At 58.4% G+C, this 52,668-nt stretch carries 69 protein-coding genes (1 of these 69 cut by a window edge); 45 read left to right on the top strand and 24 right to left on the bottom strand.

Annotated features, from left to right (window positions below):
• The first annotated feature begins 21 nt into the window (after positions 1-21).
• Entirely contained in the window at positions 22-366 is a 345-nt protein-coding gene (locus NH234_RS07575) for a YegP family protein (protein WP_085729960.1), read from the top strand.
• A gap of 73 nt (positions 367-439) precedes the next feature.
• Here NH234_RS07575 and NH234_RS07580 read toward each other — a convergent pair whose 3' ends face one another.
• Both NH234_RS07580 and NH234_RS07585 read right to left on the bottom strand, forming a co-directional pair.
• Positions 440-1,321 carry a dihydrodipicolinate synthase family protein gene (locus tag NH234_RS07580; RefSeq protein WP_367256159.1) on the bottom strand — a complete coding sequence of 294 codons (882 nt, stop codon included), beginning with the start codon at positions 1,319-1,321 and terminating at the stop codon, positions 440-442.
• 26 nt (positions 1,322-1,347) lie between these two features.
• The gene (locus NH234_RS07585) at positions 1,348-2,130 is read right to left on the bottom strand and encodes an aldolase (RefSeq protein WP_085729962.1); all 783 of its coding nucleotides are present in this window, start codon (positions 2,128-2,130) and stop codon (positions 1,348-1,350) included.
• Positions 2,131-2,238: 108 nt separating this feature from the next.
• On the opposite strand from NH234_RS07585, the gene NH234_RS07590 reads away from it, so the two are divergent.
• Entirely contained in the window at positions 2,239-2,781 is a 543-nt protein-coding gene (locus NH234_RS07590; RefSeq protein ID WP_367256160.1) for a helix-turn-helix domain-containing protein, read from the top strand.
• Here the strand turns inward: NH234_RS07590 and NH234_RS07595 are convergent, their stop codons facing one another.
• Positions 2,782-3,801 (bottom strand): DUF4917 family protein, encoded by a 1,020-nt coding sequence (locus tag NH234_RS07595; protein WP_085729964.1) that lies wholly within the window; start codon positions 3,799-3,801, stop codon positions 2,782-2,784. It abuts the gene before it with no gap.
• A 154-nt stretch (positions 3,802-3,955) separates the two neighbouring features.
• On the opposite strand from NH234_RS07595, the gene yiaY reads away from it, so the two are divergent.
• Complete coding sequence (gene yiaY, locus NH234_RS07600; protein ID WP_367256161.1) at positions 3,956-5,104, top strand: L-threonine dehydrogenase; 1,149 nt, start codon at positions 3,956-3,958, stop codon at positions 5,102-5,104.
• Here yiaY and NH234_RS07605 read toward each other — a convergent pair.
• The 3 genes from NH234_RS07605 to NH234_RS07615 all read right to left on the bottom strand — a co-directional run bounded on the left by NH234_RS07605 (position 5,101) and on the right by NH234_RS07615 (position 8,218).
• Positions 5,101-6,267, bottom strand: coding sequence for a multidrug effflux MFS transporter (locus tag NH234_RS07605; protein ID WP_367256163.1), 1,167 nt, complete (start codon positions 6,265-6,267; stop codon positions 5,101-5,103). The genes yiaY and NH234_RS07605 overlap by 4 nt on opposite strands.
• Before the next feature lie 17 nt (positions 6,268-6,284).
• Complete coding sequence (locus NH234_RS07610) at positions 6,285-7,520, bottom strand: aminotransferase class I/II-fold pyridoxal phosphate-dependent enzyme (protein ID WP_367256164.1); 1,236 nt, start codon at positions 7,518-7,520, stop codon at positions 6,285-6,287.
• 209 nt (positions 7,521-7,729) lie between these two features.
• Positions 7,730-8,218, bottom strand: coding sequence for a DMT family transporter (locus NH234_RS07615; RefSeq protein ID WP_367256166.1), 489 nt, complete (start codon positions 8,216-8,218; stop codon positions 7,730-7,732).
• Between the two features lie 78 nt (positions 8,219-8,296).
• Between NH234_RS07615 and NH234_RS07620 the strand changes: the two genes are divergently transcribed.
• From NH234_RS07620 to NH234_RS07655, 8 genes are all read left to right on the top strand, one after another.
• A complete protein-coding gene (locus tag NH234_RS07620; protein WP_367256168.1) occupies positions 8,297-9,208 on the top strand; it encodes a LysR family transcriptional regulator in 912 nt (303 codons plus the stop codon).
• 20 nt (positions 9,209-9,228) lie between these two features.
• Positions 9,229-9,960 (top strand): hypothetical protein, encoded by a 732-nt coding sequence (locus tag NH234_RS07625; RefSeq protein ID WP_085729970.1) that lies wholly within the window; start codon positions 9,229-9,231, stop codon positions 9,958-9,960.
• Positions 9,961-9,995: 35 nt separating this feature from the next.
• Positions 9,996-10,712, top strand: a complete 717-nt coding sequence (locus NH234_RS07630; protein WP_085729971.1) for a hypothetical protein — start codon at positions 9,996-9,998, stop codon at positions 10,710-10,712.
• Positions 10,713-10,715: 3 nt separating this feature from the next.
• Positions 10,716-11,132 carry a fosfomycin resistance glutathione transferase gene (gene fos / locus NH234_RS07635; protein WP_367256169.1) on the top strand — a complete coding sequence of 139 codons (417 nt, stop codon included), beginning with the start codon at positions 10,716-10,718 and terminating at the stop codon, positions 11,130-11,132.
• A 60-nt stretch (positions 11,133-11,192) separates the two neighbouring features.
• The gene (locus NH234_RS07640) at positions 11,193-11,831 is read left to right on the top strand and encodes a LysE family translocator (protein ID WP_085729973.1); all 639 of its coding nucleotides are present in this window, start codon (positions 11,193-11,195) and stop codon (positions 11,829-11,831) included.
• A gap of 77 nt (positions 11,832-11,908) precedes the next feature.
• Complete coding sequence (locus tag NH234_RS07645) at positions 11,909-13,258, top strand: bifunctional diguanylate cyclase/phosphodiesterase (RefSeq protein WP_085729974.1); 1,350 nt, start codon at positions 11,909-11,911, stop codon at positions 13,256-13,258.
• A 118-nt stretch (positions 13,259-13,376) separates the two neighbouring features.
• Entirely contained in the window at positions 13,377-13,532 is a 156-nt protein-coding gene (locus tag NH234_RS07650; protein ID WP_082302357.1) for a KGG domain-containing protein, read from the top strand.
• Positions 13,533-13,607: 75 nt separating this feature from the next.
• On the top strand, positions 13,608-14,108 hold the full coding sequence (locus NH234_RS07655; RefSeq protein ID WP_085729975.1) for a DUF4142 domain-containing protein: 501 nt from the start codon (positions 13,608-13,610) through the stop codon (positions 14,106-14,108).
• A 46-nt stretch (positions 14,109-14,154) separates the two neighbouring features.
• Here NH234_RS07655 and NH234_RS07660 read toward each other — a convergent pair whose 3' ends face one another.
• Positions 14,155-14,565, bottom strand: a complete 411-nt coding sequence (locus NH234_RS07660) for a low affinity iron permease family protein (RefSeq protein ID WP_367256172.1) — start codon at positions 14,563-14,565, stop codon at positions 14,155-14,157.
• Between the two features lie 212 nt (positions 14,566-14,777).
• Here NH234_RS07660 and NH234_RS07665 point away from each other — a divergent pair, with 212 nt between their 5' ends.
• Complete coding sequence (locus NH234_RS07665) at positions 14,778-15,863, top strand: type I restriction endonuclease (RefSeq protein WP_367256173.1); 1,086 nt, start codon at positions 14,778-14,780, stop codon at positions 15,861-15,863.
• Positions 15,864-16,025: 162 nt separating this feature from the next.
• Positions 16,026-16,796: a trans-aconitate 2-methyltransferase gene (gene tam, locus NH234_RS07670; protein WP_367256174.1), complete on the top strand. Its 771-nt coding sequence runs from the start codon at positions 16,026-16,028 to the stop codon at positions 16,794-16,796.
• Between the two features lie 40 nt (positions 16,797-16,836).
• Here tam and NH234_RS07675 read toward each other — a convergent pair whose 3' ends face one another.
• Positions 16,837-17,565 (bottom strand): class I SAM-dependent methyltransferase, encoded by a 729-nt coding sequence (locus NH234_RS07675; RefSeq protein ID WP_367256176.1) that lies wholly within the window; start codon positions 17,563-17,565, stop codon positions 16,837-16,839.
• 527 nt (positions 17,566-18,092) lie between these two features.
• On the opposite strand from NH234_RS07675, the gene NH234_RS07680 reads away from it, so the two are divergent.
• Positions 18,093-18,461, top strand: a complete 369-nt coding sequence (locus NH234_RS07680; RefSeq protein WP_367256177.1) for a hypothetical protein — start codon at positions 18,093-18,095, stop codon at positions 18,459-18,461.
• An 80-nt stretch (positions 18,462-18,541) separates the two neighbouring features.
• Here the strand turns inward: NH234_RS07680 and NH234_RS07685 are convergent, their stop codons facing one another.
• The 3 genes from NH234_RS07685 to NH234_RS07695 form a co-directional block, all read right to left on the bottom strand.
• A complete protein-coding gene (locus NH234_RS07685) occupies positions 18,542-18,940 on the bottom strand; it encodes a hypothetical protein (protein WP_367256178.1) in 399 nt (132 codons plus the stop codon).
• Between the two features lie 216 nt (positions 18,941-19,156).
• The gene (locus tag NH234_RS07690) at positions 19,157-19,351 is read right to left on the bottom strand and encodes a hypothetical protein (protein WP_367256179.1); all 195 of its coding nucleotides are present in this window, start codon (positions 19,349-19,351) and stop codon (positions 19,157-19,159) included.
• 44 nt (positions 19,352-19,395) lie between these two features.
• Positions 19,396-19,800, bottom strand: a complete 405-nt coding sequence (locus NH234_RS07695; RefSeq protein WP_367257136.1) for a type II toxin-antitoxin system HicB family antitoxin — start codon at positions 19,798-19,800, stop codon at positions 19,396-19,398.
• A 221-nt stretch (positions 19,801-20,021) separates the two neighbouring features.
• Between NH234_RS07695 and NH234_RS07700 the strand changes: the two genes are divergently transcribed.
• Complete coding sequence (locus NH234_RS07700) at positions 20,022-20,258, top strand: tail protein X (RefSeq protein WP_367256180.1); 237 nt, start codon at positions 20,022-20,024, stop codon at positions 20,256-20,258.
• Positions 20,246-20,545, top strand: coding sequence for a hypothetical protein (locus NH234_RS07705; RefSeq protein WP_367256181.1), 300 nt, complete (start codon positions 20,246-20,248; stop codon positions 20,543-20,545). Before NH234_RS07700 ends, NH234_RS07705 begins: the two co-directional genes overlap by 13 nt.
• Before the next feature lie 164 nt (positions 20,546-20,709).
• Here the strand turns inward: NH234_RS07705 and NH234_RS07710 are convergent, their stop codons facing one another.
• Positions 20,710-21,120 carry a PaaI family thioesterase gene (locus tag NH234_RS07710; protein WP_367256182.1) on the bottom strand — a complete coding sequence of 137 codons (411 nt, stop codon included), beginning with the start codon at positions 21,118-21,120 and terminating at the stop codon, positions 20,710-20,712.
• 473 nt (positions 21,121-21,593) lie between these two features.
• Between NH234_RS07710 and NH234_RS07715 the strand changes: the two genes are divergently transcribed.
• Complete coding sequence (locus NH234_RS07715) at positions 21,594-22,793, top strand: tyrosine-type recombinase/integrase (protein WP_367256183.1); 1,200 nt, start codon at positions 21,594-21,596, stop codon at positions 22,791-22,793.
• 20 nt (positions 22,794-22,813) lie between these two features.
• Here NH234_RS07715 and NH234_RS07720 read toward each other — a convergent pair whose 3' ends face one another.
• From NH234_RS07720 to NH234_RS07765, 10 genes are all read right to left on the bottom strand, one after another.
• A complete protein-coding gene (locus tag NH234_RS07720) occupies positions 22,814-23,683 on the bottom strand; it encodes a hypothetical protein (RefSeq protein ID WP_367256185.1) in 870 nt (289 codons plus the stop codon).
• Between the two features lie 77 nt (positions 23,684-23,760).
• The gene (locus NH234_RS07725) at positions 23,761-23,964 is read right to left on the bottom strand and encodes a helix-turn-helix transcriptional regulator (RefSeq protein ID WP_367256186.1); all 204 of its coding nucleotides are present in this window, start codon (positions 23,962-23,964) and stop codon (positions 23,761-23,763) included.
• Positions 23,964-24,578 (bottom strand): hypothetical protein, encoded by a 615-nt coding sequence (locus NH234_RS07730; protein WP_367256188.1) that lies wholly within the window; start codon positions 24,576-24,578, stop codon positions 23,964-23,966. The genes NH234_RS07725 and NH234_RS07730 overlap by 1 nt, the downstream gene beginning before the upstream one ends.
• Positions 24,575-26,389, bottom strand: coding sequence for a DNA cytosine methyltransferase (locus NH234_RS07735; RefSeq protein ID WP_367256189.1), 1,815 nt, complete (start codon positions 26,387-26,389; stop codon positions 24,575-24,577). Before NH234_RS07735 ends, NH234_RS07730 begins: the two co-directional genes overlap by 4 nt.
• Positions 26,382-26,747 carry a hypothetical protein gene (locus NH234_RS07740; RefSeq protein WP_367256191.1) on the bottom strand — a complete coding sequence of 122 codons (366 nt, stop codon included), beginning with the start codon at positions 26,745-26,747 and terminating at the stop codon, positions 26,382-26,384. Before NH234_RS07740 ends, NH234_RS07735 begins: the two co-directional genes overlap by 8 nt.
• Entirely contained in the window at positions 26,744-27,175 is a 432-nt protein-coding gene (locus tag NH234_RS07745; protein ID WP_367256192.1) for a hypothetical protein, read from the bottom strand. The genes NH234_RS07740 and NH234_RS07745 overlap by 4 nt, the downstream gene beginning before the upstream one ends.
• A 58-nt stretch (positions 27,176-27,233) precedes the next feature.
• Positions 27,234-27,551: a pyocin activator PrtN family protein gene (locus NH234_RS07750; protein WP_083366740.1), complete on the bottom strand. Its 318-nt coding sequence runs from the start codon at positions 27,549-27,551 to the stop codon at positions 27,234-27,236.
• A 158-nt stretch (positions 27,552-27,709) separates the two neighbouring features.
• Complete coding sequence (locus tag NH234_RS07755) at positions 27,710-27,994, bottom strand: phage antirepressor KilAC domain-containing protein (RefSeq protein WP_367256194.1); 285 nt, start codon at positions 27,992-27,994, stop codon at positions 27,710-27,712.
• 11 nt (positions 27,995-28,005) lie between these two features.
• Positions 28,006-28,596 carry a hypothetical protein gene (locus NH234_RS07760; protein ID WP_367256196.1) on the bottom strand — a complete coding sequence of 197 codons (591 nt, stop codon included), beginning with the start codon at positions 28,594-28,596 and terminating at the stop codon, positions 28,006-28,008.
• A complete protein-coding gene (locus NH234_RS07765) occupies positions 28,593-28,769 on the bottom strand; it encodes a hypothetical protein (protein WP_367256197.1) in 177 nt (58 codons plus the stop codon). Before NH234_RS07765 ends, NH234_RS07760 begins: the two co-directional genes overlap by 4 nt.
• Positions 28,770-29,004: 235 nt before the next feature.
• On the opposite strand from NH234_RS07765, the gene NH234_RS07770 reads away from it, so the two are divergent.
• The gene (locus NH234_RS07770; RefSeq protein ID WP_367256199.1) at positions 29,005-30,294 is read left to right on the top strand and encodes an AAA family ATPase; all 1,290 of its coding nucleotides are present in this window, start codon (positions 29,005-29,007) and stop codon (positions 30,292-30,294) included.
• Positions 30,281-31,114, top strand: a complete 834-nt coding sequence (locus tag NH234_RS07775; protein WP_367256200.1) for a DUF4435 domain-containing protein — start codon at positions 30,281-30,283, stop codon at positions 31,112-31,114. Before NH234_RS07770 ends, NH234_RS07775 begins: the two co-directional genes overlap by 14 nt.
• Here NH234_RS07775 and NH234_RS07780 read toward each other — a convergent pair whose 3' ends face one another.
• Positions 31,115-31,846, bottom strand: a complete 732-nt coding sequence (locus tag NH234_RS07780) for a S24 family peptidase (protein ID WP_367256202.1) — start codon at positions 31,844-31,846, stop codon at positions 31,115-31,117.
• Positions 31,847-31,925: 79 nt separating this feature from the next.
• Between NH234_RS07780 and NH234_RS07785 the strand changes: the two genes are divergently transcribed.
• The 5 genes from NH234_RS07785 to NH234_RS07805 all read left to right on the top strand — a co-directional run bounded on the left by NH234_RS07785 (position 31,926) and on the right by NH234_RS07805 (position 35,814).
• Positions 31,926-32,186, top strand: a complete 261-nt coding sequence (locus NH234_RS07785; RefSeq protein WP_367256203.1) for a hypothetical protein — start codon at positions 31,926-31,928, stop codon at positions 32,184-32,186.
• Positions 32,187-32,517: 331 nt separating this feature from the next.
• On the top strand, positions 32,518-33,036 hold the full coding sequence (locus tag NH234_RS07790; protein ID WP_367256204.1) for a phage regulatory CII family protein: 519 nt from the start codon (positions 32,518-32,520) through the stop codon (positions 33,034-33,036).
• Positions 33,029-33,256 (top strand): TraR/DksA family transcriptional regulator, encoded by a 228-nt coding sequence (locus NH234_RS07795; protein WP_301622969.1) that lies wholly within the window; start codon positions 33,029-33,031, stop codon positions 33,254-33,256. Before NH234_RS07790 ends, NH234_RS07795 begins: the two co-directional genes overlap by 8 nt.
• Positions 33,246-35,462, top strand: a complete 2,217-nt coding sequence (locus NH234_RS07800; RefSeq protein WP_367256205.1) for a VapE domain-containing protein — start codon at positions 33,246-33,248, stop codon at positions 35,460-35,462. The genes NH234_RS07795 and NH234_RS07800 overlap by 11 nt, the downstream gene beginning before the upstream one ends.
• Positions 35,455-35,814 carry a hypothetical protein gene (locus NH234_RS07805; protein WP_163974179.1) on the top strand — a complete coding sequence of 120 codons (360 nt, stop codon included), beginning with the start codon at positions 35,455-35,457 and terminating at the stop codon, positions 35,812-35,814. Before NH234_RS07800 ends, NH234_RS07805 begins: the two co-directional genes overlap by 8 nt.
• Before the next feature lie 462 nt (positions 35,815-36,276).
• Here NH234_RS07805 and NH234_RS07810 read toward each other — a convergent pair whose 3' ends face one another.
• A complete protein-coding gene (locus NH234_RS07810) occupies positions 36,277-36,699 on the bottom strand; it encodes a hypothetical protein (RefSeq protein WP_367256206.1) in 423 nt (140 codons plus the stop codon).
• Between the two features lie 13 nt (positions 36,700-36,712).
• Here NH234_RS07810 and NH234_RS07815 point away from each other — a divergent pair, with 13 nt between their 5' ends.
• From NH234_RS07815 to NH234_RS07915, 21 genes are all read left to right on the top strand, one after another.
• Positions 36,713-37,057 carry a phage holin family protein gene (locus NH234_RS07815; protein WP_259155019.1) on the top strand — a complete coding sequence of 115 codons (345 nt, stop codon included), beginning with the start codon at positions 36,713-36,715 and terminating at the stop codon, positions 37,055-37,057.
• Positions 37,058-37,223: 166 nt separating this feature from the next.
• Positions 37,224-37,826, top strand: a complete 603-nt coding sequence (locus tag NH234_RS07820) for a terminase small subunit (RefSeq protein ID WP_367256207.1) — start codon at positions 37,224-37,226, stop codon at positions 37,824-37,826.
• A gap of 4 nt (positions 37,827-37,830) precedes the next feature.
• Positions 37,831-39,858, top strand: a complete 2,028-nt coding sequence (locus tag NH234_RS07825; protein WP_367256208.1) for a phage terminase large subunit family protein — start codon at positions 37,831-37,833, stop codon at positions 39,856-39,858.
• 1 nt (position 39,859) lies between these two features.
• Positions 39,860-40,066, top strand: a complete 207-nt coding sequence (locus NH234_RS07830; RefSeq protein ID WP_249490053.1) for a phage head-tail joining protein — start codon at positions 39,860-39,862, stop codon at positions 40,064-40,066.
• On the top strand, positions 40,066-41,550 hold the full coding sequence (locus tag NH234_RS07835; protein WP_367256210.1) for a phage portal protein: 1,485 nt from the start codon (positions 40,066-40,068) through the stop codon (positions 41,548-41,550). Before NH234_RS07830 ends, NH234_RS07835 begins: the two co-directional genes overlap by 1 nt.
• Positions 41,547-42,689 (top strand): head maturation protease, ClpP-related, encoded by a 1,143-nt coding sequence (locus NH234_RS07840; protein WP_367256212.1) that lies wholly within the window; start codon positions 41,547-41,549, stop codon positions 42,687-42,689. The genes NH234_RS07835 and NH234_RS07840 overlap by 4 nt, the downstream gene beginning before the upstream one ends.
• Positions 42,686-43,030 carry a head decoration protein gene (locus tag NH234_RS07845; RefSeq protein ID WP_367256214.1) on the top strand — a complete coding sequence of 115 codons (345 nt, stop codon included), beginning with the start codon at positions 42,686-42,688 and terminating at the stop codon, positions 43,028-43,030. The genes NH234_RS07840 and NH234_RS07845 overlap by 4 nt, the downstream gene beginning before the upstream one ends.
• 64 nt (positions 43,031-43,094) lie before the next feature.
• Positions 43,095-44,090 (top strand): major capsid protein, encoded by a 996-nt coding sequence (locus NH234_RS07850; protein WP_367256215.1) that lies wholly within the window; start codon positions 43,095-43,097, stop codon positions 44,088-44,090.
• A 2-nt stretch (positions 44,091-44,092) separates the two neighbouring features.
• Complete coding sequence (locus NH234_RS07855; RefSeq protein ID WP_367256217.1) at positions 44,093-44,413, top strand: hypothetical protein; 321 nt, start codon at positions 44,093-44,095, stop codon at positions 44,411-44,413.
• Complete coding sequence (locus tag NH234_RS07860) at positions 44,410-45,066, top strand: hypothetical protein (protein WP_367256219.1); 657 nt, start codon at positions 44,410-44,412, stop codon at positions 45,064-45,066. Before NH234_RS07855 ends, NH234_RS07860 begins: the two co-directional genes overlap by 4 nt.
• 1 nt (position 45,067) lies before the next feature.
• A complete protein-coding gene (locus NH234_RS07865) occupies positions 45,068-45,607 on the top strand; it encodes a hypothetical protein (RefSeq protein WP_367256221.1) in 540 nt (179 codons plus the stop codon).
• A complete protein-coding gene (locus tag NH234_RS07870) occupies positions 45,604-46,173 on the top strand; it encodes a phage baseplate assembly protein V (RefSeq protein ID WP_367256222.1) in 570 nt (189 codons plus the stop codon). Before NH234_RS07865 ends, NH234_RS07870 begins: the two co-directional genes overlap by 4 nt.
• A gap of 54 nt (positions 46,174-46,227) precedes the next feature.
• The gene (locus tag NH234_RS07875) at positions 46,228-46,461 is read left to right on the top strand and encodes a hypothetical protein (protein ID WP_367256224.1); all 234 of its coding nucleotides are present in this window, start codon (positions 46,228-46,230) and stop codon (positions 46,459-46,461) included.
• A gap of 5 nt (positions 46,462-46,466) precedes the next feature.
• Positions 46,467-46,793, top strand: coding sequence for a GPW/gp25 family protein (locus NH234_RS07880; RefSeq protein ID WP_085683149.1), 327 nt, complete (start codon positions 46,467-46,469; stop codon positions 46,791-46,793).
• Positions 46,790-47,674 (top strand): baseplate J/gp47 family protein, encoded by an 885-nt coding sequence (locus tag NH234_RS07885; protein ID WP_367257138.1) that lies wholly within the window; start codon positions 46,790-46,792, stop codon positions 47,672-47,674. Before NH234_RS07880 ends, NH234_RS07885 begins: the two co-directional genes overlap by 4 nt.
• Before the next feature lies 1 nt (position 47,675).
• Complete coding sequence (locus tag NH234_RS07890; RefSeq protein ID WP_367256225.1) at positions 47,676-48,281, top strand: phage tail protein I; 606 nt, start codon at positions 47,676-47,678, stop codon at positions 48,279-48,281.
• The gene (locus tag NH234_RS07895) at positions 48,278-50,098 is read left to right on the top strand and encodes a phage tail protein (RefSeq protein WP_367256227.1); all 1,821 of its coding nucleotides are present in this window, start codon (positions 48,278-48,280) and stop codon (positions 50,096-50,098) included. Before NH234_RS07890 ends, NH234_RS07895 begins: the two co-directional genes overlap by 4 nt.
• Positions 50,095-50,655: a DUF4376 domain-containing protein gene (locus tag NH234_RS07900; RefSeq protein ID WP_367256228.1), complete on the top strand. Its 561-nt coding sequence runs from the start codon at positions 50,095-50,097 to the stop codon at positions 50,653-50,655. Before NH234_RS07895 ends, NH234_RS07900 begins: the two co-directional genes overlap by 4 nt.
• A 104-nt stretch (positions 50,656-50,759) precedes the next feature.
• Positions 50,760-51,926 carry a phage tail sheath subtilisin-like domain-containing protein gene (locus NH234_RS07905; RefSeq protein ID WP_367256229.1) on the top strand — a complete coding sequence of 389 codons (1,167 nt, stop codon included), beginning with the start codon at positions 50,760-50,762 and terminating at the stop codon, positions 51,924-51,926.
• An 11-nt stretch (positions 51,927-51,937) separates the two neighbouring features.
• Entirely contained in the window at positions 51,938-52,441 is a 504-nt protein-coding gene (locus tag NH234_RS07910) for a phage major tail tube protein (RefSeq protein ID WP_367256231.1), read from the top strand.
• A 10-nt stretch (positions 52,442-52,451) separates the two neighbouring features.
• Positions 52,452-52,668 carry the 5' portion of a phage tail assembly protein gene (locus tag NH234_RS07915; RefSeq protein ID WP_367256233.1) on the top strand. Its footprint extends 98 nt past the window's final position, so only the first 217 of its 315 coding nucleotides appear in the window; its start codon is at positions 52,452-52,454; its stop codon lies off the right edge, out of view.

Consider the following 52,668-nt stretch of genomic DNA (forward strand, 5'->3'; position numbering starts at 1 on the left):
CCATCGATAAGGAGACGCAGCATGTCCGGATGGTATGAATTGAGCAAAAGCAGCAACGGCCAGTTCAGGTTCGTGCTGAAAGCGGCAAATGCCGAAACCATTCTGACCAGCGAGTTGTACACCTCTCACAGTGCCGCCGAAAACGGTATCGCTGCAGTGCAGGTCAACAGCCCGCTGGACGAGCGCTACGAGAGGAAGTCGACGAAGGACGGCCATCCTTACTTCAATCTCAAGGCTGCCAACCACCAGATCATCGGCAGCAGCGAGTCCTATTCATCGGACGCGGCGTGTGCCAAAGGCATTGCTGCGGTCAAGGCCAATGGGCCGACGAAGGTGATCAAGGACAAAACCTTGCCGGTGCTCTGAGTTCACCTCCAGCACAAAAACCTGTGGGGCCGGCAGCGTGCCGATCCCACAGGTGTTTTGTCGTGCCTGAAGATCAGCGCAGGGTTTTGAGAATGGCCTGCAACTGATTGCGCCCGGCCTCGCTCAACGGGAACACCGGCAAGCGTGGATTACCCACTTCCAGCCCGGTGTCACGCAGACCGGCCTTGATCGTCGCCGGCAAGCCGCCCTTGAGGATGAAATCCAGCAGCGGCAACTGGCGGTAGAACAGCTCCCGCGCCTTGCCCAGATTCCCCGCCAGTGTGGCTTCGTACAAATCCAGGTTGAGTTGCGGAATAAGGTTCGGCGCCGCCGTGCACCAGCCCTTGGCGCCAGCCGCGAAGGCTTCCAGCGCCAGCGGGTTGCAGCCGTTGTAGAAGGGCACCCGGCCTTCGCCGAGCAGTTGCAGCTTGTGCATGCGCTGGATGTCGCCGGTGCTCTCCTTGACCATGGTCACGTTTTCCACGCCGTTGACGATGCGCAGGATCAGCTCCACCGACATGTCGGTGCCGCTGGTGCCCGGGTTGTTGTAGAGCATGATCGGCACGCCGATGCTGTCGCCGATGGCGCGGTAATGGGCGAGGATTTCTGCGTCGGTGAGCTTCCAGTAGGACGCCGGCAGCACCATCACCACGTCGGCGCCATGGGCTTCGGCGAAACGGGCGCGGCGCACGGCGTTGGCGGTGGTCAGGTCGGAGACGCTGACCACGGTCGGCACCCGTTTGGCCACGTGCTTGATGCTGAATTCGGCGACCTGGTCCCACTCCGCGTCGCTCAGGTAGGCGCCTTCGCCGGTGCTGCCCAGTGGCGCGATGGCGTGGACGCCGCCGGCGATCAGGCGGTCGATCGAACGGCCGAGGGCCGGCAGGTCAAGACCTTCGCCGTTGGCGCCGAACGGGGTGATGGTGTAGCCGATGATGCCGTGAATGTTGGACATGAGAGTGCTCCGCAAGGATGAGGTGTTCAGTTCAGGCAATCGGCGTGCTGGCGCAGGTTCTGCCGGGCGTAGTAGTTGAAGGCCGCGGCGTGGCGTTTGGGTTTCGATACCCAGTCATGCGCCTCGCGGCCCAGCTCGGGAATGATCGGTTTGATCGTCCCGGCGGCCATGGCCAGCAGTTGCAGTTTGGCGGCGCGCTCGATCAATTGGGCGATGACACAGGCTTCCTCAATGGTCGCCCCGGTCGACAGCTGACCGTGATGGGAAAGCAGGATTGCCCGTTTGTCGCCCAACGCCCCGGCAATCAATTCGCCTTCTTCGTTACCGACCGGCACGCCCGGCCAGCCTTCAAGGAACGCGCAGTCGTCGTACAGCGGGCACAGGTCCATGTGGGAAATCTGCAACGGTACTTCCAGCATCGACAGCGCGGCAATGTGCGTCGGGTGGGTGTGAATGATGCAGTTCACGTCCGGCCGGGCGCGGTACACCCAACTGTGGAAACGGTTGGCCGGGTTGGCCATGCCGTGACCTTCGAGCACTTCCAGGTCTTCGTTGACCAGCAGCAGATTGCTCGCGGTGATTTCATCGAACCCCAGGCCCAGTTGCTGCGTGTAGTAAGTGCCCGGCTGTGGGCCACGGGCGGTGATCTGCCCGGCGAGGCCCGAATCGTGGCCGTTTTCGAAGAGGATCCGGCAGGTCAGGGCCAGCTTTTGCCGGTCCGTCCACGTATTATCCGCCAGGCTTTTTTGCATCTGGGTCAGCGCTTGCTTGACCAGTTGGTCTTTGGGTAGTGCTAATGTCTTCGCCATATCCGTGTCCTGTGGTGGTTGCCATGGATGACACTTAAGAGGCTATATGACACTTTGTGTCATTGGCAAGGACAAATCGTCTTTCCTTTGCTGGAATAATCGCTTCGCATGTCTATCCGTTTGAAATTATTGAGAAAAAAACTTGGCGTAACCCTTGAGGCACTGGCCGAGAAATCCGGCATGACCAAGAGTTATCTATCGAAAGTCGAACGCGGGTTGAACACACCGTCGATTGCCGCTGCGTTGAAACTGGCGAAAGCGCTGAACGTGAAAGTCGAGGAGCTGTTCTCCGAAGACAACATCAGCCTCGACAGCTACAGCCTGGTGCGCAGCCACGAACGCCAGTCACTGGCGGCCAACGATCACAGCCCGGGATACGCGGTGCTGGCCCATCAGGTCAGCGAGCGCAGCCTGCTGCCGTTCATCATCTATCCGCCGACTGAATTCACCGACAAGACCTTCAAGGAGCATCTGGGCGAGGAGTTCCTGTTCGTTCACGAAGGCCGGGTCGAAGTGGACTTCATGAACGAACGGGTACTGCTGGAGCGGGGCGACGCGCTGCACTTCAATGCGCAGAAACCGCACCGGATCCGCTCGGTGGGCGAGGAGCAGGCGCAACTTCTGGTGGTCGTGCACAGCAGCGAAGAATGATCAGACTTCGACGGGAACCGAAAGCTTTGGATTGCCCAGCGCATGGCTCTTGGAATCAAAGAACCGCAACTCGGCGCCCGTGCCCTCGAATACCTTCGCATAATGCCGCTTCTGGTGCTGGATGAACGCCGCGCTGCGCGGGTAGATCGAGATCGCCACGGTCTTCGGTTTCGCCAGCCGCAGGGCACGCACGATGTGGCTGTCCTGCTCGCCCAGGGCGTGGCCGAAGATGCACAGGCTGTCGCCGTGCCCCAGTAACTGGTCGTAGCAGAACGACAGATAATCGGAGCTGCGGATGGTCTTGAGTTTGTCCGCGCTCGGCCCTTCGTTGACGAACAGCGGCACGTCGTCGAGGGTCTTGAGCGTGTTGTTGATCGCGAAACTGCCGAGCAGCGTGCCTTCGGTGGCGGTCAGTTTGCGGGCGCTGCCGTCCTGGTTGCGCACCAGATGCAGACCGCCGTGCAGGTACAGCAGACGCGGTTTGTCAGTGCAGCTTTCGCACAGGTCGAAGCTGGCGTCGGGGCCGTTGAACAGGTCGTCGATGGCCTCGCCCTGATGTTGTAGGGCCCAGTAGTTGAGCAGGTCGTAATTGGTGGTGAACACCGTGCGATAACTGGCCAGTTCGCGGTTCAGGATCGTCAGGGTCGACGCTTCGATCAGTCGCCACGGAATGTGCAAATCGTGGACGGCATTGATCAGCGCCTCCTTGATCGCGTAGTAGCGATTGCGCGGTGCGGCCGAGCTGACGGCCAGTGCCTTGTTGACCCGGCTGGTGGTTTTCAGCGCGCCGAGCACCTGCTCGAAACTGCGCGTCTGCATCGCATCGAATACGCTCAGTTCCGACGGGCTCAACGGTTTTTCTTCCACCGTGCGGGCGTTTTCGAACAGCGAGTCGTAGCCGAAATCGTCCCACACCGCGCGGCTGGCACCGTTGCCCACCAGTAAGCCGCTGAAGTCGGTGGTGGCGCGTAACGCGTTCCAGTCTTCGAGGGAAGCGTCGACATCCAGAAAATCGGTCATTGCAGGGCACGTCTCAAAACAAGGGGCAGATGGGCGGCGACTTTATCACGAGCGGGCATTGAGCCAGATCAACATCCGCCGTGACCGATCGGTCGATCCTGTATGCATCCGCCGAATCGCAGGAGTCGATCCGGCCCCTGTCAGGAGACGTGTCATGAGCAGCACCTTTTTCATTCCCGCGGTAAACATCATGGGCAGCGGCTGCCTCGACGAAGCCATGAATGCCATCCGCAACTACGGTTTTCGCAAGGCGCTGATCGTCACCGACGCCGGGTTGGCCAAGGCCGGCGTGGCGACCATGATCGCCGAGAAACTGGCGATGCAGGACATCGACTCGTTGATCTTCGACGGCGCCAAACCCAATCCGAGCATCGCCAATGTCGAGGCCGGGCTGGCGCTGCTCAAGGACAACCGGTGTGATTTCGTCGTGTCACTCGGCGGCGGCTCGCCCCACGACTGCGCCAAGGGCATCGCCCTGTGCGCGACCAATGGCGGGCAGATCCGTGACTACGAAGGCGTCGATCAATCGGCCAAGCCGCAACTGCCGCTGATTGCCATCAACACCACGGCCGGCACGGCCAGCGAGATGACCCGGTTCTGCATCATCACCGACGAAACCCGTCACGTGAAAATGGCCATTGTCGACCGTAATGTCACGCCGCTGCTGTCGGTCAACGACCCGGCGTTGATGGTCGCCATGCCGAAAAGCCTGACCGCCGCCACCGGCATGGACGCACTGACCCACGCCATCGAAGCCTACGTGTCCACCGCCGCCAACCCGATCACCGATGCCTGCGCGTTGAAGGCGATCACCCTGATCAGCAACAACCTGCGCCTGGCGGTACGCGACGGCAGCGACCTCGCCGCACGGGAAAACATGGCGTATGCGCAGTTCCTCGCCGGCATGGCGTTCAACAATGCGTCCCTCGGTTACGTGCATGCGATGGCGCACCAGTTGGGCGGTTTCTACGATTTGCCTCACGGGGTGTGCAACGCGGTGTTGCTGCCCCATGTGCAGACGTTCAACGCATTGGTCTGCGCCGATCGCCTTACTGATGTGGCCCATGCCATGGGCGCCGACATTCGTGGTTTCAGCCCGGAGGAGGGCGCAAAAGCCGCGATTGACGCAATCCGTTGCCTGGCCAAAGACGTCGACATCCCCGGCGGCTTGCGTGACCTCGGCGCCAAATGCACCGACATTCCGGTACTTGCCGCCAATGCCCTGAAAGACGCCTGCGGTTTCACCAACCCGCGGGCGGCGGATCAGCGACAGATCGAGGAGATTTTCCGCAGCGCGTTTTAAGCGGTCTGACGATCGGGCGTGAACCTCGTGCAGAGCACCGCGCCCGCCGCCAGAAAGCAACACAGCAGCGACAGCGGCCACGCGTGTGGACCGGCCAGCAGGCTGGCCACCGCGCCGATCAACGCGGCCATCAATTGATGAATGAAACCACTCAGGGCCATTGCGTAAGCGCCGGCAATCGGCGCTCCATCGTTGGCCCGTGACAGGCTGATCGGATAGTTCAGCGACTGGCCGAACACGGCGACGCAGTAAGGCAACCAAAGCAGCCAGGCAATGGAGCTGGCCAACAGGCTGCCCGCCAGCATCACCCCGCTTCCGGCCATCACCAGGCCCACACCCAACGTCATCAACCGATGCTGACCGGTACGCAGGACAAAGCGATTGACCGCCAGCGCCCCCAGAAAATACGCCGCACTGATCGGCCAGCCCAGCAGCCCGTAATCGGTCGTCGACCAACCGAACGGGCCTTGCAGAATCAACGGTGCTGCGCTGTTGAACGCGATGATCACGCCATAACCCAGACCACCCGCGAGCGCCGGCAGAAGAAACGCCCGGTGAGTCAGAATCCTTCCGTAGACCGCCCAGGGCGATGCGGTTGCGGGCGTCTCGACGAGTTTCGGGAAATTCAGGCGCGAAACAATCGCGGCCATCGACAGGCTGACCGCACCCAGCAGATAGAAGATCGCCTGCCAGCCCAGCGTCACCTGAATCAGCGAGCCGGCGTATTGCCCGATCCCGAGCGCGACGACGAACGAAATCGAAATCCACGACAACGCCTTCGCCAGCAGATCGCCCCGGAAACTGTCTCGGATCAGCACCCGCGCCATCACCGAAATACCGCTGGCGCCGATCCCTTGAAACAGTCGCAGCAGCAGGAACGACTCCAGTGTCGAGCCCAACGGCAACCCCAGGTTCGCCAGCCCGTAAATCCCCAGCGCCGCCAGCAGCACCGGTTTGCGGCCGATACGCTGCGCGAGGCTGCCCCAGAGCAGCATCGGCAGCGCCATGCCGATCAGGTACAGCGACAAGCCCCAGGCCACCTGCGTTGCATCGACGTGCAAGTGCCCGGCGATCTGCGGCAACGCCGGCAGGTAAATGCTCATGCCCAACTGGGCGAGGAACACGGTGGAGCAGGTGATGAGCAGGATGAAGCCGGGGTTCATGAGTCGTCCGTGAAGGTTCAGCGGTCGCGATGGCAGCCGCGAGTCAGTAACAGTCCGGTGATCAAATCACAGAATTGATGGATCAGTGTCGATTCCATGTCGGCGCGCAGGGTCACGCGGATCGCGGCTTTACCTTGAGCCACCACCGGAAAAAACACGGCGCTGGTGAAAAAGCCGTGTTCGGCCAGTTCAATGGCGATGCGAGTGGCCAGGGCGGCCTCGCCGCAGTTGATCAAACGGATGGCCATGGGGCTGCCGTGCTGCTCGGTGCTCAGCAGGCTGTCGAACAGGCGAATATTGGCCTGGAGTCGAATCTGCAACGCGCGCAGCTCTGCACTGCGATGCAGCTGGATCGAGGCCAGGCCCGCACCGATGGCCGCGCAATTGAGACTTTGCGACCAATTGCTCGGCCCGCCGTAACGCTGGATCAATTTCTTCTGCCGCTCATTGCCGAGCATCACCAGCCCGCCGCTGGCCCCGAACGATTTGGCCAGTGACGCGACGATCAGACAGTCCTCATCCAGCGCCGGCATTCTTGGCCGTACAAGGCCGGCGCCGTTACTGCCGACCGCCGACAACGCGTGGGAATCATCGAGATAAAGAAACAGGCCGTAACGTTCTTTCAGGTACAGCAGACCGTCCAGATTGGCCACGCCGCCCATGCTGTAGGCACCGTCGGCGATATAGGCGACCGTTGTGTGGCGCTGGCACACCGATTCGAGGAAATCCATGTCGTTGTGGGGACAGGTCAATACCTGAGTTTCATCGGCGCAACTGGCCTTCAGGTGATTCATCGAATAGTGAGCCAGGCGATCGAACACCATCACCGGTGGTCGGCCCTGGGTAAACACACCGCTGGCCAGCAGCGGCAGGATGCCTGCGCTCGCGGCGCTGCAGGACAGAGTGCTCAGACACACGGCGCCAAACAATTGCGACAGTTCGCTTTCGTATTGATCGAGCAGCGCCAGCTTGCAGCGGTTTTTTGAGTTGGCAACGCGCAGTGTGCCGGTTTCCCGCAGGGCCGCGATGGCGCCTTCCAGCAGGGCAGGGTGGTGGTCGAGGCCCAGATAGGACGTGGTGCAGAAATGATGAAGTTGGCGCCCGTGTTGATCGAGCAAGTGGTTGCAGCCTTTGACCTCGACATTGAGAGCAGCGATTTTTCCGGCTTCGGCAGCCTCCCAGTCATGGTCGGCCAGCGCGATGACTTTGCGATAGTTGGAGAAAGTGTTGAGGGAATCCGTCAGATGATTCAAAGGCAGCTCTCCTTGAGCATGGCAATCCATGGGGTGTTGCAATTTGTGTGTGTTGCCAGACTTTACAGAGAGCGATGCGGGGTCAGAATCGGCCATATCCGATAGCGCTGAGGGCTGTTGGAGTTTTGCTTGTAGGGCGATACCTCGCAGGGTTGTAAGGCGGTGAAATGCCCGACAACCCTGATAGTGAAGGGCTTACCTTTGCCCTGTTATCCAGCGGCGGTGGCACTCTTTTCCAGCGCCGGGGAAAACTGGATCAGCACCACGCCCGCCATCAGCAACACCGCGCCGAATACCCTGGGCAGCGTGAGTTGTTTCTCCAGCAGCCCGAACCACCCGAAGTGATCCAGTACCATCGAGGCCAGCACCTGTCCTGCCAGTGCCAGTGCGACAAACCCCGATGCCCCGAGTTTCGGTACCAGCACCACCGCCAGTGCCACAAAACACACCCCGAACGCACCACCGGCCCACATCCACAGCGGCGCCTTGCCGATGAATGCCAGTGACGGCAGCGGCAAGCGCAGCGCGGCAATCACCGGCAACAACACCAGCACGCTGACCAGCAATGACGCCAGCGTCGCCCATAACGGATGACCCAGCCCCCGGGCCAGGTTGGTGTTGATCGCACTTTGAAAGGGCACGACGGCCCCGGCCAATGCCGCCAGCAACAACAGGCCGGCCCAATGCAACATACTCATGATCGTTCTCCAGCAAGGTTTTGCTGGACTCTAGGGTATTCGTCGAGCAGATTTAAATTCTGTTTTGTCATGCGGAACATGCATCAGATGAATGATCTTCGGCGCATCGATCTTAACCTGCTGGTGATTCTCGACGCCTTGCTCAGCGAACAACACGTGACCCGTGCGGCCGAGCGTCTGCACTTGAGTCAACCGGCGGTCAGCCATGCGCTGGCCCGTTTGCGTGACTTGCTTGGTGATCCGCTGTTGGTTCGGGCCGGTTCGGGGCTGGCGCCCACCGCTCGGGCGTTGGAGTTGGTTGCGCCGCTGACCGAGGCCCTGGCTCAGGTGCAATCACTGCTGGCGCCGAACACCTTCGACCCGGCCAGCGCGCGTCGGACTTTTCGGCTTGCGATGTCGGACTACGGCGCGGCGATTATCCTGCCTGGTTTGATTCGTACATTGCGCGCGGAAGCGCCGGGTATCGATCTGCAAATCAGCCATGCCAGTCGCGAAGGGATGGTCGAGGGGCTTCTCAACGGCGACATCGACCTCGCTGCCGGCGTGCTCCCGGAGTTGCCCGGCGAGTTGTGCAGCACGCCGCTGTTCGAAGAGCGTTATGTCTGCCTGCTGGATCGCCAGAGCCTTCCCGCCGAAGGTGTTCTCGACCTGCCAACCTACCTTTCCCGACCCCACGTCCTGCTGGAAATGCGCGGCAGCGGCACCCCCGAAATCGAACGTACCCTGACCGCCCTGCGCGAGCGCCGCCGAGTTGCCGTCAGTCTGCCGCACTGGAGCGTCGCGCCGCAGTTCATAAGTGGCACGGATCTGATCCTGACCGTAGCTTCGCGAGCGTTGAAGGATGTGGATGATGACTCGCTGATCGTCGTGCCGCCGCCGTTCGAGATCGCACCATTTACCTTTGTCTCGGCGTGGCACAAGCGGCGGGGCGGGGATCAGGCGTTGAACTGGTTGAATCGGCGGATCGGGGAGGGGATAGTGCGCGGCTGAAAAACATCTAGGAGTGGGGCGTGACAGTGAAGTCTGGGGTCGTTGGGTGGGTGGCGCTGTGTGGGGCGTTGATCGCGGGGCAGGTGTTGGCTGATTGCGTGCCTGCGCCGGTGGCGAGTGAGCTGGATTTCTCCGTGTGCAAGGAGTGGCCGGCGTATCCGGGGCTAATCATTAACGCCAAATCGGAGCGCGTCGCCGCACCTGAAAATACCGAGATGAATGCTTCCTATGATTTGGACGTGTCTGTTTTGAAAGACGGCCAAACGGATCCGATTGCTAATCATCACCAGGCTTCTGCCTTCAAGGTAGATGGCATAGCGTTTCGGGAACTGGCGCTCGATACGGCTCGATACACGCTTGCCCCAGAGCTTCGAGCCTTTGGAGTCCGGGTGCAGTTCACCAACGGATCTCGCCTCATACCGCTTGAAGAAACACATCTCTCTCTTTATGTGAGAGACGGCGCCAAGTTGCGCCCCGTCCTGCAGCGGTTAGTGGTTTATCAATACGGCGGTGAATGGGACGGTGAATGCACCGGCGAGCGATATGAAACGACCAGAACGGTAGAAATCGCCAAGACCAGCTCCCATGGTTATGCCGACCTGATCATCAAAACCCGACAGACAGGAACGACCAATGTCGTCAAAGGCGATGCTTGTGAAGACAAGATCAGTGTCGGCAGTCCGGTGTTGACGACAATTCACTACGACGGAAAATCCTACGTATTGCCTAAAGGTTTCCAGGCCATCGAGTGATACAGAACCAACGCGACTTATTTCAAGGAAGAACAATGCTCACCCCGACCCGACTTTTCATCGCCCTCAGCTTTTTCGCGATCACCGCCCAGGCGCAACCAGCCTGCGTGACAAAGAATCACGACGACCAATCGCTCTCTCGCTGCAAGCCATGGCCGGCGTTCAAGGAACAGGTGATTGCCCTCAAGTCCACGTATGTACCGGACGCTGGTAGTGACGATGCGGGTGTGTTTGATCTGGATCTGGCAGTACTGAACAGCACCAACGCCAAGCCGATTGCCACATACACCAAACCCGGCGCTTACAACTCCGATGCCATTCGGTTCGACGACCTGGTGATCGATACGGCCCGTTACAGGCTGGCGCCGGATGTCCGTGCCTTTGGCCTGCGTTCGAAGTTCGAGCACAGCTCCCGCGCCAATCCATACGCAAAAACCGATCTGGCGCTTTATGTGCGTGAAGGCGGCAAACTGCGCCCGGTACTGGAAGGTCTGGTGGTCTACAAGAATCATGGTGAGTGGATGGATGATTGCGAAGGTGAAGGGCAGCAAGTACGCAGAACCATCGAAGTAGGCCCGATCAGCCACAACGGTTATTCCGACCTGATCGTCACCTCAAGCGGCACGGCGATGAAAACCGTCAAATCCGGCAAGGAATGCGTTTCCCAGGATTCCCCACTGAAGAAAACCCAAATAACCCTGACCTACGACGGCAAGCAATACACCATCCCCGAAGACCTGCGAGGTTACTGACCGATGCTCACCGGCCTCAACCACCTGACCCTCGCCGTCAGCGACCTGGATCGCAGCCTCACGTTTTACCGCGACGTCCTCAAGCTGCGAGTCGAGGCCACGTGGGACGCCGGTGCCTATCTGTCGCTCCCGGGGCTGTGGTTGTGCCTGTCGCTCGATGCGCAACGCCAACCCGAGCCCGCTGCCGACTACACCCACTACGCCTTCAGTCTCGGCGCTGCGGATTTCCCGCTGTTCGTGCAGCAGCTTCGTGCCGCCAACGTGCAGGAATGGCGCGACAACCGCAGCGAAGGTGCGTCGTTCTACTTCCTCGACCCGGACGGTCACAAGCTCGAAGCACATGTCGGCGATCTGGCCTCGCGACTGGCCGCGTGTCGGCAAAAGCCCTATGTCGGGATGCGTTTTTTCAACGAGTCGTGAATATTCAAAAGCCGCTGGGATAGACTGGCGGCCACGTTTTCCGGCACTTGCAGGTTCCCCATGACTCCATCGTTGCTTATGGCCGTGCTGGCCTCGGGTTTCATCTACGGCATCACGCCGGGGCCCGGTGTGCTGGCGGTGTTCGGCATCGGCGCCGCGCGCGGTCGTCGGGCCGGGGCGGGTTTCCTGTGCGGGCATCTGCTGGGCGATGTGATCTGGTGCAGCACCGCACTGATCGCGATTGTCGGCGCCCGGGAAATCGGCAGCACCGCGTTCGATGTGCTCGGTGTGCTCAGCGGTCTGTACCTGTTCTGGCTCGGCTGGCGCGCCGTACGGGCCAAACGCAGCAACGGTGATCAGCCCCAGGGCGCGGCGCGTCAGCCGTTCTGGCACGGCATTCTGTTCGGGCTGACCAACCCCAAGGCCTACCCGGTGGCAGTGGCGACGTTCACCGCGCTGCTGTCGAGCCGCGCCGAACTGCTCAACTGGTCGATGCTGCCGATGCTGATCGCCTTGAGCTTCCTCGGCGGATTGCTCGCCTACGCTATTCTCATTGGCGTTGTCGGCGCCCGTCAGGTGCGTACGCTGTATCAGCGCCATGAACTGGCCATCACCCGATTGTGCGGGGTAATGTTCATCGGTTTCGCCATCAATGCTCTGGTGCATGCGTTGCCGGGGCTGATGCCGAGCAAGACTTGAAGAAAATCGCTGGGATGCGAGGTCGAGGTCAGGGACGGTTGATCAGTGCTGCATTGCCCGGACACCCACGCTGAACCATGGAAAGCCGAAATTCTGCGCCCTTGGCGAGTTACATCGATCTGTTGCTGGACGCCGTTTGTGCGGTCGACAAACAAGGTCGCTTCGTTTTTGTCAGCGCAGCCTGCGAGCGGATTCTCGGCTACACCCCTGATGAGCTGATCGGCCAGTCGATGATCGACTACGTCTATCCCGCCGACCGTGAACGCACCCTGGCCGCCGCCAGCGAGATCATGGGCGGCGAGCCCAAGCACAATTTCGAAAACCGCTACGTGCGCAAGGACGGCAGCCTTGTGCACATCCTCTGGTCGGCGCGCTGGTCGGAAGTCGATCAACTGCGCATCGCCGTGGCCCGGGACATCACCGAGCGCAAACTGGCCGAATCACGACAGGCGGCGTTGTATGCGATCTCCGAGGCGGCACATGCGGCGGAGGATCTGCTGGCGCTGTTCAAACGCATCCACACGATCATCGGCGAGTGGCTGCCGGCGCTGAATTTCTCTGTGGCGCTGTACGACGAACACTGCGCAAAACTGAATTTCCCCTACCACGTCGACGATGACGAGTTGCAACCGGAGCAACCCGGCACCGTGACCGGACGCCTGTGCGCCGAAGTGATCCGCAGCGGCCAGCCGATCCTGCTGACCCCGGACTGCCCGCACGCGCCGCCGGGTTTTGAAGCCTTGGTGGCGGGGCAGCAATCGCCGTGCTGGCTGGGTGTACCGCTGAACTCGAAGAACGGCACCATCGGCGCCCTGATCGTCAAAAGCCTGCCCGGCGGCGAGCGCTACACCGAGCGCGACAAGGAACTGCTGCAATACGTCTGCGCCCAGGTCGCCACCGCCATCGAACGCCAGCAACTGCACGCCCGTCTGCGGCGCATGGCGCAATACGATCAACTGACCCAATTGCCCAACCGCGAACTGTTGCGCGACCGCCTCAAGGCTGCACTGAGCCGTGCGCGGGAACAGTCGGGACACATGGCGCTGCTGTATGTCGATCTGGATCGCTTCAAACAGGTCAACGACACCTTTGGCCATGGGGTCGGTGACATGCTGTTGCAGACGGTGGCCAACCGGCTCAAGGGCTGTGTGCGCGAAACCGACACCGTGGCGCGGATCGGCGGCGACGAATTCGTGGTGCTGTTGCACAGCGTCCACGCCGCCAACGATGCCGACAGCGTGGCGGAAAAAATCCGACAGGTACTGGTGCAACCCATGCGCCTGGACGGGCACAACCTTCACATCGAGCCGAGCATTGGCGTGGCCCGTTATCCCGAGCATGGCGACGAGGAACAGCAACTGTTCCGCCACGCCGACCAGGCCATGTACAGCGCCAAGCGCCAGAATCATCGGCGGCTGGACAGCTGATTGGCGGTTCACCGTTCGTCGCGGCAACGGCAACTTTTCTAAACCTTTGGCGGTCAGGAAATTCTCAATCTAGGCGGGCACCTGCTCGCTTACGATCAATACCAAGAGGAAGAGAATCATGCCTAACTCAAGAAACTCGAACTCGGGAAACTTTGCCAACGATCGAACGAAGGCCTCTGAAGCCGGTCGCAAAGGTGGGAAAACCACCACCACGACTGTCGATAAAGAACCCAAGACTGAAATGGGCCGCAAGCCCGCTCAGAAATCGAAGTAGTCGGCGAAGGTTGTTTTGATTGAGAGGCGGGGGCGCAAGCTCCCGCTTGAATCTGCACAGAAGGAGGGCGCGACCATGAGCCGGATGGCCACCCGAGTACGCCGCATCAGTTTTGTCAGCCTGCTGGGGTTGTTTGCCAGCAGTGCGTTTGCCCAGTCGCCCGCCGACTTCATCAACGAAGCTTCGGCCAAAGGCATGGCCGACATCGAGGCCAGCCGCCAGGCCCACAGCAAGGCCGAATCCAAAGAGGTCAAGGATTACACCATCGTGGTCATCAACGACCGCACCACGGCCAACCAGCATCTGGCGAAAATCGCCAAGAAGCTGGATCTGCCTGTGGCCCCGCGCGAAGAACTGGCTGACAAGGCCAAGGCGCTGATTCCCGAAGTGAAGGACGGTGCGTCTTTCGATCAGGCTTACGCCGCGAGCCAGGTCAAAGCCACGGAAGAGGCCATCGAACAGATCCAGCAGGAAGCCCAGACTACCGACGTGCCGGAGATCAAGGCGTTTGCTGACGAGACTCTGCCAAAATTGCAGAGTCATCTGGAAATGGCCAAGGCCCTGGCCAGTCGCTAACTCCGAGGTAAGGTAAACGGCGCTCATGGCGCCGTTTTTGTTGTCTTCAACAGTCGTTCAGATCCTGCTTCGGCTTGCTCTTGTCCCCCAGACCTTCCAGATCAAACACCTCATTCTCGCCCATCGCCCGGTAATGCCGGCGCAGCGCTTCCAGCTGCTTGAGATCCAGCGACTCCAGCCCGAGCATCGCGTTCTGCGCTTCCTTGGTTACCCGCAGCAACTCATCGAGTTTCAAATGAATGATATCGGTGTCGCGGTTCTGAGTGTTCTGGATCAGGAACACCATCAGGAACGTGATGATCGTGGTCGAGGTATTGATGATCAGTTGCCAGGTGTCGTTGTAATCGAAAATCGGCCCGCTCAACCCCCACAACGCAATCAGAATCAAAGCCCCCATGAACGTCTTCGGACTGCCGGCCCAAAGTGCAAGCGTCTGGGAAATCTTTGCGAATTTCATGGCGGTGTTCCTTGTTGGTGAGCTTGAAATTCAGACAGTGGGGGAGGGAGGAAAATTCTGTTTACAGATGCTTGCGGTCGATGGGAAATGATTGCCTTGCATCATGGTTTTAGCGGGAAGACTTTCATTGTCTGGGTTTGCGTCTACGATCAAATGGCAATCAATTTGCCAGCATGCGAGTGCACGGATAGAAAACCAGTCAGAGGCCGCTCATGGAATTCTTCGAAAAATTAGCCAGTCTTGCCGCCAAAGTCCGGTTGCAGAGCGCTGCAATCCAGACTGAAGAGGCGACAAAAAATGCGTTTGTCATGCCCTTCATCAGTACGGTTCTGGGTTACGACGTATTCGATCCGACAGAGGTGACGCCGGAATTTGTCTGCGACATCGGTACGAAGAAGGGCGAAAAAATCGATTACGCGATCATGAAAGAGGGAGAAGTACAGATCCTCATTGAGTGCAAGAAGATCGGCGAACCCTTGCACATCAATCACGCCTCGCAGCTGTTCCGTTATTTCCACGTCACCAGTGCCAGGATTTCCATCCTCACCAACGGCCAGGTCTACAAGTTCTTCACTGATCTGGATGCGCCAAACAAGATGGATGAGAAGCCCTTCCTTGAACTGGACCTTCTGGATATTGATGAATATTCGGTGCCAGAACTCATCAAACTCACCAAGTCTGCGTTCGACGTTGATTCGATTATCAACGCGGCTGGTGAGTTGAAGTACGTCAGCCAGATCAAGAAGGTTATCGCCTCGCAGGTCAGCAAGCCGGATGACGATTTCGTCAAAGTGTTTGCTTCGCGAGTCTACGACGGAGTCATTACGCAGAAGGTACGGGATCAGTTTCATGAGCTGACGAGAAAGGCAGTCGTACAGTTCCTGAATGATCAGATCAATGATCGTCTCAAGTCCGCCATGAGTGGGGCGATCCAGCCGGCGTTGGCATCTATTCCGACGGTAGCCAGTGGAACAGATCCGGTCGAGTCTCGTGATGAGTCAGACGACAAGATCATGACCACTCTTGAAGAGCTGGAGGGTTATCACATTGTTCGAGCAGTCGTTCGATCAATTGTCGATGCCAAACGAATCGTACAACGTGACACTCAGAGCTATTTCGGAATCTTGCTCGATGACAACAATCGGAAACCGATTTGTCGCCTGCACTTCAATCGTTCGCAAAAATACATTGGCATTTTCGACGAAGAGAAAAACGAAACTCGCCATCCCATTAGCTCGGTAGACGATATCTACGAGTATTCGGAGCAGTTGAAGAAGACAGTTGGCTATTACGACTAGTGCGGAGTCTTTCCAATAAACCGGCCATCGGCCGGTTTTTTATGGAAGCGAGGTCCTCTAAAAGAAACACTCACTGCAGCCGCGTCTTAAGTCGGATAGGGAATGCACAGGGAGTCGATGTATCGTAGCGAACCACTGCAAAAGTCCTGACAGGAGAACGCAATGACCTGGTCCGCCAAGCAATACGTCGCTTTTGAAGATGAACGCACCCGCCCGGCCCGAGACTTGCTGGCGGCGATTCCCACGCCCGAGGTGCGGTCCGTGGTTGATATCGGGTGTGGTCCCGGTAACTCGACCGAGCTTTTGGTGGAGCGTTTTCCGGGGGCGAAAGTGCGGGGGCTCGACAGTTCGCCGGACATGATCGATGCCGCGCGCAAGCGTCTGCCGCAGTTGCAGTTCGCGGTGGCGGACATCGATAAATGGGCGGATGCAGGGCCATTCGATGTGATCTTTGCCAACGCCGTTTTGCAGTGGGTGCCGGATCACGCGACGTTGCTGCCGGCGCTGGCGAGCAAGTTGGCGCAGGGCGGCAGCCTGGCGATTCAGATGCCGGACAACCTCAACGAGCCGTCCCATCGGTTGATGCGTGAAGTGGCGGCCAACGGGCCGTGGGCCAGCAAACTCGCGGGCGCGGCGGGGCAGCGGACCGAGATGGCGGACGCCAGTGCCTATTTCTCGATGCTGCGGCCGCATTGCGCGCGGGTCGATGTGTGGCGCACCACGTATCACCACCAGTTGGCGGGCGGGGCCTCGGGTGTTGTCGAGTGGTTCAAGGGCAGTGGTTTGATTCCGTTCCTCAGTCCACTGACGGAAACCGAGCGGGAGGAGTATCTGGCGCACTATCTGGCGGAGGTCGCGAAGGCGTATCCGGCGCTGGCGGATGGTTCGGTGCTGTTGCCGTTTCCACGATTGTTCATTGTCGCCACACGTTGAAATGAAAAAGGGCCGATTTGATCGGCCCTTTCTTTTGCGGTCAGCGCTGTACGGCGACCAGCATCATCATCGGTCGCTCACGCTCTTCAGCAAGCGCCGGTTGCGCGGCCACTTCGGCATCGCTCGGGCCCCATTCATTGACGTGATGAATCGTGAACCCGGCGTCGATCAACGCATTGAGCAACGTGCCGACCGTACGATGCTGCTTGATCACACCGTCGGCCAGCCAGTTGGTCACCCGCTCACCCTCCATTTGATAACTGTCCAGCGGCCAGCGCTTGTTGCCTTCGCTGTCGATCAGCCAGCCCGGATTGCGCGGCGCCATGAAGATCGGGTGCTCGATGGAAAACACAAAATGCGCACCGGGTTTAAGCGCCGCGTGCAGCTTGGCGAACAGCCCCGAGAGATCCTTGATGTAATGCAGGGCCAGTGAGCTGTAGGCCAGATCGTAAGTGCACGCAGGCAAATCGAGGTGTTCCAGGTCGGCACGTTCGTAGCGGATGTTCGCGGCCGAGGTGGTTTCTTTCGCTCGTGCGAGCATTTTCTCCGAGACATCCAGCCCCAGCACCTCGGCTGCGCCGTGTTCGCTGGCCCAGCGACAGAACCAGCCATAGCCGCAGCCCAGATCCACCACCTGCAAACCGTGGAGGGAGGGCAACAAGGCTTTCAGCGCCGGCCATTCCGGCGCGGCATCGAGGCCGCCGATGGAGCGGTTCATCTGGCTGTAGCCCTGGAAAAATTCGGGGTCGTCGTAGATGTTCTGGGTCATGGTTTGGTGCTCGTTTGAATTTGATTTGGATGGCTCAACGGCCACGATCTGAAGTCCCTCGAAACGTGATGGCGCGTATTCGTCGATGGCCGCGCAGGGGGAGGGTGGTGGGTGATGGGGAAATGCTAGCGGGTCGTAGCGAGCGTGAGAACCGAACGAGTGTTGGGGATCTGTAAGCGCGGTTTTTCGATTCGGGATGTTTAAAGAGTGGGTCCTGTTTGCTGATCCTTCCCACAAGGTTTTCAGGTTGTCCGTCGGAAGTGCGGGCTCTAGCCTGTGAAGGTCGCTGATGAATCGGCGATCGGGATTGGAACCCCGCGGCTTTCCAAAAAAGCAAAAGCAGCTTTCATGACGTATGCTTGCCCGCCTTCATGGTGTGCACTCTGTTATGGCGGCTGTGCGCGAGAGACTTCGAGTCTGTCGGGCTTTTGGCTTTTTTCGCCCGGGTTCCAACTCGTGTACAGCTGCCACCTCTTCGATTGGAACCGAGTAGGTCAGCTCCACCTATCGACTAGAAAGAAGCCATTATGAAGAAGCCGACACCGAATCCCCCAGAAGTCGAAACCGACCCAACGTCCCCCTACACCTCAATCGACTCCAGAAAACTCAACGACGCCGCCAACCGCGCCCTCGATCACTATCTCTGCCCCGGCGCCAATGTCATGGGCACGACCAACCAGCCTGAACCGATGTTCCTCGCCAATCCGGCCTACAACACCGAATCCCTGCTCGCCAACGCCAGCGAATCCCTGGGCTCGGCCAGCGAAATGCTCAGCAACTTCGCCGCCGTGCTCGATCCGTCCCATCGCAGGACGGCACTGGGGATCGCACAGGTCGTGATGCTGGGGAAGTTGGCGGTCAATCAGGCGCTGGATCATGTTGAGGTGAAGGGCTGAATTGCAGCTGTTCTGGCAGGCATAAAAAAACCGGCTCATTGAGCCGGTTTTTCTTTACGAAGTTTGTCTCGTATAAATCTTCAAGGTGCGCAAGGCTCCAACTGATCGACATCAGTGCCACTGCCAGCGCTACGGTCAACCTCGCCATTGTTCCCGATATGAATTTTAGTCGTGGGCCATTTCGGAGTGATCCTGACGCAATGGTTTTGCCCGGAATTACGCCAATCAAACTCCATAAAAAATTCATCATCGGGAAACAGATGCCCTGGTCCGCCCGTAGACTCTCCGGGGGCAAGGTTTCCGCGAAAGATCTCATTTTGCGTATTCAGCACAAACCTCAAATCACCTGTGCCTTGTTTAGAGAAATCAATCTCAACGCGTGGCACTGCGACGTACCAAACCAGATACGTCAACACCACAAAAATAAGTAACCGCATGACGAGATAGAGCGGGCGTCGCTTACTTGCATTCGTGGACACGGACTACATCTCCCCATGTCCTGGCAATGAAAAATCGTGTTTATCGCCCAAGCGTGCGGAAGAAAGCATGAGTCGTCCTTGTTAAGTACGTCCGTTATCCCCAAGCGTCCTCTTGGGCGTGCGAATGCTAGCGGAATCTCAAGAACTGGTCGCTGGGAAACGTCTGAAAACATGGCGAGCATCACGCCATGTTTGTGTGCGGCGATTCCTACAGGATTACTGGTCGTTCGTTCGGATGTCGTTCTTTTCAGTGGACATTGGATAGTGCTCGTTCTCATATTGCTCGATAAGCACTGCGAGGTTTTCCAGTTCATTTCCATCGGACGATCCGGGCTCAGCCCCCCAGAGCTTTTCCATCCGTGCAAATGCAACGCTCAGGTCTTTTCGGTTACGGATGGTTTCGCTGTTCATTGCAGATTCTCCGTGCAGATCAGATCCATCGGGGTCGAGATTATTCACGAACTCAACATACGCAACGCAGCCGAAGCCAAAAATGCGGAACGACTCTTTTCCTCCGGATGCTGGCTGACGTGAAGGTCAATGCGGCTCAACAAATAGCCTGGGAGTGTGATGTTGACCTTTTGCGTATTCCCCAGGCACTGACTGATGTCCACATCCACCAACGCCCATACGCAGTTTTCAAACCTCGGATCGGAAATATGGTTACTGATCTTGTTGGCCGCAGGAATGACGGCATCGCTTTCAGCGAGAATCTCGATATGGGTTTCTATCGCCTCTTTCGCCATTTCCATTGCATGGTCCTGATCTTCTCCAGCGGAGAAGCAACCAGGGAGGTCTGGTACTTCAACACACCATGTTGAGTCGCCTTCGCTGGGAGATATTGCGATTGGATAAAGCATGCGGATCATTTCCCTTGTGGCCGAACGCTTCGACATAGCAGCGCTCACGACATGAGTGGCTGATTGGCAGTAGCGTAAGCGCAGGCGGGAGGAATTCAATCAACGTGTTGTTTCTGAATGGTTCAAAGTTGGTTTTGCGCAACCAAATCCGAACGTCGAACTGCTGCAGGGCGGGATCCCGCGCAAGCAGGCGTTCACCTTGGAGTTTGTGCGCTACAGCGATGACCTGCAGAACGTCTGACGGGGGGCTGCCCGACACCCGGTGCTACTATGCTTATGGATATTTGAGCGGAACAATCGAGGCGGTGCCGGATGCCAATCAAGGCTTGGCTGACGAACCGCAACCGTATCGCGCTGGAATCGTCATCGATCTGACAGGGAGGCCAATATTCATCGTCGCGAAAATACGGCAACATCTCCTGTCACTGATGAAGGAGGCGTGCGGATGTTTGATTTAGGGATTGCAAAGCTGCATGTAGGCGATTTAAGCCCTCACTGGCAGGGTGTTGCGAAAAATCTCGATCCTGAAGTGGTAATGGTTTGGGTCGTTTTTTTTGAGGGTAAAGTCTACGGCGTCTATTTGTCGGTAACAGCGGCAGCCAAGGCGGTTGCCAAGATTGAGGCTGATTTGGCGGCAGGACGAAAGCCTCAACCGCAATCTGCAACGAAGGTGCTGCTTGAAAAAAAGTCGAAAGAGGCAGAGCTGAAAAAGAACGGGTCATCTGACTCAACCCCGAAACCCTGATTTTTATTCCGTATCTTTGAGCCCGGCCACCGTGTCGGGTTTTTTATCGGCCAGCTATTCAGCTTTCTTGCGAGTCAGATCTCTAATCAGACCCTGGATTTAAATGGGACTGACCCAAAAAATATCCAAAAACCGGTCCAAGACCGGTTGGATTCAGGGAGATACTACTGCGGCACAGCAAACACTGCGCTGGCACGGGCAACCATTCGATCACCGACATGCAACCCGACAGTGGCAAACGCCAGCTGCCGTCCTTTTTTGGAGTGCTCAACGCGTACCTCGAGCCACTCATTGATCTGCACCGCGCTGAGATAATCCAGGGTCATACTCGCCGTGATCAATGGCAGGGGAGGGTCGCTGGAGAATGCCATGGCGTACCCCATGCCGACATCCGCCAAAGTCGCCAATACACCGCCATGCAACGTGCCCCGTCCATTGGCATGTCGTGCGTCTGTCCGCAGACCGATTTCCAGTTGCAGGCCACTCCCTCTGGTATAGATCGGGCCAAGCAAGTCGAGTAGCGGGCTGCTGCGAGTCAGCGGAGTGAAGCCCTCGGGAATAGCAGTGTCGTTCATGGTCAATCCCTGTGCCGGTTGGTTACCGGCTTCTTTGGCCTGAATACGGAGCGTTGCTTATGAGGGTTTAAACCTGACTTCGCCGTCGGAGAAGGATCATACGTATGCGGAATTTGCAGCGATAAGCTGATCACGATGGCGCCGACGGTAACGATCTTTGGATTTACCGATGAAAACTCAAACCCCAGACACAAAAAAACCGGCCATCAAGGCCGGTTTTTTCTGTTTGCGCATCCCCCGTCAAACCACGACGCAGGACATGAATTCGATTGGAGCGGGTGAAGGGAATCGAACCCTCGTTATCAGCTTGGGAAGCTTATGTCGGTGGAATATCACAGAGTCGCGGATGATATCCGTATTGTTGCTAAGGCATTGAAATTAAAGGGTCTGGATGCTGGTTTGGCGTATCAGTTTGTATCGGGTAATCTGCTATCAGTTTCGGCTAACAGACACCTTAAACGGACACCAGGTACATGCTAACAGACAAACAGTTACGCGCCATGAAGGCGGGGCCTTCCGACTATACGATTTCAGATAGCAAAGGGTCGCGTGGGGACGGCGCTCTGTACGTCAAAGTAAAGACGACGGGGGTGAAGGAGTTCTACCACGTACGGTTTGTTAACCAGAAGAAACGCCGCAAGAAGCTCGGCAACTGGCCAGCTCTGTCGTTGGCTGATGCCAGGCAGCTTTGCAACGCAGCAAGCGAACAAGACTTATCTGGAGCGTCATTGTCAGTGCTCCTAGACTCTTATGTCGCGAAGCTCAAAGAGGAAGGGGCGGCATCTCATGACGATGTGAAGTGGTCATTCAAGAAATATGTCACCGAGCCACATCCAGAGGTTGCGAAGCTACCGGCTTCCTTGGTGGAGCCTGGCCACATCAGGGACATTTTGTCGAAGATGATTCAGGCCGGTGTGACCACTTTTACAAACCGAGTCAGAGCCAGGCTGCACGCTGCGTTTCAGCACGGACTCAACCAAGAAAACAACCCTCGGGAGTATCTGAAAGACGCTGTTCAGTTTGGGCTGAAACACAACCCTGTGACGGGAGTACCGGTACAGAAAGACTGGGAGAGATCGGGGGAGCGAGCGCTATCCGTGAAGGAACTGGGCGTGCTGTGGAATCTTCTTCCTGAAGAGTTGAGTTTGGTGACGTCTGAGCTAATCAAGTTTCTAATTGCTACGGGTGGACAGCGACCGACGCAATTGCTGAGCTCGGACCGGAGTATGTATCACAAGGATCACGTCTTGATCCGGGATGCAAAAGGCAAGGTGGGGGAGCGCACTGTGCACACGGTTCCTCTTAACGCGCTCGCATTGGGTTGCCTGGAGCGATTGTCGATGATCACTGCCGAAAATAAATACCCGTTCTCCGGTAAGGATCTCACCGAATCAATTCACACTAACTCCTTGTCGCGGGCGGTCAGCAAGCTTTACTCAAGACACAAGAGTGACTTCGCGGGACCATTCACGCTGAGGGATATTCGAAGGACGTGTAAAACCTTGATGGGTGTGGCTGGGATCAGCAAGGAAATCCGAGACCGGATTCAGGGGCATGCCTTCTCTGATGTCTCGTCGAAGCATTATGATCGCTATGACTATTTCAAAGAAAAGCAGGCAGCACTGAATGCATGGGCTGCCTGGTTAGTAGGTGAAGCGAAAGTTATTAGTTAGCTGTCGTGAGCAAAGAATGGCTATGGTTTGGTCGGCGATAACAGACGGTTAATGGCATTGGTGATCTCTACCTCATCCTTTAGAGCTTGCGAAAGGCGGTCTGACAACTCACCCAGAATGATTCGCACGCTGGATGCCAAGCCTAGGCAAGTCTCATCATCGAGATTGTGGATCCCTTCGCTCAAAGCTCTGTACAAAAGCTTTAGCGGACTGTAGCCATTGATTAAAAGGCTTTCTGGTAGTGAATCTTTCGCCATGTCCAGTGCTTTTGTGAACTGAGTTTCAAGTAACGCAGCGTTTAGTATTTCAATTTTCTCTTTCGGTGCTCCGATTTTTTCGGATACTTTGACAACTTCTTTGAAGATTCTGTTTTTTTGATGTTCAACTACTCGGCGATAATATACAAACGCCCCAACTCCCAATCCTTGATTTTCGCAGCGCCTACCTTTAAGAAAATTATCTCGATCTGGGCCAATCAGTTTCAATAGTCTTGCTGGTATTGGTGGGCCAAATGTCGGGTGCTCTCCGAACTTAACCATTACGCCGCTAAATGTGGCGTTGTCTCTATGTGCTTTAATTGAGTATGTTTTTGTATTTATCTGGCAGTTGGCGCAGACATATGTAAGGTAGCAGTTTGTTGATTCTGATAAATCCATCGTAATGTTCTTGCCGTGGGTGCATCGATAAAATCTAATCCCGTTGCAAGACTCTTCAGTGCAGTGAAGTTGGATTTCAGGTGTTTTCAAACATACGCGCTGAAAGTTTCCTACCCATTTCTCTTCAATGAGATCGGATATATGTGCTGGTTGGTTGGGAGGGGAGGACTCCAGGAACTCAGCGAAGGATTGTGATAAAACTTCGGGGGATTCGACTACGGTTCCACTTGCCATATGAATGTCCGGGCCTGAAAAATGCGAAGGGCATATTTAGCGCCTTCGCATAGGTTTGTTCAATCCTGCGGCTCAATTTAGGCAGCGTTCGTCGTGTACCACTGAGTGGGATCAGCCTGCCAAGATGCTATCTCTGACGCTCGCCAACCAACACGGCCAGGCGAAATTCGTACCTGAGCTGGGAACCGTTTTGCTTTCACTTCGCGCCAGAGCGTGGCATGTGATAATGACGTTACGTTCAATACTTCGGCCTCCTTGAGGTATCTGTCCAGTCTATCCATCACAGATCCTCAAAGACTTGGATTGTTGGGGCGATATCGTCACAGAGTGGTTCTGCAGAACGGTCACATAGGGTTTGGTATGTCCTAGGTGCTCGCTTAAAATTCCATTTGGATATTGCAGCTTTCGTCCATTCTGCGGTCTCTTCGTCATCGCAAGTTTCGCAGTAAACTTTCGAGTTGTTGGCTTTGATTTCGGTATGCCCGTTTCGGCATGGCCATAATTTCCTACGTTCGGTTAAGTCGCCAGTCTCTGCCTCAGTGAGCCAAATTTTTGCATCCTTGTTGTGAGCGTTGATATAGATCATTTCTCCGTCAGGCCCTTGGTCGACTGCGTCTGCAGCGAGTACGAAAGTGTTCTCAAGTAGGTCGGCGTATTTCCTCAGAATTTCAATAGTGGCTTTAGCCTGAGTGGCATCCGGCTCGCTTAGTCCGCATCGCCCTTCGCTGATCCGCTTTTGTATGAGTTCGTGAATGTCTATGTAAAAGCTATTTTCGAAGTCGCCAGGGCCTTCGTAGGCCTTATTGGTGAGCCAAGAGTATGGTAGGTCAATCGCTATGTATGCCCCTAGTCCAGGGTAAATGCCGTCAACAAGACGGAAGTCTGGGGTCTTCATGCTGCTGCCTCCATCTCGCCGTTTCGTTGGGCCACACTTAGGGCTGTCGCTACAGGCTTCACCCAAATCGGTACGCTGTTTAGCATGAATGTCTCGCCAGCCTCTGCCAGTAGTAAGGTCGTTCCCATGACTTGAGCTATAGCCTCGGCTGCTGCCGGAGGTACTGCGTTACCGATCCGCTCGCGCCATGCTTGATCACTGAGGCCGTCGAGTTCGAACTGTTCTTCTGGATCGACCAGACTTTGCAGCGCGGCCAACTCCAGTGTGGTGAATGGGCGGTGCCAGGTGCCGTCTAGACTTTCGATCACACAGGTCAGTCGATCATCAGCCGCTGGCATGCGGGGATCCGCGACTGACCACCTGCCGTTGTCCTGGCGAGCGCTCGCTGACACCGCGCCAGCTTGGTCCCCCCAACCGACAACGCCGTAATGCCCTCCAGTCAGGTAAGCGTCGCCTTTCTGTCGCTTCATTCCTGGGCGAGGATCGGCGATGGAGAGGGCGCCGCTGGCTACCTGCTGCGAGCCGGTGACAGTGCCGGCGGTGCTTGCCCATGGGCACACGCCCAGCTTGCGATTGCTCGCTCCGGGGTGCCAGTTGTGATAGCGCGGATCCTGTACAGCGAATGCGCCCTGGCCGGTGGTGCTGCCAGCGATGACAGTGCCGGCGGATCGATCGAATGGGGTGACCAGGTATTTGCCGAATCCGTCTCCCGGCCGACGTGGATCCGCCACGCTGAATGTTCCTTGCCCGGGCGACTTCACGCCGATGAGCGCGCCGCTGGTCTCGTTCCAGCGGCGGACGCCGTATTGCTGGTATTGCAGGGCGCCGGCCTTGGCGCGTGGATCGGCTACTGAAAACGCGCCGTTGGTGGGGCTGCTGCGTCCGGCTACGGTACCGGCAGTATCACGCCACTCGTGCACGCCCAGATACCCTGCGCGGTATTCAGGCACGATCACCAGGTCGCGTAGGTAGCCATCCTCAATCACCAGATCGTTGAGGCTGCGCCAGTCTTTGCCAGCTTGTACCAAGGCGAGACGAACCCACGTCTTCCATTGCAATGCTGGAACCCGGTGCATTGGTCCGGCAGCTTCGATATCGCCGGCGAGTGGCATGCGGCCCAGAATTGAACCGACAGACTGCAGCGTCTTTTTTTCGGGTTCGTAGAGGAACGGTGGCACTTTCTCGACGTGGCGAGCCACCAGCAAAAAGCGCTTGCGGCTCTGCGCCAAACCGCCAATGACACCGCAATCGTGTGTGGTTTCTGCTACGGCGTAACCGTAGTGATTGAGCAGCTTGTTGATCTGGTCGAGTAGGTGTCGGCCACGAGTGGCCAGACGCGGCACATTCTCGAACACGATCAGAGAAGCCGGGTCGTCCTTCCAAGCTTCGCACATCAGCCAGATGCAGCGCAGTGTCAGTTCGTTCAGCGCCTGGTACTTCGGCGTGAGGCTCATTGTTTCGGACAGTAGGCCAGAGGCGCCTTTGCATGGGCTGGAAATGAACACTGCGTCGGGGCGTTCATTGTTCGCGGCGCGCCGAAGGTCGTCGGCGCTCGCTTCCCTCCAGCCTGCGGGCGGCTCTTTAGCGTGGAAGCGGGTGTACTGATCGCGGGTGAACAGATCCATCAACGTGCCAGGAACGCCGGACAGTCGCTCGAAGTCTCGGAGGCCGGCCGGATCTACATCTACGCCACCGATGCATCGCCACTCGGCTTGGATGTGTCCTACGACGGGTTTCGCACGGTTGAACCCTTTTGCGCCACCGCCCAGGCCACAGCACATATGGAAGTGCTTGAGAACGCGCTTAAGCATTGGCGTTCTCCTCACAAGTGGTCGCATACCCCACAACAGGCTGCGCGGGCGGGCGATTCGGAGCGATTAGCGTTGCATTGGGTGTGGCTGCCTCGCGCAGCCTTTCGTGGGGTATAAGCGCCTCGGTGGTGCTGCTGGAAGGAGCAATAATGCCTGCTGCTGCGCAGCAGAGGCTGTTTGTTTCTAGTGTGTCGACGCTGGCTTCCTCGCGGAGCAAAGCGGTCGGGGATTGGGTGTTGTGCTGGTCCTTTTGCATGCCGCTTTCCTCCGAGGTTCGATTGCGCGTTGGTCCATCAGCCGCTGGTGAGGCGTGAGCCGGGTTGCTGTGTGTGTGGGATTGGGAATTGGCCTGGCTCATGCGGCGCTCTCCTGATCTGCCGGCTCCAGCAGCGCAGCGATGGCGAGCGCCTGGTCGCGCAGGGCGCGGGTTTCGCGTTCGAGTTTTTTGCCGGTGCGGAATGCGGCGAATGTCTCGGCTGCGATCCGCAGTTTTTCAGCAATCTCCAGCAGGGTGATCCGTGCAGGTTCTCCAAGCTGCGCGGCCTCTAAGGCGCGTTTGTAAAAGTCGTAGAGTTGCTCGTGTTTGCTTTGAACCTGCTTGAGCGATAGCGTGAGGTTGCGGATCTCTTCGGATTTGTCAGCGCTCTGAACGGCTATGCCTTCGCTGTAGCCTTCTGCATAGCCCTCGGTGAGGCCGTTGCTGAAACCGTTACGGTAGGCGAGCCAGTAAATGCCGGCGGTCATAAGGACTATTGCTAACAGCGCGCAGATTTGAATTGCGGTCATGTGGTGTGCTCCTGGTGATGTTATTGGCTGGTGGTGGCAGCCGTTCGGTTTGTGGTTGTTACTCGTTGGTGTCGTCCTGCTGTCGCTGCATGTCTTCGTCGGCCTTGTAGGCGCGGATGTCGATCAGTGAGGCGACGTGGCGGATGTGGGCGTACTTCGGTGCTTTGCGGCTGGTGTCCAGCGTGGTGATGGGGAGCTGGATGCGGCCGCTGCTGATCTCGGCGACGAAGGATTGCTCGTTGAGATTGCGGAAGTACTGCTCGCGCACTTTGTCCAGCGGGATCAGGACGTCGCCGAAGATGCGGTAGAGCAGTTCGACGGTGGCTGACTCCGGTGCCGGGTGCAGGCGCAGCGGGTTTTGGGCTGTGTTACTCATGGCTTTGTTGAGCCTCCTTGCGTTGTTTTCGGGCCGGGTGGTTCCAGGCGTTCAGGCAGTGCCGTTTGGTGAGCTCGCGCAGATGTTCGGGCACTTCGAGGAGCGCGGCGCTGCGCTCCTCTCGTGTCCGCATGGCGATGATCTGGCGGGCGTATTCCCTAGGCCACGTCACGGTTGTCTGCCGGAGTGGCAGGCAGGTCGATGCCCAGCTGTTCGGCCAGCCAGTGGATGCCGGGTTGTTTCACCCTGGTCGACTGGCTGTACTGCATGCCGAGCTGGTCGTGGTACCACTGGCCGTCCTTGATGCGCATGTAGTCGCGGTCACGGTTGGGGTAGGCCGGTAGGTTCTTCTCATTGAGCAGGCCTTTTTCCCGCATGCGGGCGATGAGCTTTGGCCGGGTGAGGCCGAGTTGGGTTGCGGCTTGGGCGAGGGTGCGTTCCATGGCGTTCCCCCTCATGCCGCATGCGCGGCTGGGGTGGCCGCTGCGGCGAGGTGGTTGATGGACTCGGTTACCTTGCCGTAGATCTCGACATCAGTGCCGTACGCGGTGAAGCACCGGGTGTGCGGGCTTTTGTTGCCAATGCTCAGAATGGTGGTGACACCTGAGCGCGATTGAGTGCGGTGCAGCGCGACATGAAGGGGATAATCGAAGCCCATGTCGAGGCTCAGCACGCCGCCGGTGCGTACCAGCTCGAACACGCGCTGCTTGTCGGAGACTTCGAAGCGGCCGTATTCGCGGCTGGCGTGCGGGCGGTGCACCAGATCTGTGGTGTTGCTCGCGTCGAACGGGCCATTGGCGATTTCTTCGATAAAGTCGGCCAGCTTGAGGTGCGTTTTCTTGTCGTTCTGCAGGGTCAGCGTGTGGCGTTCGCTGCCCAGCTCGACGACGAAGGTGCTCTCCGTTGTGCCGCGTTCGACCTTGAGCCGGAACGCCAGGCACTCACGCTTGGGCGCTGTCCGGAGGACGTGGTTGAAGGTCTCGGTCAGGTTGACCTGGGCGTTGAGCAACTGCAGCGTGCGGTTGTCGATTTTGTACTTGATCATGCTGCATGCCCTCCGCCGTTCGGATCGAATGGGGTAGGGGTGCTGCGAGCTTGCTGCTTCGGTTTGGTGGTGACAAACGAGCAGCCGCTCTCGCGGGCCAGGCGGCGGATCTCGAAGATTCGGAAGGGGTCAGCAGCGGCCGGATGGACGTGCAGGGTTGCTGTGGTGTGCATGGTTTTGCCTCGCTCTGTGGTGGGAGAGTGAAGCAAATATCAACTGATGGTTGATCAATGTCAACCTGTGGTTGTTTTTATCCGTGCCGATGTGTGCTCGGGCACTGATTCAATGAGAACCAATGACATCCTCCATTCAAAACGCTAGCATTGAGCCATTATTCGGTGATGGGCGGCTTATTTAGATTTGATTAACCTAAACGAATAGTATTTAAGATAAATAATCAGGGCTGATATGTATAAAATAACGGAAGTAAAAATATCTGGCTTTTGGGGTAGTTATACAGCGCAGTTAAAATTTGGTAATGATGTAAACATAGTTATCGGAAAGAATGGTACCGGTAAAACTACGTTTATGAATATCCTGAGCGCTATTTTAACCGTAGACTCAGTCGGTCTGGATGAAAATGACTTTACTGAAGTTGTGATCAAGCTTAAAGATCGCTCAAAAATAAAAACAATAAAGGTAACAAAAACGTTAAATGGACCTTTTACCGTGGTCCATTATGCAATCTCTAGAGTGACGCATAGTTTTCCGCTCTTGTTGGGAGATGAGGCTCGCTTCAATTCTTTGGCGCGTCGTCGTGCTATAGAAGCTGTCTCTGAAGTAAAGGCAAGTATGGGAGAGTTTGTGTCAATTGCTTCGCTTTCCGTTTATCGGTTTAGGGCTGGAGCGGAGCAGGAGATACGAGAGAGAAGTAGACGGCTGTTGGGACCTGTAGATTTGCATTTAGATAGGTTGCTGCAAGGTCTCACTAGCTATCAGTTGGAGTTGTCGCAAGCAGCGAGAAATATTTCTCTGGAACTCCAGCGAGATGTACTTACGTCTTTGCTATATAGGGCTGGCGATACAAACAAAGCGGGCTATGCATTAGATTTTGATGAAGAGCGCGAGAGAAAAGACCTTGTGTCTGTTTATAAGAATCTAGGGATTTTTGATCAGGAAGTTAATAAGCGAATTCAGGATCACCTTGCGGCAGTTAAAGGTTCAGTAACAGCTATAAAAAAAACTCGAACGGAAAAATTGCCTGATTGGCAGGATATCGATTTCGAGCCACTTGAAGCTGCTCAAAGAGCTCATAGTATTTTCAAAATGTCATTAAAGGCAGAAGAAAAGACAAAGAAAATTTTTAGTCATGCTGATAGTTTCTTAGAGTTGCTTGGAAAGTTTGTAGATGGGAAGCGATTTAAGTTTGATAATGTTGGGCGGTTTGTAGTTGAAAAAATCGGATTGTCTAAAAGTACTATTGTAGAAAGTATTCCAGTAGAGAAGCTTTCCTCCGGAGAAAAGCAGCTAATAATTTTATTTGTTGAGGCTCTTCTCCAAAGGCAGCAGCCTTATGTATTCTTGGCTGACGAGCCGGAGATATCCCTCCACATTGCGTGGCAGCGGAACATCATCCCCGCTATCAGGCTTTTGAATCCCAATGCCCAGATAATCGTCGCTACGCATTCTCCTGAGGTCGCCGGGAAGTTCAGATCTAACACCATTGATATGGAGGATATGCTTCATGTCGATGCTTGAGTATTCAAGTGAGGCAATTAATGCCTTAAGCATTTTCATGCGAAGTGACTTTGTATTATTTGTTGAGGGGGATGATGATGTTTTGTTTTGGGAAACTATGTTCTCAGAATGTGCTAGCAATATTACCTTGGATATAAGACCTGTAGGTGGGGTTAATGATCTTGATCGGTATGTAAATGGTGTAGTTGCCGGTAATCTTCAATGTCTTGTTGCACGCGATTCTGACTATGCTCGAATTGTTGGGCGATTGCCCGAACATCCAAAAATATTATATACATATGGTTATTCTATCGAGAATACCTTGTATTCCGCTGGATTGATCGCAGAGGTGATTTACTTGTGGAGTAGGAAGGGAGTGGATCATTACTCCACAGTTGTAGAGTGGCTTGAAGGCTTCGTTAGTGGAGTTAGGCCACTTTTTGTGTGCGATATATTAAATTTTATGCACAATTTATCCGTGGATACGGGGGCGGGACATTGTCAAAAATTCATGGCGGGTAAATATTCTGAAGTAGTTGATGCGCAGAAAGTTCTTGATCACGTCCGGGATCTTGCTGCCTCTCATGCTGGGCTAGCTTTGGAGTCCAATGATATTTTGCCAGTGGAACATATATCACTGGCTAGAGTTATTAGAGGGCATTTTTTACAGTCGGGTGTGTTGCGTTATATAAATCGAAAGCTTAAATCTTTAGGGCGTAATACGAGCGTTTCTCAAGATGCGCTTTATGCACATGCTATTCAATACTTGAGAACTGGATTCTCTTGGGAAGATGAGGAGGGTGAGTTTTATAGAAGCAAAATAGTGGAGGCAATAAGTTAGCTACTCTGGTAGAAAAGATCCAACGATTTTTCCGCAGATGTGAGTTTCCTCCGTAATATCGATGATTGGATATTGCGGATTGATCGGTCTCAAATATTGTCGGCCTGCATCCTCCACCAAGACTTTGAAGGTAACCTCGTTAGTGCGAGGAACTCTCGCTATTACTCGGTCACCTGTTTTGGCCTCTGCCTCTGGATCAACAAAAATGATGCATCCCGTGGGATAGCTACGACCAGGTCCAGGATTGGTCATGGAGTCTCCTAGTACCTTCAATGCGTATCCATGATTACTGATTGCTACAGGGCATGAAAGCCAAGACTCTGGATCGTAAGCCTCAAAGTTCGAGGTCGCCTCACACCATGCCCCAGCTTGCACCCATGAAATCAAAGGTACTTTTCCAAAACGCTGATTGATTCTGCTGATATTGCTCTCGTCGCTTATGGGCAACTGATGAGAATCGCTACCGCCATTCTGTTCTTTCGGCAGGACTCCATATTCCAGCCATTCCCTGCGTACATTAAGCCAATTGCAAATTGCGGCCATGCTGTCAGCCTCGGGCATGGCTTCTCCGTTTAGCCATTTACTGATCGCCTGGGTTGTCTTATCCACTCCCGAGTTCTTCAGCTGACGATGAATGTCCACTCCACGACCACGGGCGCGTACGCCGGCATCGTCGAGAGCTTCATGTAAGCGCTCGCTGAAAGCTGCGCGGATAGAGTTTTTATCAACCATGGGTTGAGAGTCTCACAAAGGTTACGCAATAGTCAGTTGATCTGTAACATCAACCGTAAGTTGATAAATGGAGATTGTCATGTTGGACCCCGCAGATTTTCCGAGCGCGATTGCGTTTGCTTTTGAAGCAGTAGGTGGCATTGGGGCCGCCGCCAAGGTATGCAGTCGAAGCTATCAAGCTCTGAACAAATGGCGTCAGGCTGGCTGCCTACCGCGAACGGATTACACCGGTGAAACCAAATACGCTGAGCTTTTGGCTAGTGCCGCAGAGCGGAACGGCAATGCCTTTCAAACTGCTTGGCTGTTGAACGCATCGGCTCCTCAGAAAGCTGCAGCGTAGATAGAAAAAAGGCGACCCAAGGGCCGCCCAGTTCCTCCCGACACGCACCACCACAGCGCTGTCGGGTCGCGATAAAGAAAGGCGGGCACACCACATGCATCTACCTCTCTTTATCGCGCTTTTCCAAGGCTCGGAAGCCTTGGTGTTGCTGCCTTTTCCACCACAGATTGGGCAGCTGTTGCGCCAGGGGTGAGCAACGGATTGCTCGCCCCGGCACGGTGCCGGTGTCGATCCCGAAGATCTAGCCGGCGTTTGGGCCCTTTCAAGCCACGCGGCAAATGTATCACCACTGCATGTCGCGCGGCACTGGCAACTTACAAGGATTAATGCCATGAGCCGTATCATTCTGAGCTCTCTAGACCGGGCGCAGCGGGAAGTTCTGCCGCTCGATCTCGCGCTTTACCATGCCGCACGGGACTACCCCGGCGGCGCCGCTGCCATCGCCGCCACCACCGGCCGGAATGCGACCACGTTGCAGCACAAGCTTTCCCCCACCCACCCAAGCCACACGGTGAACATTCAAGAGTTCGGCGAGATTCTGGAACTGACCAAGGATCGCCGCATTCTGGATGCGGTGCATGCGTTGGTCGGTGACACGACCTGGCAGGAACTGGCAGAGGCGTACACCAACGACATGCCCGAGACGTTGACCACCGGGATTGCCGAGTATTTCCGGCAGGTCGCGGATCTGGCGGATACCTGGGCCAAAAGCATCGGCGACGGTGTCGTTACTGACGATGAATTGGCTGCGATTCGCCTGCAGGTGTTTCGTGGAATTCAGGGGCTGCTGGGAATGTTCAACCGCGCCACTTATGTCAATCAGACGACGCGGGGTGTTGATCGTGGCTGATATTGCGGATTTCGCTAATGACTTGGTGCAAGAGCGTATCGATCAGGCGCTCGCTGCCCGCAACGCCGCGAAGCCCGCTTTGGCGGCGCATTCGTTTCTGTTCTGTGAGAACTGTGAAAACCCGATCCCTGAGGGACGCCGGATCGCTGTTCCTGGCTGTACACAATGCGTGACCTGCCAAGAGGTCGATGAGATCTTGGGGGCCATTTATGCTCGATGAGGTCTTGGGGCAATTCGCGGATTACGGTCTGGAGCCTGCGCAGCCATTGGTGTTCGGTAAGCTCACCCGGTGTAAAACAGCGCAGGACAAGGGTAAGGAAAAGAATGGTTGGTACATCGCCCATGAGCATCGTACTGAGAAGGGCGAGACGCTAATTTTCGGCGCGTTCGGTGATTGGCGTTCGGGTGAATCGCAGAAGATCAAGGTCAAGGCCGGGCGGATGTCGCCGGAAGAGCGTGAGGTCATGCGCGCTCGGCAGGAAGACGCGAAGCGCCGCGCAGCAGAGATCGCTGCCAATGCAGCGCGTCGTGCTGCGAAGCGTGCGGCGGGTATGTTCAAACGCATGCCGGAGAAGGGCCGAAGCGACTATCTGGATCGTAAGCAGATCGTCGGTATTGGTGTTCGGTATGCGCCGCGCACCGGTGCGTTCCTGGTGCCGATGTGCAACGTGCGTGACGAGATTGTCGGCTTGCAGGTGGTGTATCCAACCAAACAAGAAGACACCGGTCGGGACAAGACGTACTGGCCCTATGGGATGTCGAAGGAGGGCGCTTTTCACCTGATCGGTCCGCATCCGGATCCGGGTGAGCCGGTGCTGGTGTGTGAGGGCTATGCCACGGGCGCAAGCCTGCATATGGCGACGTCGCTGACCGTGGCCATCGCGTTTGATGCCGGCAACTTGCTGGTGGTGTGCAAGGCGATGCGTGAGCGCTTCGCCGGTTGCCCGCTGATCATTTGTCGGGACGATGACTGGAAGACCACGAAACCGAACGGCGATGCCTGGAACCCTGGAGAAGAGAAGGCCAACAACGCGGCACTGATCGTCGGTGGCCAGGTGGTCGCACCGATCTTTTCCGGTGAGCGGGAGATCAAGTGGACCGACTTCAACGACCTGCATGTTGCTGAAGGTTTGGAAGCGGTGCGTCGTCAGGTACTGGCGGTGGTCAAGCCGCCGGCCGCTGGTGGCTGGAAGGACATGCTGGCTCGAAGTGAAAGCGGCGCGCTGATTGCGCACATGCAGAACGTCGAGCTGATCCTGGCCAATGATGAGCGCTGGGCCGGGGTGATCAGTTACAGCGCGTTCAGTTCGAAGATCGTGAAGCTGCGTGCGGCACCGTATGGCGGCGGCACGGGCGATTGGGCGGACATTGATGATGTGCGGGTGATGAAGTGGCTCGCGCAGCAGTACAACTTGCGGGTCAAGGCGTCGCATGTGATCGAGGCGGTGAGCGTGGTCGCGCATGACCATGCGTTTCATCCGGTGCGGCAGTACCTGCGCAAGCTTGAGTGGGATCGCGTGCCGCGCCTGGAGACCTGGCTTACGGATGTCATGGGCGTGAACGCCACGGATTACTCGAGCAAGGTCGGCAAACGCTGGATGTTGTCGGCCGTGGCGCGGGTGATGAAGCCGGGTTGCAAGGCTGACTCGGTGATGATTCTTGAAGGTGCGCAGGGTGCCGGTAAGTCGACAGCGATGAGCATTCTCGGCGGGGAGTGGTTCATGGATACGCCGTTCGCCCTCGGCGACAAGGACGGCTTTCAGGCGATCCGGGGCAAGTGGATCGTCGAGCTGGGCGAGCTGGACAGCTTCAACAAGGCTGAGAGTACCAAGGCCAAGCAGTTTTTCTCGGCGTCGACCGATACCTACCGCGAGAGCTACGGCCGTCGCACGATGGACGTGCCGCGTCAGTGCGTGTTCGTGGGTACGACGAACCAGGACGAGTACCTGAAGGACGCGACCGGTAACCGCCGTTATTGGCCGGTGGCGTGTACCAAGGTGGATCTGGAGCTGTTGCGTTCGATCCGCGATCAGCTGTGGGCCGAGGCGGTGTTCTGTTACGACGCAGGCGACCTCTGGTGGGTGACGTTGGATGAAGCGGCGATGTTCGGCGAAGAGCAGGACGAGCGCTTTGTGGTGGACGAGTGGGAAGGGCCGATTCTGACCTGGCTGGAAGAGTCGCAGATCGGCGAGACCACCACCGGTAGCGATGTGCTGACCAGTGCGTTGAAACTGGACTTCGGGCATTGGGGCAAGCCGGAGCAGATGCGCGTCGGGGCGATCATGCATCGGTTGGGGTGGCGGCGTGTGCGGTTGCCGCCGTTGGTGAAGAGTGGCCAGCGGCCTTGGGCTTACAAGAAGCCGGCAGGGTGGGGCGGCGCCTCGGCGTTGAAGCGCGAAGCATTCGAGGAGCCTTGCTTTGATTAAGGAGATCGATTCGCTGCTTCGGCTGTGGGCGCAGGAGCTTCATTCCGAACATTCGAAAGGGGGGCTTGCTGGGGGGAACATGGTTGCCATGATGATGGAGAGCAATGGGCAACTGATCCGTGGGCGGCGGGCCTTTCGTGCGCCGCTGGAGAGTTCTCTCGACATCGAGCTGATCGTGAACAAACATTTGGCGCCCGAGCTGGTGACGGTTGTGCGGGAGCATTACTGCACTCTCGACGTTGATATGCGCTTGCGTTACGCGCACTGCGGTTGCGGCCGGGATACGTACTACCAGCGTTTGCATGATGCGCATCTGCAGATCTACTGGGTGCTGATGGGGGCGGCTGCGTGACCCCTGGCATTCGTCCGGTTGCTGTTGTCCCACTGGCCCGTCTTGTCCCGCTGCGTTTTGATGCAGTGGGACAGGTGCGGGCCTTGTCGTTGTTGGGCTGTCCCACTGTCCCGCTAAAAACTGCCTCCCGCCCGTGTAAGCGTAGCGGGCAGCAATACGCGCATATTGCGCGCACGCGTGTTCTTTAAGATTTTTCTATACACGAGAAAGAAGAGAGATAAGTAGGACAGTGGGGCGAAGCCCCGAATTTAGGCGCTCTCAGGCGTCCCACTTCGATTCTGAATGGTGGGACAGATGGGACTCCGCCGAAACAGCAGAATGCCGGGGTGGGATATTCGCCGACATTCGCTAGGCGTTCACCCTGTGTTACCCACTTATTCGCCGGGTGGCATTAAACCGGGGTTGCTGCCACCGGAATCGACCTGTAAAAAGTAGTCATCTTCGATAGGTGCGACCAAAGGATCACGGTCTTTCACCAGCTGTTTGAGGCGTTCCCCTTGACCAGATAGCAACCACTGCGGTGGTTGCTACCAAATATACGAAGAAGTTGAGCATGTAGAAGAAAAGGCCGACGACTTCCAGCCTTGTGATCGGTGCATCTGAATAGGCAAATTTGTAAAACTCATATGCACTGCTGACAAGCATCGCAACAGCACCAAACAGAGCAAGGGTTCGGTACAAATAGCTTCCCATGATTCTCAGTCGGCGTAGCGCCCTCCCCGTAGCATCGGTCGGAGCGAACAACCAAGCGACAAAGAGCCCTCCGAGTACGGTCAGAAGAAAACTTACGAGTACTGATGTCGTGTCCATATAACACCCTGTTTTTAAATGAGTTGAACTCGCGAAGATATCAAGAAACCCGGCCATCCAGCCGGGTTTTTGCATTTTGGAGAAGACGATGACGAACGAGCAACAAGCGCTGGCAGAGATGCCGATCTGGTTAGTGATCGTCCTGGCCCTGGTCGGCGGCGTATCAGGGGAGATGTGGCGGGCTGACAAGGACGGGGCGCGGGGCTGGGCGTTGTTGCGGCGGCTCGCGCTTCGATCCGGGGCCTGCATTGTCTGCGGGGTGTCGGCGATGATGTTAATGATCGCCGCAGGCATGTCGATCTGGACGGCGGGCGCATTGGGTTGCCTCACGGCGATGGCCGGTGCCGATGTGGCCATCGGGTTGTACGAACGCTGGGCTGCCAAGCGGCTGGGCGTCTGCGAAGTCCCGCCAGCCGGGGGCGAGCAGGGGTGATGCACCGATCTGGGGCGCCGAAAACCGCCGGGGACCCTAGGGGTATCTGAAGGACACGGGGTCGGAAACCCGCGGGAAAGTGTTAGCGGGAGCGCCCCCAGCTTACTGAAATTCAATCCATTGAAATTGAAAGGTCTGCATTGAAAAGCCGTTGAAAGGAGGCCTTATGACAGAACCAAATTACCTGTCGAAAAGCGCCTTCGCGGCGCGGATCGGCAGGGCGCCGAGCTACATCACCTGGTTGAAAAACAACAACCGCCTGGTGCTGTCGCCGAACGGAAAACTGGTGGACGTGCAGGCCAGCGAAGCGTTGATTCGCGACACCGCTGACCCAAGCAAAGCCGCCGTCGCCGACCGGCACCAACAAGACCGGATTCAGCGCGATGTGTACAGCCAACTGTCCACGTCGTCCGAACCGACTTCCACGGCTGCGCCGCCGCAGGTGATTACCAGCGACGGCAAGCTGCCCGACTTCCAAAAAGCCCGCGCCCTGCGAGAGCACAACATGGCCAAGCTGGCCGAGATCGAGCTGGGCAAAGCCCAGGGTTCACTGGTTTCCAAGGAAGCCGTCGAGATGGGCGCCTACAACGCCGGCCGCATGCTGCGCGATCAGCTGTTCGGGCCACTGCCGCAACTGTCCCACGACCTCGCGGCCATGACCGATCCCTGGCTGATCGAAAAACACCTGACGGCCACCTTCCGTCGAACGCTGGAAGAGGCCGAGCGCCTCTCTTCAGCAGACCTTACACACGCCATGACAACGGACTGAACCCATGCACACGGAATTTCCTGACGGTGCAGAGGTGTACCGTGAGGCTTATTTCCGTGGACTTCGCCCCGACCCAGAACTCTGGATCGATCAATGGGCCGACGATTACATGCGGATCCCGCGTGACACCGGTGCCCCGGAGCCCGGTCAGTACCGCACCTCACGTACACCTTATGCCCGTGAGCCAATGCGCTGCCTGTCGCCGGCTCACCCCTGCAGGCGAGTGGTCACCATGGTGGCCTCGCAGTTGATGAAAACCCAGATCGCCCTGAACTGGATGGGCGGCCTGATCCACATGGCGCCGTCGAACATCCTGGCCCTGCTGCCGAGCCTGAGCCTGTCCAAGCGGGTTTCCGGGCGGATCAGCAAGACCATCAAGGCCACCCCGGTTCTGCGCGAGCGAGTTGCGGCCACCCGTTCGCGGGATGCACGCAACACCATGGACACCAAGGAATTCGAAGGTGGCTCGCTGTACGTCACCACCGCCGGTTCTGCGGCCAACCTGTCCGAGCTGTCGGCACGCTACATCTACGGCGACGAAGTCGACCGCTGGGAGAACGACGTCGGCCAGGAAGGCGACCCCATCAAGTTGGCAGAGACGCGGGCGACCAACTTCGGCCGCAACGCCAAGATCTACTTTTCCAGCTCGCCGACGATCAAGGGCGCCTCGCGGATCGCCGATCTGTTCGAGTCCAGCGACCAGCGTTACTACTACGTGCCATGTCCCACCTGCGGCCATATGCAGGTGCTGGAATGGGAGCGCCTGCTCTACAGCAACGACTACAGCACCGTGCATTACCAGTGCGCGAACCCCGAGTGCGACGTGCTGATCGAGGAACATCACAAGAGCGACATGCTCGCCCGGGGCGAATGGCGTGCCCATGGCAGCGGCGACGGAAAGACCGTCGGCTTTCATCTCAACTCCCTCTACTCGCCAACAGGTTGGATGGACTGGGCCTCACTCGCCGAAGAATTCGAGGACGCCAAAAAAGCCCAGGCCCAAGGCGACACGAGCCTGATGCAGGTGTTCTACAACACCCGGCTGGCCAAGGTCTGGGACAGCGCTCTCGAACAGACCAAAGCAGAAGTGCTGATCGCCCGGGCACGGCAAGAGGCCTACACCCTCGGCACGATGCCGGCCGGTGTGCTGATGCTGACAGGCTCCGTCGACGTCCAGGCCAACCGCCTGGAAATGATGGTGATGGGTTTTGGCGTCGGCATGGAGCGCTGGGTCGTCGATCACCAGGTCATCTGGGGCGATCCAGCCGACGAGCGCACCTGGTCCGTGCTGGACGAAAAGCTCAAGGCTCGCTACCGGCATCCTTGCGGCGTCGGTTTGGGCATCCTTGCTGTTGGCGTCGACTCCGGCGGTCACCACACCGACGAGGTTTATCAGTTCTGCCGCGTTCGCCGTTGGCGAAACGTCTTCGCCATCAAGGGTGCGAGCAAGCCGGGTAGGCCGGTTATCGCACAACGCCCGTCCCTGGTCGACGTGACCTGGAAAGGCCAGACCGAGCGCAACGGCGCCGAGCTGTGGTTTGTCGGCACCGACACGGCAAAGGACTGGATCTACAACCGCTATCCGTTCCCGGACGGGCCGGGTTCGCTGCACTTTGCCAACGACCTGCCGGACGAGTTCTTCGCCCAGTGCGTCGCCGAGCGCAAGGTCGTGCGCTACGTGCGTGGCCACAAACGCATTGAATGGGTCAAGGGCAAGGCCGAGCGCAACGAAGCGCTCGACCTGATGGTGTACTGCCTGGCCATGGCGCATTACCTCGGCATCAACCGCTACCAGGAGCACGACTGGGACCGAGTGCGTCAGGCGTTGGCCCAGTCCGGTCTGTTCGACGATGCCTTGGGTATCAAGCCAGTTCAGGGGCAGCGTGTCGACGAAGGCGCAACACCTGAACCAGCGGCTGTAAGACAGGCTCAAGCCGCACCACCACCTGCCGCACCGGTCACTCCAGCGCGACCACCAGCTGCACCAACTCAACGCCGCACTTCCACCAGCGGCTACCTGAAGAGACGCTGATATGTCCTTTACCCAGAAACACCTCGAAGTCATCGAGCGAGCCATCGCACGCGGTGAAAAGACCGTGCGCTACAGCGACCGGACGGTGGAATACCGCGACGTCGACGAACTGCTCAGGGCTCGCGAAGAAATCCGCAGTTCGCTTATCAGCGCTGCCGCGCCGCGCTCGCGGGTCGTGCGGCTCAGTCACGGAGGCAAAGGAATCTGATGTCTCGACAATTTCCGGCACTGACGCGTAGCGGATTTTTGCTGCCATCGAACATCAAGGCCAGCTACGAAGGCGCCGGAGAGGGTCGACGTTCTGCCAGTTGGGATGCGCCCGACGACAGCATTAACAGCATCAACACTCCTGCACTGCGCAACCTGCGGGCTCGCTCGCGGGCAGCGGTGCGCAACGATCCGTATGCGGCTAACGCGATCAACAAGCGGGTCAGCAACCTGATCGGCACCGGCATCACGCCACGTCCGAAGATCAAGGACGAGGTTTTGCGCAACCTGTTTCAGGAGTTCTGGGAAGACTGGGTCGATGAGTCGGACGCCGATGGGCTTTGCGACTTTTACGGGCAACAGGCCCTAGTGTCGCGCACGGTCGAAACGGCAGGCGAGTGTTTTGTCCGGCTTCGTCCCCGCCGTATGGACGAAGGGCTGGCGGTACCTCTGCAATTGCAGACACTCGCGCCTGAGTTTGTGCCGCACGACAAGTTCGAAGTCACCCGGGACGGTAACGTCATCCGTGCCGGGATCGAATTCAACCCGGCCGGCAAGCGCGTGGCCTACTGGATGTACCGTTCGCACCCGCGAGATGGGGTGGCGCTGAACGCCGGCTACAACCAACTGGTGCGGGTACCGGCCAGCCAGGTGCTGCACATCTTCGAACCGCTGGAACCGGGTCAATTGCGCGGCGTTCCACGTATGTCGCCCGTCCTCAAACGGTTGCGCAGCCTCGACAACTACGACGACGCCGTGCTGTTCCGGCAAGAAGTGTCCAACCTGTTCGCAGGCTTCATCAAGCGCCCGTCACCGGAAATGGGCCAGGCACCTCGCGACCCGGTCACCGGCCAGTTGATCACCGCCGACCGCGACGGCTTTACGCCGATGGTCGCGCTGGAACCTGGCACCATGCAGGAGCTCGGCGCTGGCGAAGAGGTCGAGTTCTCCAAACCACCAGACGCCGGCAACAACTATCCGGACTTCATGCGTCAGCAACTGATGGCCGCAGCAGCCGGCACCGACACGCCTTACGAGATCCTCACCGGTGACATGAAAGGCATCAACGACCGGGCGCTGCGCGTGGTGCTGAACGAGTTCCGGCGCCGCCTCGAACAGCTGCAATTCAACCTGTATATCCACCAGCTCTGCCGGCCAGTTCGGGCGGCATGGCTGGATATGGCCGTGCTGGCCGGGGTGATCGAGCTGCCGGACTACGCCAAGCGTCGTCGCGAATACCTGCGTACCCGCTGGGTGCCTCAGGGCTGGGCCTACATCCAGCCAGTGCAGGACGTTCAGGCGCGGATGCTGGAGGTTAACGCCGGATTCGGCTCGCGCAGCGAGATGTGCCTGCGTACCGGCTACGACGCCGAAACAGTGGACGCGGAAAACGCCGCCGACGCCCAGCGGGCCCGCGCCTTGGGCCTCAACTATCGAACACTCGTCGAGGCAGACAATGTCTCGGACGACCAGGAGAATCCATGACACCGCCATTCCCCCTGAAAATCTTCAACAAGGTGCAAGGTCAGCAGGAGCTCAACGACAAGCACTGGTACACCGTCAACGCCACCGGCGAGGCCTCACAGCGCACCATCGAGATCTACATCTACGGCGAGATCGGCACCTGGGGCATCACGGCAAACCAGTTTGTCCGCGATCTTACCGCGCTAGACGACGGCGTGTCGCCCGTTGTCGCGGCCTTCAACAGCATCGGTGGCGACCTGTTCGACGGGCTGGCGATCCACAACGCACTTGCCCGTCTGGGTGAGCGTTGTACGGGCCGCGTCGACGCCCTGGCCGCGAGCGCGGCGAGTGTCGCCGTGTGCGGTGCGCACCGGGTGGTGGTCGCTGAAAACGCCATGCTGATGATTCACAACCCTTGGACCTACGCCTCGGGCGATGCAGAGGATCTGCGAAAGGTTGCTGCCGCACTCGACCAGGCGCTGGAGGTGATCATCGCGGCCTACAAAGCCAAGGCACCGGCCATCGACGAGGCTGAGCTGCGACGTCTGGTCAATGCCGAGACCTGGCTGACCGCCCGCGAAGCGGTCGCCCTCGGGTTGGCCGACGAGGTCGGCGACGGTCTGCAGATCAAGGCGCGTCTGGGGCAGGGCGCGATGATTCAGAAATACCAGCGCACCCCCAAGGCCCTGCTGGATCTGCTCGACAACGCCTCGGAGGTGGATGAGCCGGTGGTCGACGCACCGCAACCTGCCGCCCCGACCGCCGACCCTGCAGCCTTGGCGCTGCTGATCACTCAGGCCTGCAACAAGGCCGGTATCGGCAACCTGATCGAGCCGCTGCTCGCCGCTACCAAGCTGGAGAGTGAAGCGGCAGTACAGGCAGCACTGGCCCAAGCCAAGGCCGTCCATGACCTCTGCGTGGCGGCACGCCTGCCGGAGTGTGCTGTGGAGTTCGTCAAGGCCGGTTTGGACAGCGGCGCCGTGCGTGCACGACTGTTCGACAAACTGATCGGCAGCGGCGGGGGCTTCGAGATCGATAACAAGCTGCCGCAGAACGAAGACCCGGCCGCCAAGATTCAAGCCAAACAACCAGACCCGACTTCGATCTGGGCAGCCCGCCGGGCCGCACAATCTCAAACCTCGAAAGGAGCTAGACCATGACCTCTAAATTGGAGCCGATGCACGCGGGCGAATTCCTGCTGTCCGAAGGCGCCGGCAACATCTCCCGTGAAGCGATCAACGTCGCGGCCGGCCCGGCGCTGGAACCCGGACAGATCCTCGGACTGGTGACCGCAAGCAGCGAATTCGCGCCATACAGCCCGACAGCTGAGGACGGCACGGAAAACGCTGTCGCGATCCTCTACGGCCCGCTCGGCGAGTCAGATGTCGTTCGTCGCGGTCGCGCCGTGGTGCGGCTGGCCGAAGTCAGCGAGGCCCACCTGACCGGTCTTGACCCAGCCGCCGAGAAGGCCCTGGCCGCGCACTTCCTGATCGTTCGCTAAGACGTTTCTTCCTTTATATGCATCCCGCCGTGAGCGGGATTTTTCGTTTCTGGAGAGTACACCCATGGCCGATATCGCCATTTTTGAAGACGACGCCTTCAGCGTCCCATCGCTGACCGCCGCGATCAGCGAACAGGAATACCTGCCGGGCCGCATCAGCAGCCTCGGTCTGTTTCGCGAAGAAGGCACCACTTCCCTGACGGTGCAAATCGAGAAGGACGGCGACACCCTGGCACTGGTCCCGGCCGGTGAGCGCGGCACCTCGGGACTGGTGGTCGGCGGTAGCCGTCGAACGCTCATCCCATTCAACACCGTGCACCTGCCTGAGCGGTTCACGATCAAGGCCGACGAGATTCAGGGTATCCGTGCATTCGGTACCCGAACCGAACTGCAATCGGTGCAAGACGTGGTCAACCGTCGCCTGGCCAAGGCTCGCCGCCAGTTGGACGCAACCCACGAGTTCCAGCGCATGGGAGCGCTGAGCGGTCAAGTGCTGGATGCTGACGGCAAGACTGTGCTGCTGGATATCTACAAAGCGTTCGGCGTCCAGCGTCAAAAAATGTCGATGGGGTTGGGCAACCCTGATACTGACGTGCGTGTCCGTGCTGGTGAGGCACTGGACATGCAAGAGGATGCGCTGGGCAGCGTGACCAGCACCGGTTCCCGCGCCTTCTGCGGCAAAAACTTCTGGAACAAGCTGATCTCGCACAAATCCGTGCGGGACACCTACCTGAACACCATGCAAGCCGCCGCACTTCGTGGCGATTCCCGTGAAAGCTTTGAGTTCGGCGGGATCGTCTGGGAGCGCTACCGGGGCAAGGTGTCCGGCGTGTCGTTCGTGCATGACGATCAGGCCCGCCTCATTCCCGAAGGTGTGCCCGATCTTTACATCTCGACCTTCGCACCGGCGGATTACATGGAAACGGTGAATACCGAGGGCCTGCCGTACTACAGCAAGATCGAGCCGCTGCCGTTCAACAAGGGCGTGGCCGGAGAAGCCCAGTCCAACCCGCTGCACTTGTGCACGCGACCACGCGCTCAGATCCAGCTGGAACTCTGACCATGTCTTTCCGCGAGCTGCTGGAAGACATCGACGACACGGTGTTTGAAACGCTCGGCGACACGGCCCGGATCGAGGGCTACGACGAACCGGTGCTAGGCATGTTCGCGGCGCCGTGGATGCAACCCAAAATGGGCAGCCTCAGAACGGTATTGCGCGAGCCGAAGTTCGAGATCCGCGTCCGTGACTCGCACGGTCTGAAAAAAGGACTGCTAATCAGCGTGGATCTGCCAGCGTTGGATGGCGGCGGTGACTACGATCTGCTGCAACTGGAGCCAGGCGGTGACGGGCTCGTCGCCTTGATCCTGAGGAAACGGCCATGAGTGTCGGCAGTTATTTCAAACCCTCGGCCGGCGGCGGGATGATCTCCCTGCAGACTTCGGCGGCAGATCTGAAAGCCTTTCAGGACTTCGCCGCCTTGGTGCCCAAGGCAGCGGCCGCTGCCCAGCGCCGGGCGATCAACAAAACCCTGCGCTGGCTCGCCACTCATATTGCTCGCGCTGTCGGTCGGCAGGAACGCATAGCGGTCGCAGCCGTTCGACAGCGACTGCGGGCTTACCCGGTTAGCGGTGGAGCCAACAGCGGCAAACTCTGGTTCGGCCTCAACGCAATGGAAGCCAGCCGCATTGGTCGTCCTCGACAGAACCGGTCCGGGGTGTCAGTGGCTGGTCGGCGCTTTCAGGGTGCGTTTTACAAGAAAGTCTACGGCAACAGCGCGGACGTCTGGATCCGCACGGCCAGCAAGCATTTCGACGCCAATGACTACCCCGACAGCGATGTCAGCGGGGCGGGCGGGGCCAGTTCGGGCTGGATCGCCGAACATGGCAGCCGCTTTCCGCTGGCGAAGGCTAAGGTCTCGCTGGAACAAGCCCGGCCGCATTTCGAAGAATGGGTACGCAAGGCTGACGAGCAATTGGTGCACGTGCTGCAGCAGGAACTCAATTTTGAACTGCGGAAACACCTGAAGGGGACATGACATGACGGATCAAGTCGATGAGCCGTTCAGTCTTGATCATTTGTATCAAGCCATTGAACGACACATTCAAGATCACCTGCCGGGCGTGCAGACAGTTGCAGTCTGGCCGCACATTGATGATCGCATCGCATTGCCGGCGGTTCTTGTCGAATTGGCAGAGATGGAGCCAGGCCACGACCCGGGAACCGGCGAGACGAGCCTGTCCTGCAAGTTCGAAGCGCGGGTGATCACTGATCCAATTCAGCCCGATCACCATCAGCAAGCGGTGTTCATCGCCGGTCAGTTGGCAGTGCTGCTGCGCCTTCAGAGCTGGGGTGTTGAGGTGGAGCCCGCCGAGTTCGTGCAGTCCATGCCAGATTGGACGAAACCCGAACTCGACGGTTACACCGTCTGGGTCGTGGAATGGACGCAGCAGATCTATCTCGGCGAAGCGCAATGGCCGTGGCCCGATCAGCCACCGGGCACGCTGCTGTTCGGCGTTGAGCCTGACACTGGTCTAGCCAACAAGGGCAAGTATTTTGCGCCGGAGGATTTGCCATGAGCGGCGGCTACGTTAGCGCCCAGCACGACCGCATGCTCGCCGGACTGGTCAAGGATTGCTACGTGGTCGCGGTGGACCTTGCCGCGTCACCACCAGCCTGCCGGGTCTCGGACGGTGAATGGGTGAGCGGCTGGGTGCGTTGGCACAGCGTCGCCGCCGGCAAGGCACGGCATTGGCGGGCGCCAAGCATCAACGAACAGGGCACGCTAATCAGTGCCAGTGGCGACGTGGCCCAGGGCACATTCATACCCGGCCTGTACGGCAACGGCGGTTCACCGCCGGACAACCGTGATCACGTTGAGGTCTGGCGCTTCCCTGACGGTGGTTCCCTGATCTATGACTGGGATGCCAAAAGCTACAGCATCAGCGTGCCGAGCGGCACAGTCAGCATCAAGGTCGGAGCGACTCAAGCCGAGGTGACCGACAGCTCTGTCACTGTGAAGTCGGGAACGATCGATCTTGAAGGTCAGGTGAACATCAAGGGACCGTTGCACGTCACCGGAGACATCACCAGCGATGGTGCAATCCTGGACACTACCGGCAACAGCAACAACCACAAGCATTAGTGAATCATTCAACCCGGCCCGCCTTGCGCGGGCTTTTTTATGCCCGGAGTAATCATGGCCAAACCTCAAGACGATACATCGGCGCAGGATCCTGCCGCCGTAACCCCCCCGGTTCCGACCACATCCGCAGTGAAATTTCGCGACACCCTCTACACCTCTCGTACGGTGATCCTTCCGGACGGTCGCACTCTTCCCGTGGCTAAAAGCCTGGTCTCGGTCGAGGCGGGTGATGACGTCGCGCTGAAGTACCTCAAGGCTCACCCCGAATACGAGCAGCTCAAGGAGTAGACCCGATGATCGGAATGGATCGCCACACCGGGCAGCCCATCTCCGGCATCGAGCATCTACGTCAGTCGGTGGCGGACATCCTCGGCACACCGTTGCTGAGCCGTCGTGAACGGCCGGAGTACGGCAGCAAGCTCCGGCGCATGGTTGACTTGCCCATCAATGAAGGTTGGAAGAGCGCGGCGCAGGCTGAGGCAGTGCGGGCACTCAACCAATGGGAGCCGCGACTCAAGCTTGAGCGCATCGTGGTTGTCTCCGTCCTCGGCGGCAAAATCAATTTCAAGATCAGCGGCGAATACCTCGGTGAACGCGGCACGTTGGAGGTGTGGGTATGAGTACCCTGGTGGATCTGTCGGAGCTTCCGGCGCCGGACGTGCTGGAGCCGCTGGACTTCGAGGACACATACAGCGAAGTGCTGGGCGTGTTCCGGGGGCATATGGGCAAGAACTGGACGGCTTCGATTGAAAGCGATCCAGTCACCAAGCTGCTGGAGGTCGGCAGCTACATCAGGCTGGGCAACAGGGCGCGGGTCAACGACGCGGCCAAGGCCCAGTTTCTGGCCCATGCGACCGGCTCCGATCTGGATCACTTGGCAGGTAACGTCAACCTCAAACGCCTAGTGATCCAGCCGGCGGATCCGCTGGCCGTTCCACCGGTCGATGCGGTGATGGAGTCGCATGACGCTCTGCGCGAGCGGGTCCAGTTGGCCTATGAAGGGCTGACCACCGCTGGCCCGCGTAACAGCTACATCCTGCATGCGCGTAACGCTTCGGCGCTGGTGGCCGACGCCACGGCGGAAAGCCCAGCACCGGCCTGCGTCGACGTCAGGGTGCTAGGCCTGGAGGGCGACGGCACGGCTGGCCCGGAGCTGCTGGCATTGGTTGCGGCGGCGGTGAACGATGATGACGTGCGGCCGGTGGGTGATCGCGTCACCGTGCGCGGCGCCGAGATCCTCCATTACCGTGTCGACGCCGTGCTGCACATGAGGGGCTCCGGCCCGGAGAATGATGCAGCGCTCACCGAGGCGATCCGTCGGTTGGAGGCCTGGATCAATCCCCGGCGCCGGCTGGGCGTCGAGGTGGCTCGGTCCGGTGTCGATGCGCAGTTGCATGTCGCCGGTGTCGGCCGGGTGGAGCTCAAGGATTGGCAGGATTTGAAACCCACCAAGGCGCAGGCCGCTTACTGCACGGGTTACACCGTCGTGCTGGGAGGCTGACATGCGCAGTCTTTTGCCGCTCAACAGCACACCCCTTGAGCGGGCTATCGAGGCGGCGTTCGCCGAGACGACCCTGATCCCGCTGCGAACCCTCTACAACCCCGACACCTGCCCAGTGCACTTGCTGCCGCACCTGGCCTGGGCCTGGTCGGTTGACCGCTGGGATCCGACGTGGCCAGAGCCGGTCAAGCGCGCTGCGATCAAGGCCTCGTTCTACATCCACAAACACAAGGGCACCATCGGTGCCCTGCGCCGAGTGGTCGAGCCGCTGGGCTACCTGATTGAGGTACTGGAGTGGTGGCAGACGGTGCCAGAGGGCGTACCGGGCACCTTCGCCTTGAAGGTCGGCGTCCTCGATACCGGCATCACTGAGGAGATGTATCTCGAACTGGAACGCCTGATCGATGACGCCAAACCGGTCAGCCGACAGCTGACCGGATTGGCAATCAGCCTCGAAACCCGAGGCGACCTGAATATCGCCGTGTCCCTCTACGACGGCGACGAAATCGACGTTTACCCGCCAGTGATGCGTGACATCGAAGTCACGGGCAGCTTTGGCGTGGTCGGTCGCGAACACACCATAGACACCTTGGACGTTTATCAATGACTGATGCGAACTCGCAGTTTTTCGCGATCCTTACGAAGGTGGGGATGGCCAAACAGGCGAACGCCGACGCGCTCGGTGTTCCCTGGAAAATCACCGAAATGGGTGTGGGAGATGCCAACAACATCGACCCGGTAATCCCCAGTGAAGGGCAAACCAAACTGATCAACGAGTGGCGGCGCAAACCGCTGAACCAACTGAAGATCGATCCGGTCAACCCGGCGGTGCTGATCGCCGAGCAGATCATCCCGGCCGATGAAGGTGGGCGCTGGATTCGCGAAATCGGCCTGTATGACGCGGACGGCGATCTGGTGGCGGTGGCCAACTGTGCGCCGAGCTTCAAGCCGCTGCTGTCGCAAGGTTCCGGTCGCACGCAAATCGTGCGCATGAACTTCGTGGTCACCAGTGCCGGCAACATTCAACTCAAGATCGATCCGGCCGTGGTGCTGGCGACGCGGGCCTATGTTGATGCCGCCATTCTTGAGGTGCTGCCGAAGAACAAGGTGGCGGGGACGTACACGCGCGTGGTGGTCAACGACCGTGGCATTGTTGAGCGGGGAGATAACCCGGTCACGTTGGCGGGCCACGGCATCAAGGACGCTTACACCGTCGATGAGGTCAACGCGCTGCTGAAGCAGGCGATGGCCATGCCAGTGGGCACTGTCGTGGCGTTCCCGGTGAACAAGATGCCAGCGGGGTTCCTTGAGTTGGACGGCAGTGTGCAGAGCGCTGCGACCTACCCGGATCTGTACGCCTATCTCGGAGCGACGTTCAACAAAGGCAACGAAGGGGCGGGCAATTTTCGCTTGCCGGATACGCGGGCTGAATTCCTGCGTGGCTGGGATCACGGGCGAGGAATCGATGCGGGCCGGGCTATCGGCACCTACCAGCTCGGTACGCTGACTGCGTTTGACAGTAATGCACCGGGTGGCGCCTCGGTGGACATCATCCGTGGCACGCCGGCTCAGGCGCAGGCGGACACTTATCAGATGGCCGACTATCCAAATGTCGGCACCACCTACACGACTACCGGTCTTGCTTCGGCAGCGTTCCCCACGGAGGGCGGTGTGACCCGGCCGCGAAACTTCGCGGTCATGTGGTGCATCAAGGCCTGGAGTTCGATGGTCAATCAGGGCGTCGTCGACGTGGGCGCACTGGTCGATGAAGTACGCAAAACGACGGGGCGGATGCTCGGCACCCGGAGGATCCGGGCGACGCAGGTTTATTACTCCACACCTGGGACGAAACGTATTCGGGTGCGTGGTGGTGGCGGTGGGGGTGCGGGTGGCGGTGCTGCCTCGACGGCGGCCGGTCGGGTTTCGGCTGGTTGTGGTGGATCTGCTGGCGGGTACTTCGATACGTGGATTGGTGGCGGGTTTGACGGTGTGCTGGTGACGGTTGGCCTCGGCGGTGTTGGTGTGCTGGCAGACAAAGGCAACAACGGTTCGGCCACATCATTTGGAGCGTTTGCATCGGCACCCGGTGGTACTGGCGGCGGGTTGGGTTCGAATGTTGTGCCGCCGCTGTATCTGGGGCGGACGCCAAACTCTGAGCCTGGTGTGGGTGGCAATGTCGCCATTGAATCCGGCGCTGGTGGCGGTGGTGCGTTTGGGTTCACGACCTCCTTTGTCGTCTCGGGTGAGGGCGGTGCCAGTCGTTGCGGACCCGGTGGCAACTCCATATCGCAAAGCCAGAAAGGTGCCGACGCGGTCAGTCTGGGATCCGGCGGAGGTGGTGCTGTAGCGATGCCTTCGCTTCCGGTGAATCTGGCGGGCGGCAATGGTGCGGATGGTTGGGTCGATATTGAGGAGTGGGCATGAGTATCTATGTACGGATCTACGGGGATCAGGTGTTCGAACAGGTTGAAACGGACGGGGATATTGCGACGATGTATCACCCGTCGCTGACGTGGGTATGTGTTGATGGCATTGATCCGCCCCCTCAGATTCATTGGCAGGCCCGAAAGATCAAGGGCGGTTGGCGATTCACGCCACCCAAGCTACCTGACGTGACACCGGAGCAGCTCGCGGAACAAGTGGCGGCCGAACGGTTTATGCGGGAGGCCAGCGGCATCGTGGTCGAAGGCCTGACCATTGAGACCTCCCGTGACAGCCAGGCGTTGATCGCCGGCACGGGTCTGGCAGCCATTCGTAACCCGGACTATCGCTGCAATTTCAAGACTGCCACCGGATTTGTCGAGATCGGTGCCGAGCAGATCATCAACATCGCCGACGCCGTCCGCTCGCATGTGCAGGCGTGCTTTGACCGCGAGCTTGAACTCTTGCGGGTCATTGAGGCAGGCGAATATCGCGACGAAATGTTGGTCCAGGGCTGGCCAGATTCCTCACCTCCACTCGACGCAGCTGAACCGAAATAGACGCCCCGCATTGACGGGGCTTTTTTCTATCTACACCACGCAGCACGAACCATTCCTGCAGCCTCGCACACGCGGGGCTTTTTCGTTTCTGGAGATAGACCTCTATGAGTTTCTTTCACGGCGTCACGACCACCTCGGTCGACACCGGCGCACGCACTATCTCGTTGCCGTCCTCATCGATCATCGGGCTGTGCGACACCTTCACCCCTGGACTGCTCGGTGGCGGTACGGCCAAGGCCGGCGAGCTGAAACTGATCACCACCGAGCGCGAAGCCATCGCGGCATTCGGTGCCGAGTCAGCGATTACCAAAGCCTGCAAGGCAATCTACGCCAAGGCCAAGGCGGTGATTGTGGCCATCGGCGTGCCGAAGATGGACGACCCGGCGCTGCAGATTTCGGCGATTATCGGGGGTGTCCTGGCCTCGGGGCAGCGCACCGGCCTGCAGGCGCTGCTCGATGGCAAAAGCCTGTTCAATGCCCAGCCGCGATTGCTGATCGCACCAGGTCATTCGGCTACCCAGGCGGTGGCCACGGCCATCGACGGTCTGGCGCAGAAGCTGCGTGCTATCGGCATCATTGACGGGCCGTGCACCACCGATGAGGCCGCGATGGCCTACGCCAAGAATTTTGGCAGTCGCAACCTGTACATGGTCGACCCGGGCGTGCAGTTCTGGGATACCGAAGAAAGCAAGACGGTCGATGCACCTGGCTCCGCATGGACGGCGGGCCTGTTCGCCTGGACCGATGCCACTTACGGTTTTTGGGCATCCCCCTCGAACAAAGAACTTACCGGCATCACCGGTACCACCCGCGCCGTCGAGTACCTGGACGGCGACGAAACCTGCCGGGCCAACCTGCTCAACAACGCGAACATCACCACGATCATCCGCGACGACGGCTACCGCCTGTGGGGCAACCGCACCCTGTCGAGCGATCCGAAATGGGCGTTCGTTACCCGCGTGCGCACGCTGTTCATGATCATGGATGCAGTGCAGGCCGGGCATAAATGGGCCGTTGACCGCTCGATCACCAAGACCTACGTCAAGGACGTCACTGACGGCCTGGAGGCATTCATGCGCGACCTGAAAAATCAGGGCGCGGTGATCAACTTTGAGGTGTTCGCCGATGAAGAACTGAACACGGCCAGCCAGATCGAGCAGGGCAAGGTGTACTGGCGGATCCGCTTCACCGACGTGCCGCCGGCCGAGAACCCGAATTTCCTCTTCGAAGTCACCAATCAATGGATGACCGAAGTGCTTGAAGCTGCCTGAGGAGGCCACTGATGAATCCTGAAGTACTGTCCAATTGCGTGGCGTTTATCGACGGCGTCAGCTTCGCCGGTGAAGTCACCAGCCTGACCCTGCCAAAGGTGGCGTTGAAGACCGATGCGTTCCGTGGTGGTGGTATGGCTGGCGAGGTCGAGGTCTCGATGGGCGTCGAAAAACTTGAATCCGGTTTCTCCACTACCGGCGTTCGCCGTGAATCGCTGAAGTGGTTCGGGCTCTCCGACCGCACCGCGTGCAACGCGGTATTCCGGGGCTCGTTCAAGGGCCTGAAGGGGAAGGTGACACCGGTCATTGTCACCATGCGCGGTGGCTTGAAAGAGGTCGACATGGGCGACTGGAAGCCCGGCGACAAAGCCGAGACCAAACACACCATGTCGTTGACCTACTACAAGCTCGAAGTCGGAGGTCGGTTGATTTACGAGATCGACATGCTCGGCATGGTGCTGGTGGTGGATGGCGTCGATCAACTCGCTGAAGAACGTTCGGCCCTGGGCCTGTAAGGAATTCGCAATGACTCAAGCACTTCAAACCACATCCGAACAGCCGCTGCCAAAGTGGATGGAGCTCACCGAGGAAGGTTTCCGGATCAGCCTCAAGTACCCGACCGAACTCAATGGCGTTCAGGTCGACCGCCTGGCGATGCGCGCACCTTGCGTGCGGGATGTGCGGGCCGCGCAAGCGGCCTCCAACGGTGATGCCGAGCAGCGGGAACTGTCGCTGTTTGCCT

The sequence above is a fragment of the Pseudomonas sp. stari2 genome (assembly GCF_040760005.1).
Lineage (GTDB): Bacteria > Pseudomonadota > Gammaproteobacteria > Pseudomonadales > Pseudomonadaceae > Aquipseudomonas.

Excerpts from the sequence above, each read along its gene's own strand:
- NH234_RS07575 (WP_085729960.1), top strand. The coding sequence starts at position 22 with ATGTCCGGATGGTATGAATTGAGCAAAAGCAGCAACGGCCAGTTCAGG.
- NH234_RS07580 (WP_367256159.1), bottom strand. The coding sequence starts at position 1,321 with ATGTCCAACATTCACGGCATCATCGGCTACACCATCACCCCGTTCGGC.
- NH234_RS07585 (WP_085729962.1), bottom strand. The coding sequence starts at position 2,130 with ATGGCGAAGACATTAGCACTACCCAAAGACCAACTGGTCAAGCAAGCG.
- NH234_RS07590 (WP_367256160.1), top strand. The coding sequence starts at position 2,239 with ATGTCTATCCGTTTGAAATTATTGAGAAAAAAACTTGGCGTAACCCTT.
- NH234_RS07595 (WP_085729964.1), bottom strand. The coding sequence starts at position 3,801 with ATGACCGATTTTCTGGATGTCGACGCTTCCCTCGAAGACTGGAACGCG.
- yiaY (WP_367256161.1), top strand. The coding sequence starts at position 3,956 with ATGAGCAGCACCTTTTTCATTCCCGCGGTAAACATCATGGGCAGCGGC.
- NH234_RS07605 (WP_367256163.1), bottom strand. The coding sequence starts at position 6,267 with ATGAACCCCGGCTTCATCCTGCTCATCACCTGCTCCACCGTGTTCCTC.
- NH234_RS07615 (WP_367256166.1), bottom strand. The coding sequence starts at position 8,218 with ATGAGTATGTTGCATTGGGCCGGCCTGTTGTTGCTGGCGGCATTGGCC.
- NH234_RS07620 (WP_367256168.1), top strand. The coding sequence starts at position 8,297 with ATGCATCAGATGAATGATCTTCGGCGCATCGATCTTAACCTGCTGGTG.
- NH234_RS07630 (WP_085729971.1), top strand. The coding sequence starts at position 9,996 with ATGCTCACCCCGACCCGACTTTTCATCGCCCTCAGCTTTTTCGCGATC.
- fos (WP_367256169.1), top strand. The coding sequence starts at position 10,716 with ATGCTCACCGGCCTCAACCACCTGACCCTCGCCGTCAGCGACCTGGAT.
- NH234_RS07640 (WP_085729973.1), top strand. The coding sequence starts at position 11,193 with ATGACTCCATCGTTGCTTATGGCCGTGCTGGCCTCGGGTTTCATCTAC.
- NH234_RS07645 (WP_085729974.1), top strand. The coding sequence starts at position 11,909 with ATGGAAAGCCGAAATTCTGCGCCCTTGGCGAGTTACATCGATCTGTTG.
- NH234_RS07650 (WP_082302357.1), top strand. The coding sequence starts at position 13,377 with ATGCCTAACTCAAGAAACTCGAACTCGGGAAACTTTGCCAACGATCGA.
- NH234_RS07655 (WP_085729975.1), top strand. The coding sequence starts at position 13,608 with ATGAGCCGGATGGCCACCCGAGTACGCCGCATCAGTTTTGTCAGCCTG.
- NH234_RS07660 (WP_367256172.1), bottom strand. The coding sequence starts at position 14,565 with ATGAAATTCGCAAAGATTTCCCAGACGCTTGCACTTTGGGCCGGCAGT.
- NH234_RS07665 (WP_367256173.1), top strand. The coding sequence starts at position 14,778 with ATGGAATTCTTCGAAAAATTAGCCAGTCTTGCCGCCAAAGTCCGGTTG.
- tam (WP_367256174.1), top strand. The coding sequence starts at position 16,026 with ATGACCTGGTCCGCCAAGCAATACGTCGCTTTTGAAGATGAACGCACC.
- NH234_RS07675 (WP_367256176.1), bottom strand. The coding sequence starts at position 17,565 with ATGACCCAGAACATCTACGACGACCCCGAATTTTTCCAGGGCTACAGC.
- NH234_RS07680 (WP_367256177.1), top strand. The coding sequence starts at position 18,093 with ATGAAGAAGCCGACACCGAATCCCCCAGAAGTCGAAACCGACCCAACG.
- NH234_RS07690 (WP_367256179.1), bottom strand. The coding sequence starts at position 19,351 with ATGAACAGCGAAACCATCCGTAACCGAAAAGACCTGAGCGTTGCATTT.
- NH234_RS07695 (WP_367257136.1), bottom strand. The coding sequence starts at position 19,800 with ATGCTTTATCCAATCGCAATATCTCCCAGCGAAGGCGACTCAACATGG.
- NH234_RS07700 (WP_367256180.1), top strand. The coding sequence starts at position 20,022 with ATGACCTGCAGAACGTCTGACGGGGGGCTGCCCGACACCCGGTGCTAC.
- NH234_RS07705 (WP_367256181.1), top strand. The coding sequence starts at position 20,246 with ATGTTTGATTTAGGGATTGCAAAGCTGCATGTAGGCGATTTAAGCCCT.
- NH234_RS07710 (WP_367256182.1), bottom strand. The coding sequence starts at position 21,120 with ATGAACGACACTGCTATTCCCGAGGGCTTCACTCCGCTGACTCGCAGC.
- NH234_RS07715 (WP_367256183.1), top strand. The coding sequence starts at position 21,594 with ATGCTAACAGACAAACAGTTACGCGCCATGAAGGCGGGGCCTTCCGAC.
- NH234_RS07720 (WP_367256185.1), bottom strand. The coding sequence starts at position 23,683 with ATGGCAAGTGGAACCGTAGTCGAATCCCCCGAAGTTTTATCACAATCC.
- NH234_RS07725 (WP_367256186.1), bottom strand. The coding sequence starts at position 23,964 with ATGGATAGACTGGACAGATACCTCAAGGAGGCCGAAGTATTGAACGTA.
- NH234_RS07730 (WP_367256188.1), bottom strand. The coding sequence starts at position 24,578 with ATGAAGACCCCAGACTTCCGTCTTGTTGACGGCATTTACCCTGGACTA.
- NH234_RS07735 (WP_367256189.1), bottom strand. The coding sequence starts at position 26,389 with ATGCTTAAGCGCGTTCTCAAGCACTTCCATATGTGCTGTGGCCTGGGC.
- NH234_RS07740 (WP_367256191.1), bottom strand. The coding sequence starts at position 26,747 with ATGAGCCAGGCCAATTCCCAATCCCACACACACAGCAACCCGGCTCAC.
- NH234_RS07745 (WP_367256192.1), bottom strand. The coding sequence starts at position 27,175 with ATGACCGCAATTCAAATCTGCGCGCTGTTAGCAATAGTCCTTATGACC.
- NH234_RS07750 (WP_083366740.1), bottom strand. The coding sequence starts at position 27,551 with ATGAGTAACACAGCCCAAAACCCGCTGCGCCTGCACCCGGCACCGGAG.
- NH234_RS07755 (WP_367256194.1), bottom strand. The coding sequence starts at position 27,994 with ATGGAACGCACCCTCGCCCAAGCCGCAACCCAACTCGGCCTCACCCGG.
- NH234_RS07760 (WP_367256196.1), bottom strand. The coding sequence starts at position 28,596 with ATGATCAAGTACAAAATCGACAACCGCACGCTGCAGTTGCTCAACGCC.
- NH234_RS07765 (WP_367256197.1), bottom strand. The coding sequence starts at position 28,769 with ATGCACACCACAGCAACCCTGCACGTCCATCCGGCCGCTGCTGACCCC.
- NH234_RS07770 (WP_367256199.1), top strand. The coding sequence starts at position 29,005 with ATGTATAAAATAACGGAAGTAAAAATATCTGGCTTTTGGGGTAGTTAT.
- NH234_RS07775 (WP_367256200.1), top strand. The coding sequence starts at position 30,281 with ATGTCGATGCTTGAGTATTCAAGTGAGGCAATTAATGCCTTAAGCATT.
- NH234_RS07780 (WP_367256202.1), bottom strand. The coding sequence starts at position 31,846 with ATGGTTGATAAAAACTCTATCCGCGCAGCTTTCAGCGAGCGCTTACAT.
- NH234_RS07785 (WP_367256203.1), top strand. The coding sequence starts at position 31,926 with ATGTTGGACCCCGCAGATTTTCCGAGCGCGATTGCGTTTGCTTTTGAA.
- NH234_RS07790 (WP_367256204.1), top strand. The coding sequence starts at position 32,518 with ATGAGCCGTATCATTCTGAGCTCTCTAGACCGGGCGCAGCGGGAAGTT.
- NH234_RS07800 (WP_367256205.1), top strand. The coding sequence starts at position 33,246 with ATGCTCGATGAGGTCTTGGGGCAATTCGCGGATTACGGTCTGGAGCCT.
- NH234_RS07810 (WP_367256206.1), bottom strand. The coding sequence starts at position 36,699 with ATGCAAAAACCCGGCTGGATGGCCGGGTTTCTTGATATCTTCGCGAGT.
- NH234_RS07815 (WP_259155019.1), top strand. The coding sequence starts at position 36,713 with ATGACGAACGAGCAACAAGCGCTGGCAGAGATGCCGATCTGGTTAGTG.
- NH234_RS07820 (WP_367256207.1), top strand. The coding sequence starts at position 37,224 with ATGACAGAACCAAATTACCTGTCGAAAAGCGCCTTCGCGGCGCGGATC.
- NH234_RS07825 (WP_367256208.1), top strand. The coding sequence starts at position 37,831 with ATGCACACGGAATTTCCTGACGGTGCAGAGGTGTACCGTGAGGCTTAT.
- NH234_RS07830 (WP_249490053.1), top strand. The coding sequence starts at position 39,860 with ATGTCCTTTACCCAGAAACACCTCGAAGTCATCGAGCGAGCCATCGCA.
- NH234_RS07835 (WP_367256210.1), top strand. The coding sequence starts at position 40,066 with ATGTCTCGACAATTTCCGGCACTGACGCGTAGCGGATTTTTGCTGCCA.
- NH234_RS07840 (WP_367256212.1), top strand. The coding sequence starts at position 41,547 with ATGACACCGCCATTCCCCCTGAAAATCTTCAACAAGGTGCAAGGTCAG.
- NH234_RS07845 (WP_367256214.1), top strand. The coding sequence starts at position 42,686 with ATGACCTCTAAATTGGAGCCGATGCACGCGGGCGAATTCCTGCTGTCC.
- NH234_RS07850 (WP_367256215.1), top strand. The coding sequence starts at position 43,095 with ATGGCCGATATCGCCATTTTTGAAGACGACGCCTTCAGCGTCCCATCG.
- NH234_RS07855 (WP_367256217.1), top strand. The coding sequence starts at position 44,093 with ATGTCTTTCCGCGAGCTGCTGGAAGACATCGACGACACGGTGTTTGAA.
- NH234_RS07860 (WP_367256219.1), top strand. The coding sequence starts at position 44,410 with ATGAGTGTCGGCAGTTATTTCAAACCCTCGGCCGGCGGCGGGATGATC.
- NH234_RS07865 (WP_367256221.1), top strand. The coding sequence starts at position 45,068 with ATGACGGATCAAGTCGATGAGCCGTTCAGTCTTGATCATTTGTATCAA.
- NH234_RS07870 (WP_367256222.1), top strand. The coding sequence starts at position 45,604 with ATGAGCGGCGGCTACGTTAGCGCCCAGCACGACCGCATGCTCGCCGGA.
- NH234_RS07875 (WP_367256224.1), top strand. The coding sequence starts at position 46,228 with ATGGCCAAACCTCAAGACGATACATCGGCGCAGGATCCTGCCGCCGTA.
- NH234_RS07880 (WP_085683149.1), top strand. The coding sequence starts at position 46,467 with ATGATCGGAATGGATCGCCACACCGGGCAGCCCATCTCCGGCATCGAG.
- NH234_RS07885 (WP_367257138.1), top strand. The coding sequence starts at position 46,790 with ATGAGTACCCTGGTGGATCTGTCGGAGCTTCCGGCGCCGGACGTGCTG.
- NH234_RS07890 (WP_367256225.1), top strand. The coding sequence starts at position 47,676 with ATGCGCAGTCTTTTGCCGCTCAACAGCACACCCCTTGAGCGGGCTATC.
- NH234_RS07895 (WP_367256227.1), top strand. The coding sequence starts at position 48,278 with ATGACTGATGCGAACTCGCAGTTTTTCGCGATCCTTACGAAGGTGGGG.
- NH234_RS07900 (WP_367256228.1), top strand. The coding sequence starts at position 50,095 with ATGAGTATCTATGTACGGATCTACGGGGATCAGGTGTTCGAACAGGTT.
- NH234_RS07905 (WP_367256229.1), top strand. The coding sequence starts at position 50,760 with ATGAGTTTCTTTCACGGCGTCACGACCACCTCGGTCGACACCGGCGCA.
- NH234_RS07910 (WP_367256231.1), top strand. The coding sequence starts at position 51,938 with ATGAATCCTGAAGTACTGTCCAATTGCGTGGCGTTTATCGACGGCGTC.